Raw genomic sequence first — 57,671 nt, 5'->3', positions numbered from 1 at the left:
TCGATAAGCTGCGCGTAGTGGCCGAACGCCGCGGCTGGCAGCTGCTGAACCTGGCCGCCCCGCTGGTGCTGCTAGGCCTCTTCGGAGCCGTGCGCGCCTGGCGCCGCAAGCGCCGGTACGCGCGGTTTTAAACGTCTTGTGTCACTACCGGATTCTAACCGATTCGGTAGTAGAGGTATACACTTCGCCGTTTTGTAGCTCAACACTTATTCTAGCAGCAAAATCAGCAACCGGCTTCTTCTTTAGCAGCAGGCTATAGTCGGTTTGTTTTATAGAAGTAGTATCAGTTTTTATACCAGTTGATAAGTCGAAGGCTCCGGATGCAGTTGAAATCGTGAGTAAATCGTTGATAGTGTCATTAGCTTGATGTTGGGCGTCGAAGTTGTTTAGCGTAACCACTGTGAAACTCTTGAGCTTTTCCTTTGAACCCAGTCCGCCATTAGTCCTGCAAGTGCAGGCGTAAGCTTGGCTGATTAGGGAGAAAGGTGCCTGATGATTCTGATGGGTTTGCCTCGAAAAATACGAGACAGAATACCTGACAATGAGGGAGTAATCTTCAAGTTTGACTTCTTGTCCGGAACTGACTCTGTCGCTGCAGCAAGTACCCCGCTTCTTAAAATTATCGGCAGATATTCCCTTAATATCAAAATAGTTTCCTTCTATTCTGCCGCATCCGCATTCGTCCCGGTCGCATCCCTGAATTGAGATACCCGTCGACAAAAGCAAAGTCAGTACCCAATGCCTACGCGTTGTTGGTAATTTCATAAAATATCGACGAATTAAAAGCTGTTGCTTAGGACATAAGCCGGACTTGCATGACTCATTCAGGAGTATCCAGTCAGCTAAACAGGTTGCAATATATGCTCGGTGAATTTATCGGCGAAGTTGTTTTTGAAACACTGCTAGGCTCCATTTGGCACGCTGTTAAGGCCTGCACTGGCTTCGTATACCTAAACCTGCGCTACTGGCGGCCGCGCCGGGTGCTGGAGCAACTGGCGCAACGCTATGGTGGCCGTTACGCCACGGCTGGCTCGGCGCTGATAACGAGCCTGATGCAAGGGTTGGGTGTAGTGCTGCTACTGGTATTGGCAGCGACAGGATTATTCGCACTCGGGTCTGCCATCTGGTCCGCTATTGGGTAGCAGTGAGGAGCCATACCATCGGTCGGTGAATTGTGGATGGCGGCGGTGAGGGCGGAGGCCCTGCAGAAGTCGTTTCCCCAAGCTGAAATCAAGGCTGTAATATTCCCCGGCCGCTCCGGCCGGGCCCGTTAGAAAACCCCGACCCCGTTGCCTATCTTTGTCCACTCCCCAAACTGCCTCCAACCCAACTCCTCCTATGAAGTTCATCGTCTCGTCTTCCGCCCTGCTCAAGCAGCTCCAGAGCATCAACGGCGTGGTTACGAACAACCCCGTGGTGCCCATTCTGGAGAACTTCCTCTTTGAAATCGAGGATGGCAAGCTGACGATTACGGCCTCCGACCTGGAGACGAGCATGATAACCGAGCTGCCCGTGGAAGCCCGCGAAAGCGGCCGCATTGCCGCCCCGGCCCGCATTCTGCTCGACACGCTCAAAAACCTGCCCGACCAGCCTGTGACCTTCACACTGGACGAGGAAACTTACAGCATCGAAATTGCCAGCAGCAACGGCCGCTACAAGCTGGCCGGCGAAAATGCCACCGATTTCCCCCGCGTGCCGGTAGTAAAGGGCACGGCCCCGGTCGAAATGCCTTCCTCCACGCTGGCACGGGCCATCAATAAAACCATCTTCGCTGTCAGCACCGATGAGTTGCGCCCGGCCATGACCGGCATTCTGGTGCAGCTGGCCGACAACCAGGTAACCTTCGTGGCCACCGACGGCCACCGCCTGCTGCGCTACCGCCGCTCCGACGTGGGCGCGGGCCAGACCTCGAACATCATCGTTCCGCGTAAGGCCTTCAACCTACTGAAAGGCGCGCTGCCCTCCGAAGCCACGCCCGTACGTATGGAGTTCAATGGCTCCAACGCCTTCTTCAGCTTCAACCAGATGCGCCTCGTGTGCCGCCTGATTGATGAGCGCTACCCCGATTACGAGAACGTTATTCCGGTCAGCAACCCCAACAAGCTCATCATCAGCCGCCAGGAACTGCTGAACTCGGTGAAGCGCATCAGCATTTACTCGAATAAAACCACCCATCAGGTGCGCCTGCGCCTCGCGGGTTCCGAACTCACGGTTTCGGCCGAAGACCTCGACTTCAGCAACGAAGCCAACGAGAAGCTGGCCTGCCAGTACGACGGCGAAGACATGGAAATCGGCTTCAACGCCAAATTCCTGCAGGAAATGCTCTCCAACATCGACTCGGAGGAAATTACCTTGGAGTTGAGCACGCCCAACCGCGCCGGCCTGCTCATGCCCACCACCCCCGACGACCACGAGAGCATCCTGATGCTGGTGATGCCAGTGATGCTCAACAACTACGTCTAATCACAGATGTTGCAGATGGTGCAGATTACGCAGATGCAGACGACAACTGCACCGCTGTTCAACTTTCAGTTAGAGTACAGTTTCGAATTAGAATGATGAGCAAAGCGTAGAGGCGTATGAAATCGTCTGCATCTGCGTAATCTGCACCATCTGCAACATCTGTGATGAAGAAGTCTGAAATCCGCTTTAGTATTGCCCTCGACGACCAGAAAGTGCCCGAGGCCATCAGCTGGTCGGCCACCGATGCGGGGCCTGATATCCACTTTGCCAAGGCCATCAATATCTCCCTCTGGGACCGGGACGAGGCCGGAACGATGAAAATCGACCTCTGGACCAAGGATATGCCCGTCGATGAGATGAAGCACTTCTACGTGGACACCATCGGGGCCATGGCCGAGAGCGTGCTGACGGCCACCAACGACTCGTTTATGGCCACCAAAATGCGCGAGCTATGCCGCCAATTGATGGATCACATCGAGGAGGAGCAGCGCCAGCAGAAGTAAGCGCGGAACCTGCGAGCCACCAAAATTGACAGGCAGCTAAATACCAGAAAGCCCCGCCGGCACCATGCCGACGGGGCTTTTTATGTTGGCTCAAGGACGCTATTTGGCTTTGATAGAGGTGGCGGGGCCGATGGTGGCGCCCTTGCTGCTGGCCGGAGCCGGGTCCTTCACCGACTTCACAAAGGCGTCGTTGGTGGTCTGGGTCTTGTAGTTCATGCTGAAAGCATTGTACTCGCGGCGCGAGCCGTAGTAGTTGCTGTACTGGTCGGTGCTGAGCACCGACTGCAACTCCTTATCCCGCTCCTTGCACACGACGTCGCACTGGTCCTTAACAAGCTTATCGTTGCCGGCGTTCTGCTGAATGATGGCAAGAATGCGGGCCTGCTTGTTTTCGTTGATGGCCTGGACACGGGATTTCTGGTAGCCGTTAAGGCGCAAATCACGCGTCATCTGATACGACAGCTCTTGAGCCCGCTGCTGGCCGGGGTTTAGGCGGGAAGACGGTTTGGTTGCGTCCTGCTTGGTAACCAGCGGAGCCCGCTGCTGAGCGTAGGCGCCGAGTGAAGTCAGGAGTAGGGCGGAGGCGAGGGCAAGTATCTTTTTCATCGGGGATGAATAGCGTGAAGAGATTGAACAAGGCCGGAGCCTTGATTGCCAGCCGGCTTGTAGGCAGGGGCTTGCCCCATGCTAACGAAAAATTATGCCAGGTAGTTTACTTAAAGCGCTTCAGCCGCTCCAGGCCCCTTAAAAAAAGTGCAGCCCGTGGGGCGGCCGAGGCCACCCCGCGGGCTGCATAAGTAGCTACGGGTTCAGCTAATCGGCGTTTAAAAATCGTTCTTCCACATCATCGACTCCACGGGCTTTACCGTGCGCTGGTTGTACTTGGCGTTGGGCTTGCTGTTGTAGAGGTTTTCCACCTCGCCCTCTACCGTGAAGTAGATAAGCTGGCCTACCGGCATGCCGTAATAGATGCGCACGGGCATCGACACGCTGATTTCCAGCGTCCAGGTGTTGCAAAAGCCGATGTCGCCTTTGCCGGCGGTGGCATGAATGTCGATGCCGAGGCGGCCGACGCTGCTCTTCCCCTCTAAAAACGGCACGTGGGCGTGGGTTTCGGTGTACTCCTCGGTTACGCCCAGATACAGGGTGCCAGGCTCCAGCACAAAGCCTTCAGCCGGGATTTCGAACACGTCAATTTTGTTGTGCTTGCGGGCGTCGAGTACCGCGTCGCGGTAGGTGGCCAGGTAGCGGCCCAGGTGCACGTCGTAGGAGTTGGTGCCCAGGCAGCTCCGCTCGTAAGGCGCTATTACAATGGTGCCCCGCTCTATTTCGGCGAGAATCTGCTGGTCGGAAAGAATCATCTTTACAAGTGAAAATTAAGGGTTAAAGACTAAGATGACGGCAGGTCCGGATGGTACGCTCCACTTTGCGCGAAGAGCCTGATGGCCCGCCTCTCACTCTCGGCCTTTACTTAGTTGTCCTCCTCCTCTTCGTAGCGGTCTTCGGGTAGGGCACGCGACGCAGCACGGCGCGGCCGCTGAGGTGCGGGCTCGGGTTCGTCGTCGGAATCGGCGTAGGAAGCAGGCAAAACTGCATCAAGGCGCTGCTGCAGCGCCGGCACTACGCTGAGCACCAGGTAAAGCAGCAGAAGAAACGAGCCGATGAGTAGCATAAGGCTCAGATAGTCGAGCCAGTCGTGGCGGGCGGGCACGTCGAGGGGGCGGGGGCCAGCGTAGGCGGGCGCAGAGGCCAGGTCGGCTTCGGGCTGGGGCTGTGGGTCTTCGGCTACGGCGGCGGGCCCGCGCAGCGTGGCGGGGGCCGCACCGTCGGCGGCCGGGGGCACAGTAGCGCCATCAGCGGCTAGTTCATCGGGGGCAGGATCCTGCGAGGCATTGAACTGAGCCGCGCTCTGCTTGATAACGCGCTGCAGGGTGCGTACCAATGCCACCCGCTCGTCGCGGGGCAATACCCGGATGAAGAACTCGAAGTTGCGGTCGACCAGCAGGCTGTTGAGCTGCTTTTCGAACTCCAGCAAATCGGTGCGCCCTTTCCCAAACCGGCCCTTAAACCGCTCCGACACGCCGTTATAGTTGCGGAACAGCTTCTTGAGGTCGTCGCGGCCAAAGTAGGTATCGAACTCGGCCCGGGCTTCGTGGCGCGCAGGCTCACCGGATACTTGGCGCGGGCGAACGACTTATCGTACACCGTCTCCATTGTCCGGAAGTTGAGCTCGTCTACGGTGCGGTCGAAAAGGCGCTTGTTGGCCGCGGCCGGACCAGTAGTGGATTGAGCTGCCAGCAGCAGTGGCAGCACAAGGCCCAGCAACAGAAAAAGCAGTGGCAGCGGGCGAAATCGAAACATGTATGCGCGGTTGATTCGCGCAAAGGTCGGGTTTTTAGTGATTAGTTGTTAGCTAAAAGAACGTCATTCAGAGCGCAGCGAAGAATCTCGCGTGCCAAAGCAATTTCCTGCGACAGGATTACTTTAGCACGCGAGATTCTTCGCTGCGCTCTGAATGACGTTCTTCCCTAATCCCTAATTTCTATAGGCCGTGCGCTTCTATCATCGACTCGCGGCAGGCAGTGAGGTACACGTCTACCAGCTCGTCGGTCATGGAGATGCTGACGAACAGGGCTTCATACAGGGCCGGAGCCAGGTAGATGCCGCGGTTGAGCATGGCCCGGAAGTAGCGGCCGAACGCCTCGGTGTCGGACGTTTTGGCGTCGTCGAGGTTGGAAACGGGCTGGTCGGTGAAGAAGACGCTAAACATCGAGCCTACGCGGTTGACGGTGTAGTTGAGGCCCAAATCGGCGCAAATCTGGCGGGTACCGTCGGCGAGGCGGGCCGTAATGCGGTCCAGCTCGGTGTACAGCTCGGGGTGCTCGTGCAGGTAGGTGAGCTGGGCGATGCCGGCGGCGGTGGCAATGGGGTTGCCCGAAAGCGTGCCCGCCTGGTACACCTTGCCGGCAGGGGCCACCTGGTCCATAATGTCCTGGCGGCCACCGTAGGCGCCCACGGGCATGCCGCCGCCGATGATTTTGCCCAGCGTGGTCATATCGGGCACCACGCCGAACAACTCCTGGGCGCCGCCGCGGGCGAGGCGGAAACCGGTCATCACCTCATCGAAAATGAGCACGATGCCGTGGCGGGTGCACAGCTCGCGCAGGCCCTGCAGGTAGCCCTCGGCCGGTATCACCAGGCCCATATTGCCCACTACCGGCTCCAGAATCAGGGCAGCTACCTGGCCTTCGTTGGCCAGAATCAGCCGCTCGGTGGCTTCCAGGTCGTTGTAGGGGGCCGTGAGGGTATCCAGGGCCACGCCCTGGGTTACGCCGGGCGAATCGGGCGCGCCGAGCGTGAGGGCCCCCGAGCCGGCGGCAATCAGAAATGAGTCGCCGTGGCCGTGGTAGCAGCCCTCGAACTTGATGATTTTGTCGCGCCCGGTGTAGCCCCGCGCCACCCGGATGGCCGACATGGTGGCCTCGGTGCCTGAGTTTACCAGCCGCACCTTCTCGATGCTGGGCACCATTTTCTTGATCAGCTCGGCCATTTCCACCTCGCGGCGGGTGGGAGCCCCGAACGAAAGTGAGTCGCCGGCCGCGGCGCGTACGGCGTCCACTACCAGGTCGGGGGCGTGGCCCAGAATCATCGGGCCCCAAGAGTTGATAAAGTCGAGGTACTGGTTGCCGTCTACATCAGTCAGCCAGGCACCCTTGGCCGACTGCATGAACACCGGGTGCCCGCCCACGGCCCGGAAGGCCCGCACCGGCGAGTTTACGCCCCCCGGAATGTGGTGCTGGGCGCGGGTGAAAAGCGTATCGGAAGTAGCAAGGTTGAGCGTAGGAGCGGTGGAAGTGGGAGCGGACATAGAAAACGAATGTGCAGAATGACAAAAACTAGTTCTGTCATTCCGACGAAGGAGGAATCGGGATTAAATCGTTGTGCGAAATCGAAACTGTTCAAGCCAGTTTACCCAGATTCCGCCTTCGTCGGAATGACAGTTCTTACAACCTACCGGAAGCCCACTGGGTTTAGCACTTCCACTTCGAGGCGTTCGAGCTTGGTAATGGGCACGTACTGGTTGTCGTGGGCACCGTTGGGGTAACCGATGCCCTGGAACACGGCCCCGGATACTGGCCCGCCGTTGGCCAGCGGCTGCTGGAAGGCCGGGCCATACTGGTGCAGCTGGCTGCCGAAGTAGTATAGCAGCTCGAAGCCAGTGTAGGCAAATACGGAGGGCGGCAGATTAAGCTGCTGGATGTAGAGCTGGCGCACCCGCCGCACCCCGGCACTGTTGCGGTCGAGGTACTTCGGGTGAATAAAGTAGATGTCGCGCGAGTCGAGCTGGCCGAGCGAGATGCGGTTGTTGTCGAGCCAGGAGGCGTAGGCAATGAGTGGGGGCTTGGCGCTCTGCACCCGCATGGCCGAAAGCGTGAACACGCCGGCCTTGGGATTATCCGAAGCCACTACGAGGTGGCCAACGGTCTTTAAATCGATGCCCCCAAAGCCCGCGGCCAGCGTAGTTTCGTCGTCGGACTTAATGCGGCGCAGCTGGAGCACTTTGCCGCCCAGCGCCTCGTAGGCCTGCTTGTAGGCCAGGCCGAAAGCAGTTTCGTCGTTGGTGTCCTCGTAGAGTACCACGGCCGTGCGTGGCCCCCCCAGGCGGGTGTAGGCAAACTGGGCCGCCTGCTGCGCCTGGGTGGCCGTGCCGGGCTCAAACAGGTAGTGCCAGGCATTGTCAGTTACCAGAGTGCCATCCTGCGAAAGCGGATTGACAACGGCAATCTGGTGCTGCTGGGCGTATTGGGCCAGAATCTTGGAACCCGACTTATAGATAGGGCCGATAATGAGGTCCATGCCAGCTAGTTCGGGCAGCGTTAGCACCTGCTTGAGCTGCACGGTATCGGCACCGGTATCGTAGGCGAAGAGCTGCACCGGCCGGCCGGCCCGCTGCAGCGAATCCTGGGCCAGGCGCAGGCCAGCGTACAGGTCGGTTACGAACTGGTTGCGGCGGCGCTTCTCCCAGCTGGTGTCGTTGAACTCGAAGGGCAGCAGTACGCCAATGTTGTAGCTGCCTTTTTTGGCACCGCCCGGCCGGGGCGTGTAGGCGTTGCGGTCGAGCTTAAAGCGGCTGATGAGCTGGTCGAGCTGGGCCTGGTCGGCGGGCGTGTACCAGCCGCCGCTCACTAGCTTGTCGGCGTAGGCCCGGCCCAGGGCCACATCCTGCGGGAATGCTTTCACCAGCGCCTGAAAAACGGCTTTTTCGCTGATGCGAGGCAGGTAGGCGGCTTCCATGTTGGTCCGCTCGGTCGTCAGAGCGTTGGTGGGCAGCTCATTGAGCACCGCCAGGGCATTGGGGTAATCCTTCTGCTCAAATGATATCTGGCCCTGCAGAAACAGGGCCTCAGACAAGCCACTCCAGCTGGGGTAGCGGTTGCGCAGCAGATTGAGCATCTGCTCGGCCTCGGCCCATTTCTTGGCCCGGCTGGCAGCCACAGCGTACAGATAAGCTGCTTCGGGAGCGCGCACGAATTTGGCGGCCGGAAGCGTGAGGGGTTCCAGCTCCTGCATGGCCAGCGCGTAGCGGCCCTGCTCCACCAAAATCTTTCCGTTTTTGTAGCGCAAATCCTGGTCGGGCGAACCCAGGCCGGCCGGTGGTGGTGGCATGGTGGCCGGCGCGGCCGTTGGCTTGGCCCGCGGCGCGGTAGCAGCCGGCCCGGCCGGTTTGGCCGCCGGCCGCGACGACTGGGCCCGCAGCGGCGGAGCAGCAGCCAGGCCAGCACAGAGCAGTACCAGGGGCAGGAAGGCAGATAACCTCATAGACCGAAAAGCCAGGAAAAAGCGGAACAACCATGGGGCCACCACCAGCGCGGCCCGTGCGCCAAAGGTACGCAGTTGCGGCCGGGTTGAAATCGGGCAGACGCCGGCCCTACGGAAGCGCGGGGCGGTCTAGGCTTTGTGCAGCTGCCGCACCCGCTCGGCCTCGGCCGCATTGACCTGCGTAACGGGCGTAGCGTAAATGCGGAAATCATTGTCGGGGAAGTGCTCCTCCAATAACTCTTCGATGCGGCGGTAGAGCAGGGCCTTGGTGATGAAGATAACCCGGTGGAGGGGTTGCTCGGCCACCGTGCCCTGGAGCGTGAGGTAGTGGTTGGCTATGGCTTCGTCCACAAACACGTCGTTGGCCATGTGTTGCGTCAGCATCAGCTGGGTAACATGGCGGGCATGTTTGGCATTGAGGGTAAGCAGGTTGAAGATTATCATAGTGGGATAAACAGGTGAGGGAGGATGCGGTATCAGGGCGCCGCTGCCTAGCGCCGCCGCTGCTTCGGCTCCGAAAAAGGAGCCAAGCTGTGCAGAATTTCCTGAATCATGGGCTCGTGCGTGAGAAAGGCGTCGGGCGTGGCCAGCAGGTAGATGAGCACCACGTGGCCCCGATGATGGGCCGCCAGCGCGTCGTAGCGCAGCATACGGCCGTCTATCTGGCCTGTGCCGGTGGTTTCCAGGAAGCTCAGGCCATGGTAGGATGTTGCGTACTGCTTGTTGACGGGCACCCCGAACTGCTCGGTGAGCTGGTACAGGGCCTGACCGGGCGTGAGGTTATCGGCCCCGCCCCGCAGCTTGCTGATGAACAACAGCATGCTCTGGTCGGGGCTTACGTAGGTCATCAGCACAGTCGAATCGAGATTTTGCCGGGTGGTTTGCCAGGTGGTCGGCACTCGGTACTGCAACTCATATCCGGGCATAATAACCCGTTCGAACGACACCCCCGTTGCCGCTGTGGCCGGGCTGGTAGGCTGGGCTGCCAAGGGGCCGGCAGCAAAACCGGCCAGCAACAGGGCTAGCAGCAAGGCCTGATGCAGCTGACAGTAGTGCGTGAATACAGAAAGCATATCAGGCAGCACCCGGAATCGGAACTGCCTGATTAGGCCGGAAGTGGCGGCCAGAGCAGAGAGCGGGTGGATTGGCAGGCGACCCAGGCGGTTGTGGCCCGCACGAAAGGGGATGAGAGTTTTCATCGAAACGAGAAGTTTAACCATCTTTATTGATAGCTTTACTATTATACAGAAAAATCATCATATGGTTGGTCTGCTATGGTAAAGAGTAGAGCGCCAAAAATTATTTTCATCAGTTAAAAAAAACGTACTCATTTGATAAAAAGCGGTTTACAATATTCAAAATGATTTACACGCAATGATAGTAAAGCTATTATTTTGGGAAGTATGCATATATTTGCCCGGTGGATCGGCATGAGGCTGGCCAACATCGTCTATTAGCAACTCACCCATCATGGCAATCAAAGCACCCATTACAGTAGCCGTCGGCGACGGTATCGGCCCCGAAATCATGACCCAGACGCTGCGGATTCTGGAAGCGGCGGGCGCGGCCATCGAGCCCGAGTTTATTGAGGTTGGCGAACAGATGTACCTGGCGGGCCAGGCCTCGGGCATCGGGCCGGAGGCCTGGGACTCGCTGCGGCGCACGGGCGTACTGCTGAAGGCGCCCATCACCACGCCGCTGGGCGGGGGCTACAAGAGCCTGAACGTAACGCTGCGCAAAACCCTGGGCCTGTACGCCAACGTGCGACCCACCCGCTCGCTCTATCCGGCCGTATTCACCCGCCACCCCAACCTCGACATCGTCATCGTGCGCGAGAATGAAGAGGACCTCTACGCCGGCATCGAGCACCAGCAAACGCCCGAAGTGGTGCAGTGCCTGAAGCTGGTGAGCCGGCCGGGCTGCGAGAAAATCGTGCGCTACGCCTTCGAATACGCCCGCCGCCACGGCCGCCGGCACGTTACGTGCATGACCAAGGATAACATCATGAAGCTCACCGACGGGCTGTTTCATCGGGTGTTCATGGAGATAGGGCAGGAGTACCCCGACCTGGGGCAGGACCATCAGATTATCGACATCGGCACGGCCCGGCTGGCCGACACGCCCGAGCGCTACGACGTAATCGTGACGCTGAACCTGTACGGCGACATTATTTCTGACGTGGTGGCCCAGCTGGCAGGTTCGGTAGGGCTGGCCGGCTCCTCCAATATCGGCGACCACGGGGCCTTGTTCGAAGCCATCCACGGCTCGGCGCCCGACATTGCCGGCCGGGGCATTGCCAACCCCTCGGGCCTGTTGCAGGCCGCCGTGCTCATGCTCGTGCATCTGGGCCAGACCGAAGTGGCCGCCCGGGTACACAACGCTTGGCTCTGCGCCCTCGAAGACGGCCTGCACACGGCCGACATCTACCGCGCCGAAACAAGCATCGCCAAAGTGAGCACCGAGGGCTTTGCCGACGCCGTGATAGAACGCCTGGGCCACGAGCCGAAGCATCTGGCCCCATTTAAGGCGGGCGAAACCACTGCGGCCGCGGCGCCTGCCCGGCCCGTAGCAACCTACGAGCGGCCCGTGGTGGAGCAGCAGCTGGTGGGCTCCGATATATTCGTGTGCTGGAGTGGCTTCAAGCCTAATGAGCTGGGCGAGATGCTGTCCAAGCTGGCAGGTCCGGATCTGAAACTCAAAATCATTACGAACCGCGGCGTGAAAGTGTACCCCGATGGCCACGCCGAAACGTTCTGCACCGACCACTGGCGCTGCCGGTTTGTGGCCGCCAACGCCACGGTGGCTACCGCTACCCAGGTGGGCTACACGCCCGTGCAGTTCGGGCAGGTGCTCGATTTGCAGCACCGCCTGACCGAGGCCGGCATCATGGTCATCAAAACCGAAAACCTCTACCTCATGGACGGGCAGCGTGCCTTCTCGTTGGGGCAGGGAGAATAATATGCTGCCGGGCTGATTTTTCGCCGGGCTGCTGAATGCCGAATTCATCCCGCCGTCGTGCCTCACCTTGCGGCCCACTCTGCTTTAGCAGCAGAGAGGCCAAGGGGTGAGGCAGACGCAAAAGGGCCAGATGTGGGGCGTATCCATCGGCGCGTTTTAATCGAAATTTAAGCCCCATTTAATTCTGTTTTAAGTCGGCTGCCGGGCGGGCGCGGTACCTTTGCAGCAGGTTTCAAAAGGGATATGAATCGGCAGCACCTGGTCGGGGCAGAGCTGCTCGGGCTGCGGTCCGTTAGTAATGCTATCAGCGCGAATAGTGCTACCTTTCTATCTCCACCGATACCGACTATGAATCCACTCCTTCGCATCGAACTGAACGAACGATTATACCTGCGCGACCCGCAGGACACTGAACTGGGCCGCCGCCTGATTGCCGAGAGCGTACAACTGATTGATGAAATCGGGCTGGAGCAGTTCACTTTCAAGAAGCTGGCCCAACGGATGGGGTCTACCGAGGCTTCGCTTTACCGCTACTTTGAAAACAAGCACCGGCTGCTGGTGTACCTGGTGTCGTGGTATTGGGCCTGGGTGCGCTACCAGATTCGTTTCCATACCCACAACGTGCCCGACGCGGCCCAGCGCCTGCGCCTGATTCTGGGCGTATTTACCCGTGCCCATCACGACGACCTCACCACCACTTCGCTTGATGAGGCCGCTTTGTACCGTATTGTAGTGAACGAAGCCTCCAAGGCCTACCTCACCCACGATGTGGACGAGGACAACCAGGCCGGTTTGTTTCGCGAGTACAAGCGGCTGGTAGCCGAAGTGGCCGCTGTTGTGGTGGAGCTGGCACCCACTTACCCTTTCCCGCTGGCGCTGGTGAGCACCCTGGTGGAGGCCGCCCGCAAGCAGCACTTTTTTGCCCGGCATCTGCCCGGGCTTACCGATGCGCAAAACATCGATAGCCAGGAGCCGGTTCTGTACCGCTTCCTCGAAAGCCTGGCCTTCGGGGCGCTACGCTGATGCTCATTGGTCGTGATTTGTTGCTGGTATTCAGAAACCTGACCGAAGGCAAACGGGCAGCCAGCAACTAATAGCGTGCAACGATTAACGAATAACCCGATCCATGTCTGAACCTGCCGCTTCTTCGCTCACACCCGTCCAGCGCCTCTTTAATTTGCTGCACGCCGAGCGGCGCGACATCACCTACCTCTATATTTATGCGGCGCTGGCGGGCCTCATTAGCCTGACGCTGCCGCTGGGCGTGCAGTCGGTGATTGGCTTTGTGAGCAGCGGCGACGTGAGCACCTCGCTGGTGGTGCTCATCAGCTTCATTGTGCTGGGTACGTTTGGGGTAGGGGCCTTGCAGGTGATGCAGCTCTATCTGGTCGAGTTTGTGCAGCGCCGGCTGTTTGCGCGCATCAGCTTCGATTTTGCCGTGCGCCTGCCCCGGGTGCGCACCGAAGACCTCGATGGCCAGTACCTGCCCGAGCTGATGAACCGGCTGCTCGACGCGCCCACCCTGCAAAAAGGCCTTTCGACGCTGCTGATTGAGTTTTCGGCGGCGGCCCTACAAATTCTGTTCGGCCTGATCCTGCTCTCCTTCTACCACCCCATCTTCATCGTGTTCGGCCTGCTGCTGATTGGGATGCTGGCCGTGCTCATCCGCCTGACCGGCCCCGGCGGCCTCGACAGCAGCCTGGCCGAGTCGAAGTATAAGTACCGGGTAGTGGCCTGGCTCGAAGACGTGGCCCGCACCGTCAACACCTTCCGCCACGCGCCCCGGCAGCAGCTCTCGCTGGGCCGCACCGACGAGCTGGTGGAGGGCTACCTGAAGGCCCGCGAAAGCCACTTTCGGGTGCTCATCACCCAGTTCTGGGGCTTTGTAGCCTTCAAAGGCCTCATTACGGCTGCGCTGCTCATTGTTGGGTGCTGGCTGCTGATTAGCAAGCAGCTCAACATCGGTCAGTTCGTGGCCGCCGAAATCGTGATTATTCTCATCATCTCGGCCATGGAAAAGGTGCTGCTCAAGATTGACGTGGTGTACGACGCGCTGACCTCGCTCGATAAAATCGGCTACGTGCTCGATTTGCCATTGTTGCCGGCCGCCACCGGCACGCTGGTGCTACCCACCGTCAGCCCGCTTGTTGGCCTGCAGGTAGAGGTGCGCGACCTGAGTTACCGCTACCCCGCCAACGAGCGGGCCACCCTCGAAAACCTGTCGCTTAGTGTGGCGGCGGGCGAGAATCTGGGTCTGGCCGGCACCGATGGCTCGGGCAAAAGCACCCTGCTGAGCGTGCTGGCCGGCCTGCTGGCCGATTACACCGGGGTGGTGGCCTACGACGGGCTGCCGCTGCGCGATGTAACCCCGACCAGCCTCAGCAACGAACTGGCCGATAACATCTCGCACCGCGGTCTGTTCGAGGGCAGCCTGCTGCAGAACCTGACCCTCAACCAACCCGGCATCGGGCCCGACGACGTGGCCTGGGCCCTGGATTTGGTGGGCCTGCGCGACGAGTTGTACTCCCGCCCGCAAGGCCTGAATACGCTAGTAGGGGTGGGTACACCCTTCTCCGATAGTGTCCGCCAGAAGATGCTGCTGGCCCGCGCCCTGGCCAGCCGCCCCCGCTTGCTGTTGCTTGATAACCCGCTGCTGAACGTGGAGCGCGCCGAGCGCCACCGCATCCTGAGCCGCCTGCTGGCTCCCGGCCAGCCCTGGACCGTGCTGATAGCCAGCCACGAGCCCGACACGCTCCGCCTCTGCCACCGTCTGGCGCTGCTGGACGAGGGCCGTGTGGTGAAAGAAGGCGACTACGCGACGGTGATGGGATGAGTGGTGAGGAGGTGATGAAATGAGAGAAAAGCGGACGTCATGCTGAGCGAAGTCGAAGCACCTCTACCGCTTCGTTGTCAAACCAACTCCCGCGTCAGGATTAGCATTGCGGTAGAGATGCTTCGGCTTCGCTCAGCATCACACCGTTCTTTTGCCTCTAAGCCCCGCCACCCCCCCCATCACCCGCCCGCATTCAATCACATTCCGCACATCCAACCACATTCCTAAAAAATGCCCTTCGCCGAACATCCTCTGGAAGAAACCAACCCGCTAACGGCCGGTTTCCGCTCGTTTCGGCGGGTGCAGACGCCGCGCACGGGGCGGGTGCTGGCCCGCTGGCTGGCCTTGCTGGGCGTGCTCACGATTGCCGCCGGCTTTCTGCCCTGGACCCAGAACATCCGCTCGACGGGCCGCCTGACCACCTTGCGGCCCCAGGACCGGCCCCAGCAGGTGCCCAGCACCATTGCCGGCCGCATTGTGGGCTGGAACGTGCGCGAGGGCCAGCGGGTGCAGAAGGGCGATACGCTGGTCGAAATCAGCGAGATAAAGGAGAAGTACTTCGACCCCAAACTGCTGGAGCGTACCCGCCAGCAGCTGGCGGCTAAAATTTCGGCCCTGGAGCAGAACGAGGGTAAAACCGTGGCCCTCGGCGACCAGCAGGACGCCCTGCGGGCCGGCCTGGCCGTTAGCCTCGATAAGGCCCGCAACAAAGTGGCCCAGACCCGCCTGAAGGTGAGCTCGGAGGAAGCCGGGCTGCGCGCGGCCGAAAACGACTTTGCCATTGCCCAGCGCCAGCTCGACCGCCAGGAGGAGCTCTACCGCCAGGGCCTGAAAAGCCTGACCGAAGTGGAGCAGCGCCGCCTGAAGTTCCAGGAGTCGCGCGCCAAGCTGCAGGAGTCGCAGAACAAGCTCGGGGCCTCCCGCCAGGAGCTCACCAACTCCCAGCTGGAGCTCTCGTCGCTGCAGGCCGAGTACCAGGACAAAATTGCCAAGTCGGAGTCGGACCGCCGCTCGGCCGTGGCCTACCAGTTCGATTCGGAGGGCCAGATTGCCAAGCTGCGCAACGAGCTGGCCAACCTCAGCATTCGGGCGGGCTACTACGCCATCCGGGCCCCGCAGGACGGCTACGTGGTGCGGGCGCTCAAGCAGGGCATCGGCGAGATTGTGAAGGAGGGCGAACCCGTGCTTACGGTAATGCCCATCGCGCCCGAGCTGGCCGCCGAGCTGTACGTGCAGCCCATGGACATTCCGCTGCTGAGCGTGGGCCGCAAGGTGCGCCTGCAGTTCGATGGCTGGCCGGCGCTGGTGTTCAGCGGCTGGCCCGGCACGAGCTTCGGCACCTTCGGCGGCCGGGTGGCCGTTATCGACAACATCGACTCGCAGGGCCAGTACCGGGTGCTGGTAACGCCCGACCCCGACCTGGAGGCCTGGCCCCAGCTGCTGCGCGTGGGCTCCGGCGTGTTCGGCTGGGCCCTGCTCGATGATGTACCCATCTGGTACGAGCTCTGGCGGCAGCTCAACGGCTTCCCGCCCGATTTCATCGGCTTGCCCGCCAATCAGCCGGGCCAGGCCAAGTCTGATGCCAAAGCCGAGAAGTCGGCCGAGGAAGAGTACTGATAGCAGAGCCGGCCCACTGCGGGCAAATCTGACCAGTAGTTTGATATAGGGTTTACCCAATCAGGTCGTAACGCGAAGCTGGAGCTTCGTGCCACATGCCTACCTCACTGCGTAAGCCATCCAGTAGCATCACGTGCCAATGCCCTTCCGAATCGTTCTTTTTCTGCTGCTGACTTGGCTGAGCGCCTCCTCCGCCCGCGCCCAGGTGCCGCTGGCTGCCCCGGCGCCGGCGCCGATTCGGGGCGGGTGTTCGGGCTGGCCGACCTGCTGGCCTACGTGACGCTGCGCCATCCGGTGGCCCGGCAGGCGGGGCTGCTGCCCGAGCGTGCCCGCCAGGAGGTGCGCTACGCCCGTGGCCTGTTCGACCCTACCGCCACCAGCAAGTACTACGGCAAAACCTTCAAGGGCCAGGAGTATTTCCACGACTGGGACAGCCAGCTGCGGGTGCCGGTCTGGTACGGCTTCGAGGTGAAGGCCGGCTACGAGCGGGGCACCGGCCAGTACATCAACCCCGAAAACTCCACCGCCCCGGGCGGCCTGAGCTATCTGGGCCTGTCGGTGCCGCTGGCCCAGGGCCTGCTGATTGACGAGCGCCGCGCCGCCGTGCGCCAGGCCCAGGCCCTGCAGGGCTTGGCCGAAGCCGAGCGCCGCGGGGCCCTCAACAAGCTGCTGCTGCAGGCCGCCAAAGATTACTGGGACTGGACGCTGCGCTACCGCCAGCTGGAGCTGAACCGCCAGAACTTGGTGCTGGGCGACGTGCGCTTCCGGGCCGTGCGCCAGCGCGTAATTTTTGGCGATTTGGCGGCCATCGACTCGGTGGAGGCGCTGGGCGAGCTGCAGAAGCGGCAGGCCGACCTGAGCCAGGCCCAAATGGAGTTCCAGAACGCTACGTTGCTGCTGAGCAACTACCTCTGGAACGAGCAGCAGCAGCCCCTGAACCTGCCGCTCACCGCCCGCCCACAGCTGCTGCCCGGCCCCGCCGACTGGCGCACGCTGCCCCCCGATTCGGTGGCCGCCCTCACGGCCCTGGCTCAGCAGATTCATCCGGAGCTGCAGAAGAGCCGCGCCAAGCTGCTGCAGCTTTCCGTGGAAAACCGGCTACTGCGCAACAAGCTGCTGCCCAAGCTCAACCTCGACTATAATATATTACAGGCCGGCCAGCCTTTCGCCCCCGAGAAGGCCGCCAGCCTGAGTGGCAGCTACCTGCAGAACAACTACAAGCTGGGCGTGAGCTTCGCCTACCCCTTGCTGCTGCGCCAGGAGCGGGCCAAGCTCCAGCTCAACCGCCTCAAACAGCAGGACACCGAGCTGGCGCTGCAACAGGATACTCGCGAAATCGAAACCGGGGTGCTGACCGTGGCCAACAGCTGGGCCGCCCTGCGCGAGCAGCTGGCTCTGCAGCAGCAAGTAGTAGCCAACGCCCAGCGCCTGCGCGACGGGGAGCAAACCCGCTTCGAAAACGGCGAAAGCTCGGTGTTCCTGCTCAACTCGCGCGATACCAAGCTGCTGGAGGCCAGCCAGAAGCTGGCCGAGCTGCAGGCCAAGTACGCCCAGACCCAGGCCACCCTGCGCTGGGCCGCCGGCGGCATCGTGGAGGAGCAGCTGTAGCTTCGCGCTACAGGCATACGGCTTCCTTTTGCAGACGCCCAATCAGGTTCAATTAGCTGCGTTACGGACTCACTCAGCCACGTTGCGGGTTCATTCGGCCATGTGGCGGCTTCGATTAGACGCGCTATGCGTGCGCTCGTCCGCGTTACGGGTTCATTCGGCCAAGTTATGGGTTCACACGTCCGCGTTGTAGGTTCATTCGTCTGCGTTACGAGTTCGTTGGGCCGCGTTGTGGGTTTGAATTCTTGCGTTCCAGGCTCCTACGATTGAAATTCCCGTATTTGCGGGCATGTCGATGTCGGTTAGCACATTTTCTCAGACCCAGTTGCGGCAGCGCCTGAATCTGCTGTTGGTGCTGGGCCTCTCACTGGCCCTGAGCGTGGCCCTGATTACCGGCCGGGTGCTGCTGACGCGCCAGCTCACATTTGTGTTTTTGCTTTGGAACCTGTTTCTGGCCCTGGTGCCGTTTGGGCTGAGCACCATGCTGGGCCTGAGCGCCGGGCAGCTGCGGGCCCGCGTGCTGCTGCCGGTGGGGGCGGCCTGGCTGCTGTTCTTTCCCAACGCGCCCTACATCCTCACCGACCTGTTCCACCTGCACCCGCGCCCCGGCGTGCCCTACTGGTACGATCTGGCCTTGCTGCTGAGCTGCGCCTGGAACGGCCTGATGCTGGCCTACGCCTCGCTGCTGGATATGCAGCAGCTCGTAACGCGGCGGCTGGGCGTGCTGACCGGCTGGGGCTTTGCCACGCTGGCGCTGCTGCTGAGCAGCTTCGGCATCTACCTGGGCCGCTACCTGCGCTTCAATAGCTGGGACGTGCTCACCAACCCCGTCAGCTTGTTCTACGACATTCTCACCCGCTTGCTGCACCCGCGCGCCTACCTCGGCACCTGGGGCGTTACGCTGCTCTACGGCTTGTTTCTGCTGCTCGGCTACGCCACCGTGCGGTTGCTGGGTAGGGTGGGAGAGGAGCGGGAGGAGTGATTTGTGCCGTAGGGGCAGGGCTTAGCTGCGCTGTCCTTCGGTTGCCCCCGCCCGCCTTTGAACGGTTGCCGTTGAATAAAACCGGTACACTCGTACAATGATTCCGTTCAACGGCGGGCGGGGACAACCGAAGGACAGCGCAGCTAAGCCCCGCCCCTACATCGTTCAATCAGCCCAAAACCATCTACCATGCTTCACCTCACGCCTCCCGACGAAAATGCCCCCACCATGCGCTGGGGCCAGCTGCTGAGCCGCCGCCGCTACCCCGAGCAGCCCCAGCTGCACGTCGTGACGGAGGCGGCGCCGGTGCGCGGGGCCTTTGTGGCCGACTACGACCGGGTGGTGTTCAGCTCGGCCTTCCGGCGGCTGCAGCGCAAAACCCAGGTCATGCCCCTGCCCGAAACCGACTTCGTGCACACCCGCCTCACGCACTCGCTCGAAACTGCCTGCGTGGGCCGCTCGCTCGGCCGCCTCGGGGGACGACTGCTGCTTGAGGAAACCGAAGGGCTGGCCGACGAGCTGCCCCACCTCGATTCCGACTTCGGCGACATTGTGGCCGCCGCCTGCCTGGCCCACGACATCGGCAACCCGCCCTTCGGCCACTCGGGCGAGGACGCTATTTCGGCCTACTTCCGCTCATCAGCCGCCGAGCCGTTCGTGCGCATGCTCAGCGAGGCCCAGCGCGCCGATTTGCAGCATTTCGAGGGCAACGCGGCCGGCTTCCGAGTGCTCACCCACACCTACGCGGCTCACAGTAGCGGCTCGGCCGGGCTGGGCCTCACGTATGCCACGCTGGGCGCGTTCAGCAAGTACCCGCGCCCCTCGGTAGTGCCCGAACAGGCCCTCACCCAGAGCACCAGCGAGAAGAAATACGGCTACTTCCAGACCGAATCCGCCCGTTTCGAGGAGGTGGCCCGCGAGCTGGGCCTGCTGCCCAAACCGGCCGATTCGGAGGCCGCCGGCTTCTACCACCGGCACCCGCTGGCTTTCCTGGTAGAAGCGGCCGACGACATCTGCTACCGCATTATTGACTTCGAGGACGGCCTCAAATTGGGCCTGATTCCGTGCGATAAAGGCCTGGCGCTGCTGCGCGATATGCTCGGCGACGCGCCCACCCGGCGCGGCTCGGTGGAGTGGCGCGACTGGCGCGAGGAGCTGGGCTACCTGCGCGCCCGTCTCATCAACCAACTCGTGCAGCAAACTGCCCGCCGCTTCGCCGACCGCGCGCCCCAGCTGCTGCGCGGCTACCTCGACGAGCCGCTGGTGCGCCAGCTCGACTGCTGGGAGCAGCTTGAGGAAGTTCAACGCCTCACCGCCCACCACTTCTACCAGAGCCGGCCGGTGCTCGAAATTGAAGCCGCCGGCTTCGAGGTGCTCGGCGGGCTGCTCGACGCTTTTCTGGCCGCCACCTTCGACCCCCACGACAGTGCCCGCTCGCGTAAGCTGCGCCAGCTGCTGCCCGAGCAGTTCCGCGGCACCGGCCCCCAGCAGGACGCGGGTGCCTACGAGCAAATCATCCTGCTCACCGACTACATCGGCGGCCTTACCGACCAGAATGCGCTGGGTCTGTTCCGAACCATCCGCGGCATCGACCTGCCCAAAGGTTTCTAGCCGCCAAAAACTGCCCCGGCACGCACCTAAACGAATACCCGGCCCATGCCCGGCCGGATGCCGGAGCCTTTGGCCGGTGGTTTACCTTATAAGGCAATATCTTAGCAGCCTTATATGGGTAATGTACTCTTGATTCTGCGGAAAGTGAGGCTGTTGCGGCCACTGTTGGTACTGCTGCTCTTGTTGCTGGGGCTGCTGCTGCCGTTGGCTCCGCTACGCGCCTCCACCCCCAAAGCCCCGGCCGCCGCCGATACCATTCGCGTGCAGCAGCTCAACCAGCTGGCTTTCGAGCTGCGCTCCTCCAACCCGCGCCTGTCGCGCACCCGCTTCGAGGAGGCGGCCGCGCTGGCTACCCGGCTAGGCTACGCCCCGGGCCAGGCCAAGGCTTGGCTGGGGCTGGGCTTCTATTACCGTAAACGCAACGAGTACGCGCCGGCGCTGGCCTTTACCCAGCAGGCTTCCCGCATTTTTCGGCAGCGCCGCGACTCGCTCAACCTGATTGGGGTGGGCTACAACTTGGGCTACATCTACTTCGGGCAGGGTAACTATGCCAAGGCCCTGGCCAGCGCCCAAGAGGGCCTCACGCAGGCCGAAAAACTGCGCGACAACAAGTGGCTGGTGCTCACCAACGCCCAGCTGGGCGTTATCAGCACCCAGCTAGGCGAGTACGGGCAGGCCCTGGCCTACCTGGAGCAAAGCCGTACCCTGGCCCGGCAAACCAACGACCAAGGGGGCGTGGCCCAAAGCCTGCGCGGCCTCGGCGACCTGTACCAGGCTCAGGGCCAGTGGACGCAGGCCCGCCGCTACTACACCGAAGGGGCCGCGCTGGCCCGTAGCCTCGGCGACAACCCCGGCCGCATGGTGCTGGAAGTGTACATAGCCGATATGGCCGAGCGCCAGGGCCGCCCGGCCGAGGCCCTGCGCTACGCCCGCCAGGCCCGCGCCGAACTGCGCCGCCTCGATGTGGTGGGCTACCTGCCGCTGGTAGATTTGGTGATGGCCCGCGCCCAGCTGCGCCTGCGCCGGCCCGATAGCGCCATTTATTATGGCCGGCCGGGCCTGCAGGCCAGCCAGCAGCGGGGCGTGAAAGAAGATATCCGCGACGGCAGCCGGGTGCTGGCCGAAGCCAGTGCCCGGCTGGGCCGCTTCGCCGACGCCTACCGCTACCACCGCCTCTTTGCCGCCTACGACGACAGCCTCAGCAGCCGCGCCCTGATTCGGCGCACGGCGGCGCTCCAGTATGGCTTCGAGCTGCGGCAACAGCATAACCGCATCGGCGAGCTGACCCGCGCAACGGCTATGGTGCGCCAGCAAAACCAGCAGCAGCAGTGGCTACTGGGCGTGTCGGGGATCGGGCTGGTGCTGGTAACGGGGCTGAGCGTGGTGCTGGGGCGCAACTACCGCCAGAAAAAGCGCGCCTACGAGCAATTGAGCCGCCAGCAGGCCGAGCTGGTGGCCACCCAGCGCCAGCTGGTGGCGGCCGAAAAGTGGGCCTTCGTGGGCGAGCTGTCGGCCGGGATTGCGCACGAGCTGCAGAACCCGCTCAACTTCATGAACCGGCTGGCCTTGGTTAGCAACGAGCTGCTGGAGCAGGAAACGGCCGCGGCAGCAGGAGCGGGCGGCCCCGCTACCGGTGTTCCCGACGAACTGGGGGAAGAAATCATGAGCGGGCTGCGGCGCAACCTGCACGAAATCAGCCAGCACGGGCAGCGGGCTTCGTCCATCATCAACAGCATGCTGGCCCACGCCCGCACCGGTGCCGCTGCCCCAAAGCCTACCAACATCAACGCCTTGGTAGCCCGGCAGCTGCGCCTGGCCTACGAAGGTCGCCCCGATACGGCCCTGCTGCTGCCCGCCGGCGTGCTGCACCCCGTGCTGGGCGACGACCTGCCCCCGGTGCCCGTGCTGGTGCCCGAAGTAGAGCGCGTGCTGCTCAACCTGTTCACCAACTCCCTCTACGCGCTGGCCGGTCGGGCGGCGGTGGCGGGGCCCGGCTACGTGCCCGAGCTGCGGGTAAGCACCGCGCTGCTGGCCGGCCAGGTACAGGTGAAGGTGCGCGACAACGGTACCGGCATGAGCCCCGCAGTGCAACAGCGCATCTTTCAGCCGTTCTTCACTACCAAGCCTGTGGGCGAGGGCACCGGCCTAGGCCTCTCGCTGGCTCACGATATTATCACCAAAGGCCACGGTGGCACCCTACGCGTTGTTTCAGAGGAAGGCAACTTCACCGAATTCACCCTTACGCTGCCGCTGAAGCAGGAGTAGAGCAGGAAAGGGGGGAAGTGAAAAGGATAAAGAAAACGGTCATTCTGAGCGCAGCCGAAGAATCTCTACCGCCAAAGTAGCCCCGTGTTCGGGAGTTAGTTTGGCGGTAAAGATTCTTCGGCTGCGCTCAGAATGACCGGTCTTTTACCCCCTCACTCAATCCGCAAAAAGGCGGAGTAGGCGCTGGTACTTTTCCTGCACTTCGGCCTGCTGCTGGCGTTGCTGCTGCTTTTTGAAGAGCCGCACCCTGTAGCGGCTGCCGGGCTGGCGGTGCAGCTGCAGGTAGATAAGGCCCCGGCTGCGACGCTCCGTGGCCTCGCCGCTCCGGATTCGCTCGACGCGTTTGCGGTTGTTGCCGAACAGGGTTTGCAGCGGACTCAGGCCTACAAACAGGTCGGCGCGGCCGTCGAGGCCGTACTCGCCGGTTACCTGCATATCGGTCAGGTTGCTGCTCAGGTTGAGGTCGGGAATCAGCAGCTGGCCTTTGTCGAGCAGAAAATCGGCCTGCACCGGTTCGAAGAACAGGTGGCTGGTGCGGCGCGGGCTCAGCATCCGCAGTGCCTGCATTAGCGCATCTACTTCCAGCAGCTCCAGTTTAACTAAATCGGCCTGCACCAGCGCGCGGGTGGTGGCCAGGCGGGGCAGGAAGGTCTGGTCGAGGTCGGTGCGGATGGTGGCCTCGGCCTGCATGCGGCCCCGCACGTTGTCGGGCCCCAGCACATCGAGGCCCAGCGGGATGGCCAGCGCAAACAGCTGGGGTAGCTCCACGTTGCGCAGCTGCATATGGGCGCGTAATGGATGGTGGTTGGCACCGGAATCGGTGCGCATTACTCCGCGTAGGGTCAGCTCGCCCCCAAAAGCCTGCACCGTGCAGCTTTCCAGGCGGGCCTGGCCGGCTTCGAGGGTGGTAAGCAGGTCAAAATCGGTACCCCGCAGCACACCGTAGTGCATGCGGTTGGCCGTTACGTGCACCTGCCCTGTAATGGTACCGTCCAGAAACGGCGACGCCGGCCGGGCTGGTCGGCCGGGGCGTGGTCTGCGGAGCGGCCGTCCGGCGGCCCGGTTGGCGGCCCGGTCGGCCCGCGTCTCGCGGCCCGACTGCCGGACGTGGGTCTGGTCGGGTGGTGGTACGGTTCCCAGGTCGGCGAGTAGCTTCAGAAAGCGCTGCACGTTCAGCGTATCGTAGTGCAGCTCCACTATGGCACGCGCCCGGGTCAGCTGAATGCCCGCCAGCGTTGCCTGCGCCCGGATGCTGCCCTGCCCGCCGGTATTGGTGCGGAACGTAAGGTCAGGAATCTGAAAAGCGGGTCCGGTTTTATCTACATGAAAGCGCAACTGGTGGAGGCTGCTGGCGTCCGTTAGCTGCAGTTGGCCGATAGCCACATCGATGCGGCCGCTGGTAGATAGTAGAATCTCGCGCAGCGTAGGGTCGTTGTTGCCTTGCCCCGGTGGGCGGCGGGGCGGGCGCGAAATGCGGGCCAGCAGCCGCTCGTAGCTCAGGTTGGGAACCTGCACCTTCAGGCGCACCTGCACCGGCTCGGAGCCCGACTGGTTGTCGGTGGACCAGCTGGCCTGCCCGCCCAGCTGCCCGCCCCACACCCGCACCTGCAGGTCGCGCAGCGCCACCCGGCCGCCGTCGTGGTGTACGGTGGCGGCCAGCTCGTGCAGCGTATCGTCTGCCAGTACCAGCCGGGCGCAACGCAGGCGCACGCCATCCAGGCGCAGGCCGGCTGGCAAAATAGTCAGCATATCGGCTGCCTGGGCCGGGTCGGCGTCGGTGGTGGCGGCCGGCCTGCGGGTAGGGTGGCGCGGTGGAGCCAGCAGCCGCCGCAACTCGGGCAGGCGCAGCTCATCCACGCTCAGCGAGCCGCTGATGTGGGTGGTGGGGTGCTGCCCGCTCGCGTAGGCCAGCAGATTTGTAGTAGTAGCGTCGGCCTGCAGGTGCATGCCATTGAGCTGCCCGGTCAGGTTTTCAAGCTTCCAGAGGCTGTCGTTCAGCCGGACCCGCACGTTGAGCGCACGCATCCGGGCCTGCCGGTTCGGGATATCAAAGAAGGCGTTTTCCAGGCTAACGGTACCCTTCACCGATACCGGCAGGCGTAGCGGCCGCCGGCCCGGCCCGGCCCGCCGCGGCCTGAAGCTGGGCAGCCAGCCATCCAGCTCCAGGTCGAGGGCGGCCGCACCGCTCCGGGCCCGCCACAGGTCGGGCACCACTACGGCGGCCAGGGTTTGCAGCTCGGTGCGGCCCCGCACCCGGCCCTGCACCCGGGGCCGGGTAAAGTCGCGCACCGTCAGCTGGGCATCGAGCTGGCCGGCTGTTGAGTAGATACGGCACTGCTCGAAGGTGAGGTAAGTGGTGCGCAGGTTGTGGCCCGGGCCGTTGTCGAACACGCCGCGGGCATCCCAGCGGCGGATGCGGCGTTCGGGGTCGGGCCACTGCACCTGGGCGTCGCGCAGCTCGAAGCGCAGCACCGTGCGCGGCCGCACGGTGGGGCCAGTCAGCCCCCGAATGGTGTAGTCGATGCGGGCGCGGCTGGGGCTGGTGGTGCCTTCGAGGTAGCGCTCCAGGTTGTTGGGTAGCGCCACCCGCAGCACCTTCAGCAGCGGCTGGTAACCCCGGAAGTGCAGGTTGAGGCGGGCCCCGCGGGGTTCGCCCGGCCCGGCCCCGCGGTGCGTACCGCTAATGTGTACGGTGTCGCCACTGAGCGTGGCCCGGGTGCGCCGGAAGGTGCCTTCGCGCCGGCCGAAATCGTAGCCGTAGCGCACCCGGGCCACCACGTCTTCCTGCGAAAAAATAAGATTGCGGCTGCTGCGCAGGTAATTGAGCCGGCCCACCAGCCGGCCCTGCACCCGGGCCACGCCCCCACGGGTACGCACCGCCAGCCGCCCGTGGGCTACGCGCGCTCCAAAGCCGCTGTGGTGCAGCTCGTTGCGGTCGGAAACCCGCAGGTTCACGATAATCAGCGAATCGAGGTCGAAATCGGGTGGTAGCTGGGGGCGGGTGCGGCGCGGCCCGCGGCCCCGCAGGCCCCAGTCGTGGCCCGTCGAGTCGGTCAGCTGCCGGAACTCGGCGTTGTGCAGCGTCAGGCGCTGCACTTCGAAGCGGCCGTGCCAGAGCGGGCGCAGCGCCAGGCGCATATCGGCCCGGCCCACGCGCAGCACCTCTACCGCCCGGCGCGCCGATGTGTCGGTGAGCGACAAATGGTGCAGCGAGGCCGTCAGATAAGGAAAATCGCGCAGCAGCGAGTAATCCAGCTTCAGTGGCGCCAGCACCAGGTCGGAGTGGGCGGCCAGTCGCTGGCGCACCAGCTGCGTCAGGCGCTGGTGCCCCCATTCCGACTGCAGCGCCCACAACCCCGCCCCTGCCAACAGCAGCAGCCCCAGTACCAGGACGGCTAAAATGCGCAGCAGCAGGGGGAGAAACCTCATAACGTGAGCTAATTGCTGGCAGCTGTTAGCTGTTAGCTTTTTATCGAACGAAAGCTAATAGCTAATAGCTCTCAGCTAACAGCTTAATAATTCAAGCGGGCCTCGTGCTGCTCCCAGGCGCGGAAGCCAGCCAGGGCCTCGTCGCGCAGCATCGGCTGCATGGGCAGGTGGCGCTGGTCGAGGGGCTTTTCCAGCTCTTCGTAAATGAACTGGTCGTCGAAGCCAATAGCGGCGGCATCCTGCTTGGTGTTGCCATAGAACACGCGGCGCGGCCGGGCCCAGTAAATGGCGCCCAGGCACATGGGGCAGGGCTCGCAACTGGTATATAGGTCGCAGTCAGTGAGCTGAAAGGTGCCCAGCGCGGCGCAGGCCTTACGGATGGCATCTACTTCGGCGTGGCAGGTGGGGTCGTGGGTGCTGGTTACCTGGTTGAAGCCGCGGGCAATGATTTCGCCGTTGCGCACCACTACCGCGCCGAAGGGTCCGCCGTGGCCGGCCTGCATTTTCTCAATAGAAAGGCGAATGGCTTCGCGCATGAATTCGGGGTTGGGAGCTTCCATAGGGCCGCAGCAGCGTAAAAAAGTAGTAAAATTTTGGTCTTGCGGTACCCGCAAAAACCCCTGTCAGAGCGCAAAATACGACTTTAGCCATTGGGGCGAAGTGCTGGCCGCCCAGAAAAGACCTACCTTATAGCAAGCAGTTGCTATGCCGGCCAGAACCTTCGCTCCGCCAAGCAGTTTCCTGCTATCAATTCTTTTTTTACTTCAACCTATTCATCATGCTGCGAACCTTTACTTACGCTACGCTCAGCCTGTTGCTGAGCTTACTGCTCCGGCCCTTTGCCGCGCAGGCCGACCACCTCCGCGCCCACCTGCTATTCGGGGCCCAGCTTAGCGGAGCCCAGGAAGTTCCCGCCGTAGCCACCACGGCCCGCGGTACGGCCAGCTTCACGCTCAACGCCCGCAAAGACACGCTCTTTATTAGTGGCTCGTTTACCGGCCTGAGCGGCCCCATCACGATGGCCCACGTGCACAATGGCTTCGAGGGTGTGGCCGGGCCGGTAGTGTCAAACCTGTTCTCGATGATCAAGGGAAACCAGCTGACCGGGTTCCTGACCGGCCCCGACATTACCCCGGCCAGGCTCGACCGTTACCTGCGCGGGGCGTACTACATCAACATCCATACAGCTGCCAACCCCGGCGGCGAAATCAGAGGCCAGATAAAGCTGGAGAAGGATGAGGAATACGTGGGGGTGCTGAGCGGTGCCGAGCAGGTACCAGCTGTTACGACCAACGCCATTGGCCTGGGCAGCTTTAACCTGGCCCAGCAGCAGAACAAGCTGAAGTTTCGGGTGGTATTTTCGGGCCTGAGCGGTCCGGTTACCGTCGCACACTTCCACACCGGCGCCGCTGGTACTTCTGGCCCGGTTATCGTCGATTTGATGCCTTTTCTCACGGGCAATGTGATTGAGGGCGAAATCACGCCCACGGCCGCCTTCCTTACGGCCCTGAACGCCGGGCAGATTTATATCAACGTGCATACGGCCGCCAACCCCGGTGGAGAAATCCGTGCCCAACTCATCCGCGAGGCCCGTTTCCTGAGCCACGATGCCCGGCTCGATGCCGCGCAGGTGGTACCGGCTACCGCCTCAACAGCCAAGGGCGTGTCGTTTATCCGGCTCAACTCTACCCTCGATACCCTGACCATTTTTGCAACGCATACCGGCTTAAGCGGTGCTCCAACTTCGTTTGACCTGTACGCGGCCAATCCCGGCCAGCCCAATTCGGTTGATGTTCGTTTGGCTCGGGTAGCGTTGCCTGCCACTGCGCCGGCGGCCTTCGCTATCACGTTTACCGGCCTGGATGTCGAAACCGTTAATCTTTTTCTGCGCGGTGAGGTGAACATGGTGCTCAATACGGCTGCCAACCCCAACGGCGAAATCCGGGGGCAGGTGTACCGGCTGGCCCGTGAGGGCTACACGTTTGTGCTGAGCGGCAAGCAAGAGCGGCCTAATCCCGTAGCTACCGTTGGCTACGGCGCGGGCTACGTATCGATGGACCGCGACCAGTCGAACGTGCACCTGAACATGACCTGGGGCGGCCTTTCGGGGCCGGCCACGGCGGGCCACTTCCATACCGGCCTGAGCAGCCAGAGCGGCCCGGTTGTATTCAGCCTGCTACCGTTCTTCAACGCCACCACCCCACCCAGCGGGGCCGATGCTTACTGGAACGCCGTCAACGACGCGCCCAATGCCACTAACCCCTTCACGGCTCGCCGCGCCCTGCAGTTCCGCCGCGATAGTATTTATGTGAATCTGCACACGGCCGTCAATCCCGGTGGTGAAATCCGGGGCCAGGTACTGCGCGACTTCCGCCGGCTAAGCGTACTGCTGGCCGCTCAACCAGCCGCGCTAGTAGCCGAAGGCTTTGTCGCCGCACCCAACCCTTTCCGCGATGCACTCAGCTTCCGTTTCGAGGCGCGTAGCAGCGGCACCGGCACACTGCGGGTAACCGACCTGTTGGGCCGCACGGTACTCACGCAGGCCGTAAATGTCCGCCCGGGCACCAACGCACCGACGTGAAGGTACCCGGCGCCGCAGGTATTTACCTGCTGGTAATGGAGCTGAACGACTCGCGTATCGTCAGCCGCATCACGAAGCAGTAAGTAGTTGACATTCCGTATAAATAGGTCTGTCTGAGTCTGATTTGACTTGTTCTGAGCAAAAGAGGGCCGGTTACAAAAAAATAAGCGGTGGGTCTGCAACCTTTAGGCGCGCTTCTTGCCTCTTCTTGCCAGAAGACCCTAACAACTGTTTCGGCAAAATCAACCGTCGTTAGAAAGGCTTTGGCCTGATAGTTGACAGAACAGATTTGAAAGAATAGTTTATTAGGTGTTTTGGTTGTGGAAAAGAGCGTGGCTATTAGTCACGCTTTTTTTATGCCTTATAGTCAGTGAGTTACGGTGATATAATGATTTTAAGATATGTACTCACTAACACAGAATAGGTGTTTTTGTGTCAGTGAATTAGAAATCAGTGTTAGTTACTAGGCTAATGGTTAATTGTACTTTAGAGCGGATAGCCTTAATTGGTTGTTAGCTCTTTTTCGTGCTGTTATAACACCACATGCTACACTGATAGCACCATATAGCAGCCTAAGAGCTGTCAGCACCACCCGAAACAAGCCAAAATAACATAGTAGATAACAGATATTCAGGATAACGCTGTTTAAGGCACCTTCACGGCAAGCACCTATCAGATAAGGGAATCATAAGCCCGCCACACTACGAACGTGGTAGCGGGCTATCTATGGCATAGAGAATCAGCAATTGTGAGAATAGATTTCATACTGACTTCATACTACTTCCAAATATTACGGATATACTTCTCTTTTACTTCATAGTGAAATATAAAATCATGCCAAATAATACCGTGCCAACTTCTAAATAAAGTATTTATTTTTTAACTAATATTCAGCCATCCAAACCATAACTATTTGATAATTAAGATACACACTGAAATAAGTTACTGTTATTCAATTTTACTCTGAAATATCTTTAAAAATGTGTGAACTACCTGCATTACAGTTATAGCCTTTTCCATTATAAATAGTAAATACTTTAAACTCACATGAATGAATTTGATTTAAATAAGACGTTAGCTGAACTGACTAAAGCAATGAAGCCGACCTATAATAGTTCCGCAAGTGTATGTGTAAGAATTAAACCGGCTATGTTATCAGATATTGACGAAGTAGTTGAGCAAACCAACTGCACAAGAACAAAACTTATTATTACTGCAATTGAACAATACATTACTATTATAAAAAACAACAAAATTTAACATGGCATTTCTAGACAAATTAAACAAAGCAATAAGTAAAGCCAAAACGATATTAGCAAAGCAACCTAGTAAGGTAGTGGAATCGGATGGGTCGCATATTGGTAAGAATATAAAGTATAGCGAAGATGACATCTTGAACGCTGGAATAACCCGCGACTTTAAGAACAAGAAAGAGCAACGTGATATTACTGCTATCAGAGAAGAACGCAAGATGAAAGCACGAATTGAAAAGAGAGTATCAAACCATAAAAAATCTTTATAACAGTAATGATAACATCTATACGATATGAAGAACTAGTTAAACGATATAAGACCTACACTGATTCAATATCAAAGTTTCATGCATTACTCACTGAGAATAATTTGAAACTCAGTGTTGATATAAATGATTTACTATTTCAAGCAAAGACAACCATGTTTTTGAAGTTGGTAGCAGTGCATTCGGGATTGAAAATGCAGTACGATATGTTGAAAACTGATTTATCTAAACAAGAACTCATTAACTCCACTATCAATCTTGCCGGGTATAGTATCGTAACTGATTTAACCAATGCATTAAACGACCTGCATACTTCATTAAACGCTTGCAATATTAGTCTGCGAAGTGATAACGTGAAGATGCCGACCCTATCAGAGCTAGTATCTTATCAATTGTCTGTTACTGAGTATCTGAAAAGCTTTGTAATAGATTGGTCTGATACTAATAATAGTAAGGTTCTGGATATGGTGAAGCAATATGCTACGGTTGTTACTGATGCTGTTACCATGCTAAAAGGATTAGGATTTGATATTAAGAGCTTAGCAGAGTTTAACCGGAAAATTGAAATGACTATTGATTTGAATGATGGTAAGGCAGTAGCCAATGAATTACAAGTTCTAGGATTATTGAAGTCAGCAGAGTTTAACAAAGTGCAAACAGAGCGTAATTTAAAAGTTATTGCTATTCGTCAACAGAATGAAAAGAATAAAGCAGAGCATGAAGCTAGACTATTAGCAGAGCATCAAGCCAGGAAGGGATAATTAAATAGCTAGCTTTTTCCAGTCGGGGTTTCGCTTCACCTCGTTATTTTAAATCTTACTTATTGGAAAGAGTGAAAGAGAGGTTAACTGGTTTTTTTATTATTGTTTTTCCAGTTAACCTCTTTGCTATTTAATAATTGATAATATTCTGACATTTTATTATTGATTTGATTTTTTGGTATTGATTATTTTGATGGTAGACTTTAGTTAGGCTCATCCTTCGCCGTGTAGTTGGTATCCCCGCTTGGGCGGGTACCCCTTCATATTATGATAAGATTATTGAATTATTAAAAAGTGCACTACCTATAGTAACAGTGAGATTTTATTTTCTTTCTTTTCTTTTTTTTATTTCTTTTTATTGTCTTCTATTATCCCAATAGGTAGTGCACTTTTTAATATCTGCTTCTAATTAGTTAATAATCAAAAGTGAAGGGGTGCCAGCGTCAAGCAGGCAAACCACTAATACGGCGAAGGATGAGCCTAACAACATCTAACCTAGAAAGTATTTTGAAAAATAGTTGAAAGAAAATCAAACTTTATTAGTTCCTACTTATATAATAGTTAGAACAATAAAAACAAACAATTTAAACAACATGGAAAACCAAGTAAAGAAAACACAACAACATAGAAACAAGTACTTTGTGAATGTTGGTATACCAACTGCAAGCAGAGACCTTGTTAAAGAGCTTTGTAGTATGCTACACGTTAAGCAAACCGATTTGTTAGAGGAATTGATACAGATGAAATTTGAGGCTGTTACAGAGCTTAAAAAGAGCTAAAACAAAAAGGGTGCCGCCCACCACGGCAGCACCCCCAAAACAAAATTATATCCAATGTATATATTATACGCACCAAACGATATTTGTTTCAAAAGTAAATTAGTAGACAAAGGATGGTCAACCATTTCTATTAACAATCATCTTTGGAAATATTACTATGTCTTTACTCAGTTATTGGAAACACATATTCTTTATCCGAGAGCTAACCGTGTTAAGTGGAGTTATACCAAACACAAACCAATTTTAAAAGATACGCGTGTATTAGGTAAAGCAATGAAGATAGATTTTGCAACTGATATTATTTCTCATTTTGTGGAATGGGGTATAGCACAACGGGGACGTGAGAATAAATCAGAGTTTAATAAAGGAACATTATCTATTCAATATAAAACTGATGTAACAGTTAAGATTTTGGATGAAGTATTAGATTTAGGATTCAGTAAATGGATTGATACAGACCCGAAAGTTAAAGCCGGTCCGAAAGGGTGGCAACCAAATACAGATTACTTACCTGTTAACCCTAGTTTTAAGCCCCTTACAGGCACGTTCAAACTATTAGCCGACAATCTACCATTAGTAAAGATTGATGCTCCTGGTGCCTATGCTTTCGTAGAAAAAGCAGTAAAGGAAAAGCTACTATTAAAACCAAAGATTGAAAACTACATTTGGAATTATGATAGGAGAATGAATATCGGTTTAGCTTCTAAATGGAATAAAATGATTGATAGTATAGCAGCGGGGGATTACTCCCCAGCAGCAGACCCAAATAAAACGGGTCGGTTCTTTAGTCGTTTAACGTCTTATCCTAAATTGATACGACACTTTTTATCTATTGATGGTGAGCATCTAACTGAAATTGATGTAAGTAATAGCCAACCTTTGATGTATGCCTTAGAGCTAAAGAAACAGTACGCTACGGCTGCTATAATACCGGAAGATGTGAGCCGGTTTATTGAAGAATGTGAAGCCGGTAAATTCTATGTGAAAGCACAAGCATTAATTGACCCTACTTTCATTGTAAATCCATCTGAGTTTAAGATTCAGTTTTTTGCAAAGGTTTTCTTTAGTAGCGGTGTAAGGGTTTCACAATGGGAACATGGTTTTGCCAAACACTATCCAACCGTGTATGCTAGCATTAGAGCATTCAAAAAGAATCATAGCAATAAGATGCTAGCAGGTGAAATGCAAAAAGCAGAATCAGATATTATGATTCAGAAAGTTTGTGCTCAACTGTATAAGAACGGAATTAATAAATTCTATACTATTCACGATGCAATTTATTGTGTTCCTGGAATAGTTGAAGATGTGAAAGCAGTAATATTTCAAGTCTATGCTGAATACGGTATAGCTCCAAGCGTTAAAACAAAAACAAAAACAAAATAATAACCAATATCATGACACCACAAATTTATAATTTTAATAAATGGATAATTGAATGGAAAGAAATAATAGACTTTCATTACTTCACTCTATCTAAGTCAGAATATAAAGACAAAGTAGGTCGTAACAGAACGTCCTATACTTTTCAAGGTGAAGATGCTAACGGTTATATCTTTCTGTCAACTCCTACTTTACCAACTGAGTTTAAGCAGTGGATTTGTAAAAATATTAATGGTGTAATTGATGGATATAATGGTGAGTTATATTTTCAAATACTTAGCTTATACAAGACCTGGAAAACATTTCTCAAAGCAATAGAACGCAATGATAAAATTGATAATCTTTTAAAATAACCAAAACTAACATGACACCAATAAAGAACGCAGAGCAAGTTTATAAATTCAAGTTCAAATCAAAGAATGATTTCTGGATTGAACATAGTGAAGGCAATGAAACTAGAATAGTATTCACTGCTTTTTACGATACTTTTAAAATTAATAACAAACTTTCTAATTTCACGGTGACTGGCATGAATGTTGATAACTATTTTCAAGTCGTTATTAAAGATTGTTTTCACAACAAGTCATTGTACATTAAGTTTAAAACAATTGATGAGTACATTGCTTACGGAAATTCAATTAACCGAAGTAATAAAATTGATAATCTTTTAAACTAAATATATTTTGGATATATAATACTTAGGTTTTGGATAATCTATTGCGTGGATTATTGTTGTCGGGAAAGGTTGTTGCCGTAATGGTAGCAGCCTTTTTCCTTTTACTAGCTGTTCCATGCTCACCACACGTCTAGCAGTACCGAGAGGGTATAGGTTAGCCTTAGAGCCTTAGAGTAGCTTAGAGTAGCTTAGAGAGGCTATAACAGGGCAATACCGTACCTTTGCAACTCACCATATAAACCCTTACATAATGCCAATACCTACAACACCACCGAAAACAGAAATTGAACTGTTAAACCATATTATCAATCAAACCAGTCAACAACCAATAAATATTCAACAGCCAATAGAAAATATCAAGATAGAATTATTTAAAACTGATTTTCAAACTCATATTGATTATGCTTACGTATTTTACGTTAATTCATCCTCGCAATTCTTTTTCTTACATAAATCGGAGTATGATTTATTGACAAAACACGCTAACGCAAGAAACGAATTTCAGTTAGAAGATTTAATGGAAGCCAAGAAAATTATAAAAGTTGATAAGATGAATAAGATATTTGATAATTATGGATGGGGACCAGACCCGACAGACCCAACACCAAACGTATAAACACGAATAAGCCCCGCTAACGAATGCTAGCGGGGCTTTGTAGTATGGGTTAGGCTTGAGGGTATTGGTGCCCGTAGTGGTGCCTTTACAAGTTAAACACCCTCAATACTTGCCGGTAAGTCTAACAGGTTTAACACTTCTCGTTTACCCTCACGTTGCCGTAACTCCCTACGTGTGTCAGCATAAGTATTAAGCTGGGCAATATCAGTGTGTCCGGACATTCCCATTATGGTTATAGGTTTAACATTATAGTCAATACAAATATTAATGAATGTACGCCGACCACTATGTGATTTCATTAATTTATAAATAGGTTGGGCAACGGGATTTCCATCTTTGTCAAACTCTTTCGCAGTAATTGTTGAACCTGAAATATTAGTTACAACTTCTTTTCTATGTAAGGCAGGAACACGCTGGGCAATAATTGCTAGGTTTTCAGTGAAGTAATTATCTTGCATTTTAGGTATATTGTAATCATACTTTTTGAGTATTGCTTTTGATATAGGATTCAGAGGAATAAATACTTTGATATTCTTTTTTCTGGTTTTAATGGGGGTCAATACTATCTGATTGTTTTTAATTTTGTCAGGAGTTAACGCAATATCTACAAAACGCAAGCCCGTAGAACACATGAGAACAAACATATCCCTAGTTTTTTCATAAGATGGTTTATCTAGGTTTCTACCAACATTAAATTTTAATTCTAACAATGATTTAATATCTGATTCTTCTAACGCTATAATGTTATCTTCTTTACTTTCTAATTCAAAGGAATAATCTTTATAATAGTTAGTAAGTGTTAAACGGTCTTTCTGGTAGTTTAACACTTCTTTTATCTTTCCTATGTACTTCTCAATAGTGCCATTTACTTTTCCTTCGCTAATCATGAAATCCTGAAACTGATATAAAGTCTTATCCGTAACTTCCGTAATCTTTAATTCAGGATTGAACTTTATTAACAGATTTGAAATTGATTTGAAAATACGAATAGTTGAGACTGATAAGGTTTTGCCTTTACGCAAAGGATGTTCCTTAACATATTCAGATAGCAGGTCTGATACCCATTCGTTACGCTTTCGCTTTATTACTTCTATTTGTGATTCTAATATTGTTATTGCGGAACGGTGTTCTAATATATTATTCTCTAATTCCTCAATATCTGATAACTCAATAATATCGTATACTTTATCTATACCCTCTTTACCGCCTACTGATTCAATAGCAGCAATAGAATTTAATAATCTTTTATACTCTTCTTTTACTAATGGAGCTAATGGTTCAACTTTCTGTTTAGTAACATTATCTAGGGCGTACTCTATACGGTCATTTACTAAACTTAACTTTCTGTTCAGTCCAGTAGCATTATCATGGTTTACAATCTTTCCATTTTTGAACTGACTAGGCAGTACTGATACTTCCGTACTGAGTACAAAGCTGGTTTTGTTGTGAGAGTAGCGAACCATGACAGGCTGTTCAGCTTTCCGCTTGTTCACAGTGTCAATTCTGAATGCAATAGATGCCATTTTAGTATTATAAGAGGCTTGCCCCGTTGCAAGTACACAAAGATAACTACTAACACAACTCACTAACAACTCACTCACATTTAACTTTTAAAAAGTGCCTCTATTGCATTGAAAGGGCTATAATATTTCGTTATGGCTTTTGGTTGTGGAAAAGGGCTCCGGTGCTACCGGAGCCTTTTTTATTTCCATCAGCCCTGACATTCCCGGGATATGCTTGTTACGACTGCATAATGGCCAGTTCGGCCCGAACGCAGCAGCGCCGGCAACCGCCAGGGCTGAGGCCCCCGGGTTGCCGGCGCTGTTAACGTTTCGAGGAGGCAGAGCGCCTGCCTGCCCGGGCCCTTTTGCTAGATAACTACTCGCAACTCGTAGCCGGTGCCGGGAGCCGGCACGCCGAAAGCCCCAACGCGGCTAGGGCCGTAGCCCAGGTTTACTTTCACCCACTCGTCGCGCACAGGCAACAGGTCGATAATTTCCTGGCGCTGGGCAGTTAAATCGTCGCGCAGGTTCTGCAACTCGCTGGCCGCCTCGTCGGCTGGCTCCGGGAAGCTGCCGGGCGCCGGGCGCTGGCCCAACTCTGCATTTGGGGCCGGTAGGGGGCTTTGGGTGAGGCTGGTGGCGGCAATTTCGGCCTGCGTCAGCTCTTTCTCGGCTGCCAAATAAGCTTGTAGTTTTTCTTCGAGCGGCTTGAGTTCGGGAGCAAGGTAATCGAGGTTGCTGGCCATGCGGCAGAGGGGTTATAGTTGGGGAAGAGTACCTGTTTGAACGCAGAACGCGGCCGCAAGGATACGTTGACTACGCCTGAGCAGAGGCGGGTAATTCCGATTTGGGGCGGTTGCGCTGGCATTTTTCGCCGCAGTATTTTACCTCGTCCCAGCAGTTGCGCCACTTCTTGCGGTAGGCAAAGGGCCGGCCGCAGGTGAGGCAGAGCTTGGTGGGCAGGTTGGCTTTACTGTGAGAAGTCAAGGCGAAGCGTGTAAAGGATAAAGTGGCTGTACGGGCGGGGGCGAAGGGCGGCTCAGCTGGCATAACCGGGCCCGGGCCGTTTTGCTTTTTCGCTCCTACTTCCCGCCCCGCCTATCTTTGCACCATGTCAACTCCCGAAACTACGGCCCCCGACCCCCTGGGCCACGCGCTACAGGCCTACCAGCAGGGCCAGCTAAGCGCCACATTGGCCGTGCACAGCTCTGTAACCGATGAGGAAGTGCTGCCGGCCGCCTACTTTTTTCGCTCACTTTGGGAAATGCCCGATCTGGAGCGCACCGCTCTGGAGCAGTGCCAGGGCCGGGTGCTCGACCTCGGGGCCGGCGCTGGCTGCCACGCCTTGGAGCTCCAGACACGCGGGTTCGTCGTGAAGGCTATAGATATTTCGCCCGGCGCGGTGGCCGTAATGGAGCAGCGCGGCGTACGCGAGGTAGCCTGCCACGACCTGTTCGACCCGGCTCTGGCCCAGGGCGAAAAATTCGACACGGTGCTCATGCTTATGAACGGCGTGGGTTTGGTAGGCACGCTCGAAGGGCTGGAGAAGTTCCTGCAGCACGCCAAAAGCCTGCTCAACCCCGGCGGCCAGATTCTGGCCACTTCTTCCGATATCAGCTACCTCTACGAAGACGAGGACGGGGCGCTGGTGTTCAACCTCAACGGCCCCTATTACGGCGAGGTAACCTACTCGATGCAATACGGCACCGAGCAGGGGGCCGAGTTCAGCTGGATTTTCGCTGACCCCAGCCTGCTTCAGGATTGTGCTACCTCCGCCGGCTACGAAGTCGAGTTTCTGGAGGAAGACGAGCAGCAACAGTACTTGGTGCGCCTCTCCCTGATGTAAGCTGTATACCGCCTCGTTAGCTAATAGCCTACGTTTCCAATTCAATCAATAAAAAGCTGACCTCGGTCAGCTAAAAGCTCAAAATCAATGTTCGAACGCACCTACATCGTACGCTGGGCCGACATGGACCCCAATGGCCACATGCGCCACTCGGCTTACAATGACTACGCCGCCCAGCACCGCATCGAGTTTCTGGCGGCCAGCGGCTTCACGCTGCCCTACTTCGCTAAGGCGGGCCTCGGGCCTATCCTGTTCCGTGAGGATACCCGCTTTCTGAAAGAGCTGCACATCAACGAGCCGCTGCGCGTGGGCGGCGAGCTGTCGGGCCTGAACGCCGACGGCTCCCGTTGGAACATCGTGCATACGCTCTATAAGCCCGACGGCCGCCCCGCCGCCACCGTCAGCGTCGAAGGCGCGTGGCTCGACCTGCGCACGCGCAAGCTCACCACCCCGCCACCCGAAATTGCCGCCCTCATGACCGAACTGCCCCGTCACGAGTCGTACCGGGATTTGTAATGGAGGAGCTAGAAGTCAGGAGCTATAATACTGAACTGCCTGAAAGACGGCAATTAAGTGTTCTAGCTTCTGACTTCTAGCTTATTGACTGCTGCCGCAATGCGCTCCACCTGCTTCTGGTGGTGCAGCACGTGGTCGAGCATGAAATCGAGGGTTTGGTGAATGGTGAGCATGCCCGAGCGGGGATGCTTGAAGATGGCTCGGCTCAGCAGCTTGCCGGGGTACTCGTTGAGCAGGCGTTCGAGGTGGCGGCGGGTGGCGTCCCACTGGGTGCGCAGCTCGGGCAGCGTGGGTACCTCGGCGGGCGTGAGCTCGGCCAGGTAGCGCGGCACTTTAAAGCGCAGCCCCGGCAGCCGCAGCGCCAGGCGCAGCAGCCGCGACTTCAGGAAGCCCACCACGCCCGTCTGCTGAAGCTTATCGGCTTCGCGCAGCTTCTTTTCGATGTACTGCCCGACGCCGGTTTCGGCTACCAGCAGGTGTTGTACTACCTGCGCGGCCGACCACTGCTCTGGCCCCGGCGCAACGGTGGCCCGCTCGCCCATGGCCTCCACGGTAGCCAGCAGGTGGTTGGTGGCGCGCTCCAGGTGTTCGAGGCGAAGATGCAGACGGTGGTTCATGCGGAGAAAAGTAGGAGAGATTGGGCAAAGTTGGATGCCTGCGAGAAAAGGTACGCAAAAACCCGTCCGTCTGGTCGTGCGGCCTGCCCGAAAGGCACCACGTAAAAAGGCCCGCGCCAGGCGGGCCTTTTTGTTTTCAACGAAGCCGACTTACCGCATACCAGCGGATCAGTGGAAAATCAGCGCAAATCTGTGATTGGTTAACCCTTGACGTACAGCACATCCCGCACGGCCTTCACGGTGCGCTCCACGTTGGGCAGCGAGGCTTCGATGAGCGTGGGAGCGTAGGGCAAGGGCACATCCATGCAGGTGATGCGGCGGATAGGGGCGTCGAGGTAGTCGAAAGCGCGGTTCTGGACCATGTAGGCCAGCTCCGAGCTGATGCTGGCCAGCGGCCAGGCTTCCTCCACCACCACCATGCGGTTGGTTTTCTTCACCGATTCTATCAGCGTGTCGTAGTCGATGGGGCGCACCGAGCGCAGGTCGATTACTTCGGCCTTGATGCCGTCCTGGGCCAGCTGGTCGGCGGCTTCGAGGGCTATTTTCATCATCTTGCCGAAGCTGACGATGGTTACGTCGGTGCCTTCGCGCACCACGTTGGCTTTGCCAATCGGGATGAGGTACTCCTCCTCGGGCACCTCGCCCTTATCGCCGTACATCAACTCCGACTCCATGAAAATCACCGGATCGGGGTCGCGGATGGCGCTTTTGAGCAGGCCTTTGGCGTCGTAAGGCGTCGAGGGAACCACCACTTTCAGGCCGGGGCAGTTGGCGAACCAGTTCTCGAAGTTCTGCGAGTGCTGGCTCGAAAGCATGCCCGCGTTGCCAGTCGGCCCGCGAAACACGATGGGGCAGGAGTACTGCCCGCCCGACATCGAATAGATTTTAGCGGCCGAATTAATCACCTGATCAATGGCTACCAACGAGAAGTTGAAAGTCATGAACTCGATGATGGGCAGCAGGCCGTTGATGGCCGCGCCCACGCCGATACCGGCAAAGCCCAACTCGGCAATGGGCGTATCAACCACGCGCTCCGGCCCGAATTCGTCGAGCATTCCCTGGCTTACTTTGTAGGCGCCGTTGTACTCGGCCACTTCTTCGCCCATGAGAAACACGCGCTCGTCGCGGCGCATTTCCTCGTTCATGGCTTCACGCAGGGCTTCCCGGAATTGGATGGTCCGCATAGCAGGTAGAAAAATCGAAAAATCTGGAAAAGAAAAAAGCCGGCAGCAAACCGGTCCGTAAAGCTACAACGAGCGGCGCGGTTGGGCAAATGAGGTGGACGAAGTGAAAGAAGTGAATAGAGCGAAGAAACGGTGTCATGCTGAGCGCAGTCGAAGTATCTCTACCGCTGGCTAATCAATAGCATCACAACGGAGCGGTAGAGATGCTTCGGCTCCGCTCAGCATGACATCGTTTCTTCCTCATCTACTTCATCATCCCCTACCGCAACGCCTCCAGAAACTTCTTTCCCTTGGTGAACTCGCGGAACTCCAGGTCCTCGACGGCGCGGTTGGCGTAGCTGCGGTCGAGCTGCACGGCGCGGCGCAGGTGGGTGGCGGCGGCGGCTTCGTTATGCTGGCGAGCGGCCGTAATGGCCAGGCTATAGTACACCAGCGGCTCTTGGGGGCGCAGTGCCAGCGCCTCCTCGTAGATGGCCGCCGCGCCGGGGTAGTTGCCTTTTGTGATGTAGATGAGGGCTCGGTTCATCAGGTTTTGGTAGCTGCGCGGGGCGCTGTAGCTCAGGCTGCGCAGGGCCTCATCGGGTTGGCCCATCTCAATTTCGAGGGCGGCTTTATCGGCGAAGGCCTTGCTGAGCATGGCTGGCGTGCCGCCCAGCTTAATGGCATAGTCGTAGCTCTGGCGGGCTTCGGGCAGGTCGTTGGCGCGGTGGTAGGCGGTGGCCACGCGGTAGAACAACTCGGCCGTGGGGTTGCGGTGAGCGGCCAGCGTGAAGTTGACCGCCGCCCGGCGCTGGTAGGCCCGCACGACTTTGGGGTTGGTTTCCTTCTCGGAGCGCATCAGCAGCACTGCGCCCAGGTTGTAGTAGGCCTGCCAGGCCCCGGTGGTGGCCACGGCAGTTTCGAAAATGCGCTGCTTTTCGGCCAGCAGGGGCGTGAGCGAGGCCGAATAGCGCAACTCCTCGGCCGTGAGGGCGTCGGCCTCGGTCTGCTTTTCCACAATTTTTTTCGAGAGCAGATACACCTCCGAATCGTAGCGTTTGGGGGCCGAGTAGCGCACCGACACAGTGCCGAAGCGCAGCACCGGGTAGATGTACTGCTCCAGGTAGTCGTAGAAGCTGAGCGAGTGCAGGCGCTTTTCCTTCTCGGCGAAGGAGCCGGGCGAGTCGTTGATGAGCAGCACCACCGAATCAATCTGGGCCGGCTTGAGGGCCGACTGCTGCACCTTGCTCAGAAACAGGTCCCAGCGGCGGCGGTAGGCCTCGGTTTCAAAGTCGATGTTGCCTACCTTATTGAGGTAGGAATTTTCGTCGACGCGCTTCTTAAAGTAGTTCGTCAGGGCCTGCACGCGCCGGTCGGGCAGGCGCGGGTCGTGGCGGTCGAGCGAATCGGGCGAGTGGCCGGCCACAATCATCACCTTTTCGGTGCGCTGGTTGGCCTCGATGAAATCTTCGAGAGCGGCTACGTTGGTGCCCAGGAAATTGCGGATTTCAGCCTTGCCGGCATCAAAGTAAAACGGCAGCACGCGGGTGCCGCTCCGCTCGTTGCTCACGGTTTCGGGCAGCAGCGTTAGCGCCGAATCCTGGCGGACTACCAGCTGGCTGGTGGTGAGGATGCCGCGGGCCAGCACCATTTCCGGGCCTTTCAGGCGCTGACCGTTGGGCTTGGTCAGGCGGGCATCGGGGCGGGCCAGCAGCTCGCCGGGGCTTTTCTGGGGTGCGTAGGGGAAAACGAACTGCCGCCGAATAACGAGCATGTTCTTCTGCTGCTCGTCGTACACGTACTCGCCCGACAGGAACGTGAGCCGGCCCACGGTGTCTTCGCGCAGGCCGTTCTGGTAACGGTAGCTCAGGGCCACATTGTAGGCCGCGCCCTTGCGCAGGTGGGCGGCGGGTACTTTGGCCGTCACTTCGAAGCGCACCTGCTGGCCGTTGCTTTCCAGCACGGCGGGCTGCACGGTAATCGACTGGCCGGTCTGGGCGGCTTTCAGCACTTTGGGCAAAGGCGAGCAGGCGGGCAGCAGGCTAGCGGCCAGCAGCAGGCCAGTGGCAGCGGGCAGCAGGCGCGGAAGATGGGGCATAGGCAACGACTCCGTAGGGTCAGGAAATTTAAAACTCAAACGACGAAAGGTAGCCGATAGACGTATCTTGCCGGTCGGTTCTTGCGTAAGTGCTTGACACCGGGGCAAAATCATCGTATATTACTCCAGCCAATACTTACTACGCCGCTAAAATTACCCTTATGCGCCGAATAACCGACTTCATAGAAAAGCAGAGCTTCGGTGTGTGTGAGGCCATCGGTAAGCGCGTGGGCTTTTCCAGCAGCAGCGTACGGCTCTCGTTCGTGTACGCCTCATTCTTCACCTTCGGCTCGCCCATCGTGCTCTACTTCGCCCTGGCTTTCTGGCGCAATGTGCGCCAGGCCCTGCGTCGCCAGCGCAGCACGGTGTGGGATTTGTAAGAGACAAGTGAGATTGTCAGTGCGAGCAGCGCGAAGCAATCTGCGTGTTCAAAACGACAAGCTCAATAAAGCGTAAAGCCCTTGATGTCTGTGCTGACGTCAGGGGCTTCGCGCTTTTTAAGCTTGTCATTTTGTTCGACCAGATTGCTTCGCGCTGCTCGCACTGACATTCTCACTTGTCACCCCCAACTGGCCGAAAAACCGCTTGCCCTGCGCGAAATAGGCCCAGACGAGGCTGCCGGTGTAAGTGCCGGCCCGTTCGTGCAGACGTAGGCGAGGCGGAAACTGCCGCCGCCGGATGTTCCAGTAGCCCAGGCGGCCCACAAAGTGCCAGTGTGCCCGCAGCACGGCCCGGAAGTCGGCCGTCTGGCCCTGGACCAGTAGGCGCAGGGCCGCCACCCAGTCGAGGGCCACGCGGCCGATGAGCACGGCGGGCAGCTCGGCCGGGTGAGCGTTGAGATATATCAGCGCCAGACCGTTGCGGAAGTTGAGGTAGGTTTTGCGCGGGTTGGACTTATGCAGCGTACCACCGCCTACATGGAACACCGTGCTGCCACCCTGGTACCACACCTGCCAGCCCGCATTCTGCAGCCGCCAGCAGAAGTCGATTTCCTCCATGTGGGCAAAAAAGGCCGGTTCCAGCCCGCCCAGCGTGTGCCAGGCTTCGGCCCGCACCAGCAGGCAGGCCCCGGTGGCCCAGGCCACCGGCCGGGCGTCGTCGTACTGGCCGGTGTCGGTTTCAAGCGTGTCGAAGAGGCGGCCGCGGCAGAAGGGGTAGCCCATGGAATCGAGGTAGCCCCCACCGGCCCCAGCATACTCGAACAGTTGGCGCACGGCCGGGTCAGCACTGTACTGCCTGATTTTGGGCTGACAGGCGGCGATGCGCGGGTTGGCCTCCAGCAGCTCGCGCTGGGGCGCGAGCCAGCCGGGCGTTACCTCCACATCGGAATTCAGCAGCACGTAGTAGCGGAATTTGGGCCCGAGTTGGGCCAAGGCCCGGTTGTAACCCTCGCAGAAGCCCAGGTTGCCGCCGTTTTCCAGCACCTGCACCGTTGGGAACTCGGCCCTGAGCAGCGCCAGCGAATCGTCGGTCGAGGCGTTGTCGGCTACCAGCACGGCGGCTCCGGCCGAGTGGGCAAGCACGGCGGGCAGGAACTGGCGCAGGAAATCCCGGCCGTTCCAGTTGAGGATGACCACCGCTACATCGGCGCACGAAGTGTCTGGGGTAGCATCAGCGGCACTTGCAGCAAGTGCCGCTGAATCAGCAAACGGGTCGGGTAGGGGTTGCAGAACGCTGTCTTTAAAAAATCTAACCGCTATCAGCTAAAAGCTAATAGCTTAAAAACGAAGCTGTTTAGAAAGTATAGAAGCTGTTTACAAAGTCAACAGCACGTCATGCTGAGCTTGTCGAAGCATCTCTACCGCTTCGTAGCGGTCGTTCAACGAAGCGGTAGAGATGCTTCGGCTGCGCTCAGCATGACGTGCTGTTGACTTTGTAAACAGCTTCAACTACATGCCAAAACCGCCGAGGTCGAGGCCGGGGATGTTGGGAATGAGGCCGGAAGTGGTCTTTTTTAGCTCTTCCTGGGCCTTGGCGGCGGCCTCTTCCATCACCTTGTTCACGGCCGCTACCACCAGGTCGGCCAGCATGTCGCGGTCCTGGGGCTGGAGTAGGCTGTCGTCGATTTCGAGCTTGAGCAGGCGGCGCTGGCCATTGGCCGTGGCCTTCACCAGCCCGCCGCCCGATTCGGCCGTGGCCGTCAGGTACTGCAGCTGGTCCTGGGCCTGCTTCATCTTCTCTTGCAGGTCCTTCATCTTGCCCATCATTCCGGCCATATCAAACATAGTCGCGTCGTTTCAAGTGGTGAAAAATATCTTCCCAAAGATACGCCGGCAGGCCGGAAACGGACCAGAAGAATGCCTTACCGCAGAATCGTGACGGTGCCGTACTGCTTCACGCCCCGGCCCTGCTGGTCGAAGGCCTCAAACTGCCAGGCGTAGGCCCCGGGCACCGGCGTGGCGCCTTTAATGCGGCCGTCCCAGCTGCGGGTGCGGTCGGTGGTCTGGAACACGGTCTGGCCGTTGCGGTCGATGATGGTGAAGCGGAAGCTGTCGAGGAAGCGGCCCTTGAGCTCCAGCACATCGTTGAGCCCGTCGCCATTGGGCGTGAAGGCGGTGGGCAACACCAGCTTCACCGGGCGCGCCACTTCGGCCACGTTGGAGTACGAGGGTTCCGGCAGCCCTGCCCCGCGGGCCTCAATGCGGTAGCGTACGGTTTGCCGGTTGGGGTCGGGCTGTAGGTCGAGGTAGGTTAGAACCGCGCCTACGGCTACACTGGAAACCACCGCGTTATCGGCCGCCAGCCCCAGTACCCGGTAGCTCACCGGCGTGGCCGGGTCCGGCCCCGTGGCTGTCAGCGCCGACCAGGTAAGGCGGATTTCGGGGCCATTGGGGCTGGCGGCTTCGGCCACGAGCTGCACCACGCACACGCCAGCCCCGGCCGGGGCCCGGTTGCCGCACGCATCCTGAAACTCGACCGCGTAGCACAGCGGCACGGCCGGGTTGGGCGTAACCAGCGAATCGAGCAGGCGGCGGGCGGGCGTGGTGGTGAGTGGCGCGCCGTTGCGCAGGTAGCTGAGCCGGCCGCCGCTGGCCAGTCCTGGGACTTCGGCCCGCACCTCCACCTGGTTACGTAGGTTGAAGCCAGCCCACAGTCGCGGCCGGGCCGGTGGCGTGGTGGAAAGGGCGGTCAGGCTGATTTCGTTGGAAATCGAAGTGGCCGGCCCGCTGCTTAGGCTGACTTGGTAGCGGTAAGTAGTGCCGCAGCTCCCGGCCGCATCGTCGTAGCTGGTAGCACCAGGCTGTAGCGGCAGCACCACGCTGGTGCTGCCCTCGATGCGGGTGAGCGTGTACGTGCCATTGCCGGCGCTGGACCAGCTGAGCTGGTTGCGGCCGTTGGTAGCCGCGCCGATCAGCTGCACTGAGCAGATTTCATTGGAAGGCAGGCTGAGGACCGGTGGCTGGCACTGGTCCTGCAGCAGCAGCCGGTAGCAGCCCGGCAGCGGGGCCGCAGGCAGCGTGAAAGTAGGGCTGGCGGCCGTTACGGCTGCCAAGTTGCGGTAGCCGCCCGGCGCAGCGGCATCGGCCACCTGCAGCTGGTAGCGGTACTCGGGCTGCAGAGCATCGAACTCCAGCTGCACTGCACCCGCGGCGGGCAGCGTGAGGCGGCGCACTACCGGCGCCTTGGGGGCTGGCAGCGGTGTGAAGGGTTGGGTGCTGGTGCCCTCGCACAGCCCGGCCTGGGCACTACGGCCCGATACAGTAACCGTGTTGGGGCCGCCGCCTACCGGATAATTCACCGCCACGCCGCGCAAGGCCGGAACCCGCGGCCCCGTGCCCACCTGTACGAAATAATCGGGGTAGCTGGCATCAGTAACGGTTACCTGCACCAGCCCCGGCGAACATACGCTGAGGGTAAAAGCGGGTGGCGACGCTTGCAGAACCTCGTAGGTTTTGGAAAAGATAATGCCCTGGCTGACTCCTGGTGTGCCTTGGGTATTTTGGGTGATAACCAGTGGCCCCGCCAAAGTGGAGATGAAAGTGGTAGTTGTGTCGGTAAAGCCGGTGCAGATTGTCGTGGCGCCCTGCCGGTAGTAAATCTGGGCCGGGTCAAGTGTTCGGCCGCTCCGGTCGCGCAGCCGTACCGGCCGGCCTACGCACAGTAGCTTCGGGAGCAGCTGGCCGGTAGCGGCGTCATAGGCCTCGAAGCTGGCGCCAGTGCCGGTTTGCGATACGCACGGCGTCTGGGCGCGCGCCGCCAAGCCGCCAAACAGGCCGGCCAGCAGCAAAACCCAAAGCAGGAGTGCGGTTTTCATCATGACAAGCCTAACGCCAAACGGGCCGTAATCTGTGCACGAAGAACGCGAAATGTGGCGCAAATGCCGCCGTTGCCTATTCCCAGGCGTACGTGCGCACGAAGTCGGCGGCGGCGGCGAGGTCGGGGTACAGGATCCGGTCGTGGGCCACGAAGGGTACTTTTTCACGGAAGGCGGCTACCAGCGCCTCCAGCGGCGCCGAGCTGCGGCCGGGGCGGCGGAACTCCAGGGCCTGGGCCGCATTCAGCAGCTCGATTCCCAGCAGCTGCTCCACGTTGATGACCACGCGCAGGGCCTTGGTGGCGGCGTTGGCGCCCATGCTCACGTGGTCTTCCTGGCCGTTGCTACTTACCAGGCTGTCTACTGAGGCGGGCGTGCAAAGCTGCTTGTTCTGACTGACAAGGCCGGCGGCGGCGTACTGCGGAATCATCAGCCCCGAGTTGAGGCCCGGCGCGGCCACCAGAAACGGCGGCAGCCCCCGCTGCCCGCCGATGAGCTGGGCGGTGCGCTGCTGCGAGATGCTGCCCAGCTCGGCCACGGCAATGGCCAGCATATCCAGCCCCAGAGCCAGCGGCTGGCCGTGAAAATTGCCCCCGCTCAGAATAGCATCATCCTCGGGAAAAATGGTGGGGTTGTCGGTTACGGCGTTGCACTCGATTTCGGTGGTGCGGGTTACGTATTCCAGCGCATCGCGTGAGGCGCCGTGTACCTGGGGCATGCAGCGCAGCGAGTAGGGGTCCTGCACAGCGGTTTTGGGCTGCTGCTGCAGCTCGCTGCCGGCGAGCAGGCCCCGCAGCCGCTCGGCTACCAGCAACTGGCCGGGGTGGGGCCGCAGGCGGTGCAGGCGCTCATCAAACGGCTCGCGCAGCCCGTCGAATCCCTCCAGCGAAAGAGCCCCGATAACGTCGGCGGCGGCAGCGAGGCGCCGGGCCCGCAGCAGCGCGTGGACGGCATAGGCTAGCATGAACTGGGTGCCGTTGAGCAGGGCCAATCCTTCTTTGGCACCCAGCACAATGGGCTCCCAGCTGAACAGACTCAGCGCATCGGCGGCGGCCAGGCGGTAGCCCTCGTAGTTGACTTCGCCCAGCGCCAGCAGCGGCAGGCAGAGGTGGGCCAACGGGGCCAGGTCGCCGCTGGCACCCAGGCTGCCCTGCTCGTACACCACCGGCAGCATGCCGCGGTTGTAGAAATCGAGCAGGCGCTGCACGGTGGCCACCTGCACGCCGCTGTGGCCGTAGCACAGGCTCTGGGCCTTCAGCAGCAGCATCAGCCGCACCAGCTCGGCCGGCACCTCGGCCCCCGTCCCGCAGGCGTGCGACATCAGCAGGTTCTGCTGCAGCTGCTGGCGCTGTTCGGCCGGAATGGCCTGCCCGCACAGGGCCCCAAACCCGGTATTGATGCCGTACACGGCCGTATCGGGGTCGCGCTCCAGGCGCTGGCGCAGGTAGTGGTGGCCGGCTTCGAGGCGCTGACGGGCTTCGGCGCTGAGCACCACCCGGGCCCGGCTGCGCAGTAGCTCGTCGAGGGTCGTTAAATCGAGGGAAGCGGCGGGGGTAAGCTCGTAGTCGGCGGCCATGGGGTGGGGAGGAAGAGGCGGGAACTTCAAAAGTACAGAATATGCCTGCGCACCCCATAACGGCCCGGCGGCTACGCCCGCAGCCGCCTTGGAAGTCCCGATAAGCATGCCGCCAGCCAACCCTGGTGGTAACGGGCGTGGCGGGTACAAATACGGAGCCGCGCCCGGGTGAAATCCGTATTTTTTGCGTTTGCTTCTGAAAGGCAGACTTCCGATATTTGAAGTATCGCCCTGACTTTTATTTCATTACGATATGGAATACAACCCGAAGTTCGGGCCCGGCGCTCAGACGCCCTCCCAGCGACGCACCGTGCTGATGCGCCTGCAGGATGCTATTCCAAGTCTGCGTACCAAGGCCACGCCCTACGCCAGGCAGCTTTACGGTCGCTATGTGGCCGGCGAGATGAGCTGGCCCGAAGTCCGGCAGGCCCTCAATGTACAGATGTAGTTTTCGGTGGTTGAACGTCATTCAGAGCGAAGCGAAGAATCTCGCGTGCTGATGTTGTGCCAGTAGCCCAATGTCAGCACGCGAGATTCTTCGCTTCGCTCTGAATGACGTTCAGCCACTAACTCCTAACAGTTGCCAACTCCGCCAGCACCTGCTCCAGCGTCAGCGTCTGCTCGGTGCCGGTAGCCAGCGTTTTTAGCTTGAACAGGCTGGCGGCGCGCTCCTCGGGGCCCTGCAGCAGCACGTACGGAATGCCTTTGCCATCGGCGTACTTGAACTGCCGGCCCAGCTTGCCCGATTCGGGGTATAGCTCGGCGGCCAGGCCCTCGGCTCGCAAGCGGGCCAGCACGGGCAGCACCGCCACTTCGCTTTCGGCATCGAAATTGGCCAGCAGGCAGCGCGAAGTACTGTTTACGGCCTCGGGGAACAGGTTTAGCTCCTCTAGGCAGTCGTAGAGGCGGTCGACGCCAAACGAGAAGCCCACGCCTGATACGCCCGGCAGCCCGAACGCGCCGGTAAGGTTATCGTAGCGGCCACCGCCGCTCACGCTGCCCATGTTCACGTTGTTGATCTTGATTTCGAAGATGCAGCCCGTGTAGTAGCTCAGGCCGCGGGCCAGCGTCACGTCGAACTCCAGGTTGTCCCACTTCTCGAAGCCAAAGCCGCGCAGGTAGTCGAGCACCTGGCGCAGGTCCTGCAGGCCTTTGTAGCCGTCGGCCCCAGGGGTGTCGGGCTCCACGCCGGCCGTTACGAAGGCGGCCAGCAGCCGCTCTAGCTTCTCTTCGAAGCCGCCCGCCACGCCCAGCAGGTCGAACAGCTTTTCAACGGCCTCGGCCGAGAAGCCGCGTTCCGTCAGCTCCTTTTCCACGCCCTCGCGGCCAATTTTGTCGAGCTTGTCGATGGCCGTAAACAGGTCCACTTCGGTGCCTTCGCCGCCCAGGGCCTGGTAAAACGCGCCCAGCACCCGGCGGTGGTTTATTTTGATGGTGTGCTCGGTGAGGCCCAGCGTGGTGAGGGCCTCGCTCATCATAAGCACGATTTCGGCTTCGCAGAGCAGCGAATCGGTGCCCACCACATCGGCATCGCACTGGTAAAACTCGCGGTAACGGCCGCGCTGGGGACGGTCGGCGCGCCACACCGGCTGAATCTGATAGCGCTTAAACGGGAACACCAGCGTGCCCCGGTTCATCACCACGTAGCGGGCGAAGGGCACCGTCAGGTCGTAGCGCAGGCCCTTTTCGGCCACTTTGGGCAGCACGGCCCGCGGGCCGGCCAGCAGGTCTTCGGCCGTTACTTCCTCCTTGATAACTTCGCCCTTCTGCTTTTTAAGGAAGTTGCCCGAGTTGAGCACTTTGAACAGCAGCTGGTCGCCCTCGTCGCCGTACTTGCCGGTGAGCACGCTCAGATTTTCCAGGGTCGGGGTTTCGAGCGGAGCGTAGCCGAACTTCTCGAACACGCGGCGGATTACACCGAAAATATAGTTGCGACGGGCCACTACGGCCGGGCCAAAGTCGCGGGTGCCTTGCGGAATGCTGGGTTTCTGAACGCTGCTCATCGGGGGCGAAGGAATCGGAATGCGGTGGTATGGCCGCAAAATTCGCGCTTTCCGCCGGATTTCCCCCGATTCTTCCGCGCCGGCCCCAAATCAGCTCGTTCGGGAGGCTTCGAGTTCGATTTCCTGCATGGCATCGAGCACCGAGGCGACCAGCAGCGGCTGCGAGTTGGAGTCGATACACTGGAAGCGGTGGCGGCTGGCCTGGGGGGTGTGGCACAGAATGAGTTGGCGCGACTGGGCCCGCAGCACGAAGGTGTAGGCCAGCAAGAGCTCGATTGCATCGTTGCTCAACGTGTCTATCAGGCTCAGGTCTACTACCACGGCGGGTTTGCCGGCGCGGCTGGCGCGGTGCAGGGCGCGGGCCAGCACCTCGCTATCGGTGGTGTTAGCGGCTAAATAGGACGGGATAAGCAGATATGCCTGGGGTAATTCTTCGCGCTGTACATCCAACATCTTCCGGCCCTCACTATAAACTTTACGACTCCGCTTTTAAGCGAGCGTTTGAAGGCGCAAGTTACGGCCTCATTAAGGATAAAATATAATTTTAGGAGGGTAATTTGCTTTAGTCGGCATAAAGGTAATTTTCAACGGGTATTTTGGCCTGTTCGGCGAGTATGATATAAGACTGGAGAGGCCAATGGTGACTTCAGCGGGGCCCGCAGCCCGGCCCGGCGCAGGCCCCGGGTAGTCCAGTCGTTGCAGGTGCGCAGGGCGTGGTAGCGGCCCCGGGCCTGGAAGAAGAAGTCGGCGCTACCATAGCCGCCGGGTTGGCGCAGAGGCCGGCGGCCCGCCGAATCGGGAGCAGCCAGCGCCGCTTGCACATGGGCCACCAGTCGCCCATACTGCGCGGCCGAAATTCGAAGCGGTACTACCCGCGTACCCGAATCGGGCGCGGTGCGGTAGAAGCTGGCGTGCACCAAGGTTTTAGACGGCAGCAAGGCCCGCAGCACGGCCCCCGGTCCGGGCGTGCGCCCGCCCATCGAGCCCAGAAAAAAGCCCTCATTGCCCCAGCCAAACCCCACGTACTGGTAGCGCCCGAACCGGGCCGTGAGGGCCGGTTGATTCAGCTCGGCCAGCCAGTCGTGGCCGGTTTGCGGGTCGCGCACGGGCAGCACAAGGTCGGTGTGGGTGCCGTTAGATACCACAAACACCGGCACGCCGCCCTGCGTTTGCCGGAACTGCCGGTTCACCGGCACTGCGGCCCCGGTCAGCAGCAGAAAAATAAACGCCACGAAAGCCGCCATTTTTTAGTAATGAGTGATTAACGGCTGACGATGGCACGCCGTTTGGCGCATCCCGCGTACCGGCTGGCGACGATGAATCCTGCGGACAACCATTGCGCTGCTAACGTACTACGGCAACATGCAAAATTCTTTGCTGCCGCCCGATGCGCGGGGCTGAGATGGGTAAGCTGGTACATGGTGCGTTTGACGTTCAGCGGTCCTGATTGCGCTACTTGCGCCGTCAGGACCGCTGAACGTCAAACGCACCATGTACCAGCTTACCTGTTTTAACCTTTATCCCCCAAAACCACCCCCGCCACTTGGGGCCGCCTCGATGCGGCCGGCTTTGGCCTTGGTGGCGCCCACGTACCACGTGAAGCCCAACCAGGCAACCCGGGTTTCGGGCTTGGTGTAGAGCGTGGATTGCAGCTCGGGCGAGTTGACTTCGGCCCGGCGTACCTGGGTATTCAGCAGGTCGGAGACGCGTAGTGTGAGGGCGGCGCGGTTTTGCCACAGGCGCTGGCGCAGGGCAATTTCGAGGCCGCCGATGGCCAACTGCCGGCCCTGGGCCGTGAGGGTGGCCGAGCGGTAAGAACCGGTCAGCTGTACATCGAGGGCGGGCGTGGGGCTGAAGTTCTGGTTGAGGCGGGCCGTGCCGGTGAGGGCCTGGCGCGAGCCGGCGTCGGGGGCGTTGGTGTTCAGCTGGGCCCGGTAGAGCGAGCCGTTGGCCTGCACCCGCCACCAGGCCGTAATCGGCTGGCTCCAGGTGAGCTCCAGGCCCACGTTGGTGGTGCTGCCCAGGTTGCGGTATGTTTCCACCAGCACCAGCCCGGCGGCGGGGTTGCGGTTGGTGGCCATCGTATCCACGTCGCGCAGGCGCTGAATGGCGTTGTTGGTAAAGCGCCCGAACAGCGTAGTCGTAATCTCGGCCCCGCCGGGCAGGCTCAGCTGGTGGCCCAGCTCCAGGTTGTGGCTGAATTCAGCCCGCAGCTCGGGGTTGCCGAGGCGGTAGAAGCGCGGGTCTTGGTAGATGGGAACGGCCAGCTGCTGCATGAAATTGGGCCGGTTGAGGCGGCGGGCGTAGCTAAACGAAAGCTGCTGGGGCTGCTCGGCGGCCTTAGCCGTGTCGCGCTGCCCGAAGCGGTGGCTGACACTGGCCGTTGGGAACAGGCCCAGGTAACGGATGTCGAACTGGCCCTGGCCGCCTTCCACAGCCCCATTTACGCGGGTATACTCGGTGCGCAGGCCGGCCTGGGCGTTCCAGTGGTTGGCCCAGCCGCGCTGGTAGGTGGCATAGGCGGCCGGCACCAGCTCCCGCGTTTTGTAGGCCAGCGACCGGGCCTCGTCGCGAACGTAGCCGCCGGGCACGTCGGGCTGTTGGGCAAACAGGTCGGATGTGCCCTGGTTGCGCTGGTACTGCGTTTTGAGGCCGGTTTCGAGCTTGCCCTTATCACCGGCCAGCGGGTGGGTGTAATCGAGCTGGGCGAAGTAAATGTTGCCCGCTACGTCCGTCTGCTGCCGCCAGCTGGTCAGGGCGCCGCTTTCCAGGGTCTGGGTTACGGGCACATCGGCCCGGATGAGCACGGCCCCGCCCACGGCCGTCAGCTCGCGGCCGGGGTGCTTTTCCCAGGTGCGGCGGTAGCTGGCCACGTTTTCGAGCACCTTCACGTCCACGTCGAGCTGCTGCACGCCCTGCTGGGTGGTGGTGGGCTCGCCGGGGCGGGCGGTGCTCAGGCGCTGCTCGGCCCGGTTGGCTTCCTGCTGCCAGGTGGGGTTCACGCTCAGGCTCAGGCTCTGTTCCTTGCTCAGGTCGTAGTTGAGGCCCAGGTTGAGGCTGTGCGAGAAGTTGCGCTCGACGCCGGTGCCGTCCTGACGGGTCGTTATCGGGCCGCTGCTTTGGGCGTTGCGGGTGCGCTCGTGGTAGGTTTCGTCCTGGCGGTCGTAGCTCAGGCTCAGGTTGGCGGGGCCCTGCTTGCGGTTCAGGCTCAGGCTGGCGTTGTACTTGTCGCCGGTGCCACCGAGCAAGCTGGCCGTGCCGTTTACGCCGTTTTTGGTTTGCTTTTTCAGGATGATGTTGATGACGCCCGTGCCCTGGGCATCGTACTTGGCCGAGGGGTTGGTCATCACCTCGATGCGGGCAATGCGGGAAGCCGGAATCTGGTCGAGGCGCAGGCCGGGGCCGCCATTGCTGCCGCCGCTGGGCTTGCCATCGATGAGGATGGTGAGGTTGGAGGAACCGCGCAGGCTCACGCTGCCGCCGGCATCCACGGCCACCGAGGGCACGTTGCGCAGCACGTCGGTGGCCATGCCACCCACGCTGGCCAAGTCTTTCTCCACATTGATAACGCGCTTGCCCGGCTCGTTTTCCACCGTGGCCCGCTCGCCCGTCACCGTCACGCCTTTCAGCTGGGTCGTAATTGAAGCCAGCCGTATAGTGCCCAGCGCCAGCTCCGGCGCGGCAGCCGTTAGCACCACCCGCCGCCGCAGCCCCTGGTAGCCCACCGCCGACGATTTGAGCAGGTAGCTGCCCAACCCCAGCTGGTCGAGCCGGAAGCTGCCGTTTTCCAGCGTTTCGGCCCCGGCCACGAAGCTCGAATCCTGAGCCCGCAGCAGCACCACACTGGCGAAGGGCAGGGGCTGGCCGGTGCCCTGCTCCAGCAGGGTGCCGCTTACCCGGCCGGTGGCGGCAGTTGGGGCCGGACCCTGGGCGGCGGCGGTGAGCGAAAACAGGCCGAAAGTGAGGCCCAAAAAGGGCGCGGCAAGGAACCCCAGGCCCCGCGGGCCCGGCTGGAAGTAGTGATGGAAGTCATGGTGAAGGAAGTTTGGGTCGGAAATAAAAGGCAAGCAGGGGCCGTTTCCGGCGGCCGCGGTTCCGCCGGATGGGCCTGATGGCCAGTGATTCAGACGTAGGGGATAGGGGCGCAAACCGCCAAAAAGACGGGCGCCAGCAAACCGAAACACGCGGGGCGGCGGCAGGAAACCAAAGCTTCCGACCGGGGCCCACCCGTCCGGCCCGGTTGGCGCGAAGACGTTGTTCGGTGGGGGCCGTGCCGGGCTCCGCTTGAGGAGCAGCCGCACGGCCAAAGAGATTATTTAATCAACGAACCAAAGGTAGCTAAAGGTACTATGTAACGCAAGGTACTGTTGAAAATAATTTCAGATTTCAATGAAAAGCTGGGATTCTGACCATTCTGCACAATTAATATATAGCAGGAGTAGCGTGCTGGCGGGGCAGATGGAGCCAGAGTTGCCACCGTTGCCTGGGGCGGTAGGTTTTTTCGGTGCCGGCCGGTGCGGTAATAGGGGAGGCGCGGTACCACAACCAAACAAGCTGTCCGCTTCCGGACAGCTTTGTCCAGTCTCAATTGATAGATAATGCCATCAAATAGATGATAGAGAGGTAATTACAGAAGTGGCACGGCCGTTGGCTATTCCTGGTAGAACCCTTCTTCTACCTGTACGAAAATGGACAGAGCTATTTCAACGGCCACCCAAAACCGCCGCCAACGCCACCGCTGGTTGCTGGGCGCGGGGCTGCTGGCTGCCCTGGGGCTGGCCCTGTTGGCCTTTCGCACGGTGCTGCAACCCAGTGTCGAGCGTAACGCCCTGCTGCTGGCCCGTGTGGAGCGCGGCGACGTGGAGGCCTCGCTCACGGCGGCCGGCGTCATTATCCCGGCCCACGAAGCCGTGCTCACCAGCCCCATTGCCAGTACCATCCGGCAGGTGCTGGTGGCCGTGGGCAGCCGGGTGCAGCCGGGCCAGCCCATCATCGAGCTCGACCGGGAGCTAACTGCTTCGGCCCTGGCCAAACTGGAGGACGGCCAGCAGCAGAACCGCAACCGCGGCAGCCAGCTGCAGCTGGCCCTCGAAAAAGCCCTCCACGATTTGCAGTCGCAGCAGCGGGTGCAGTCCGTGAAAATCAACAGCCTGCAATCGGCGCTGCGCGACGAGCAGTACCTGCTGAAAGTGGGAGGCGGTACGGCCGAAAGCGTGCGCCAGGCCGAACTGAACCTGCGCGTAGCCCAGCTGGAGCAGCGGCGCCTGCTGGAGCAGATTGCCAACCAGCGGGCCGCCAACGCCGCCGACCGCCGCGAACTGGGTTTCACGGTGCAGATGCAGGAGCGGAGCATTGCCGAGCTGGCCGGTAAGCTGGCCCAAGCCAACATCAGCAGCCAGCAACCGGGCGTACTGACGTGGGTGAACGACGCGCTGGGCACCACCGTGCAGGCCGGCGACGCGCTGGCCCGGGTAGCCGACCTGACCCGCTTCCGGGTGCGGGCCACCATTTCTGATGCCTACGCGGATGCCCTGCGCCCCGGCGACCCGGTGGTAGTGCGCATCAACGACCAGGATTTGCGCGGCACCATCAGCACCATTAGCCCCGCCGTGGACAAGGGCACGGTCACCTTCTACGCCACCATAGCCGAGGACCACCACCCGGCCCTGCGCCCCAACCTGCGCACCGATGTATTCGTGGTGACCAAGGCCCACCATAATGTGCTGCGGGTCAAAAACGGGCCCTTCTACCAAGGCGGCAAAGAGCAGCCGGTGTTCGTGGTGCAGAACGGCCGCGCCGTGCGCCGTACCGTGCAGTTCGGCGACAGCAACTTCGACTACGTGCAGATAACCGGCGGCCTGCGCCCCGGCCAGGAAATCATCGTGTCCGACATGAAAGACCACCTCGACACCCCCGAAATCACCATAAAATGAAAACCTTCTTAGCTATTAGCTTTCAGCTGTTAGCTGTTAGCTTTTTCAGTCGGGCTGCCAATGCCCAGCAGACAACCGTCATCCAGCAGGATACAAGCACGAAAGCTAATAGCTATCAGCCAACCGCTATCAGCTTAAGCCAAGTTATCGACCAGGCCCTTGCCCAGTCGGCGGTGGCGCGGGGGGCGGGCACCAGCCGCGACCAGAGCTACTGGCAGTGGCGGGGCTACCGGGCCAACTACCGGCCTCAGCTGGGCCTGCAGGGCGTATTGCCGGGCTACAGTCGGGCCGTAACGCCGGTGGTGCAGCCCGATGGCACCACCGATTTCCGGGCCGTGCGGCTCAATAACTCCAACCTCGCCCTCACGCTCAGCCAGAACATCGGCCTGACCGGCGGGCAGGTGTTCGTGGCTTCGGAAGTGCAGCGGTTCGATGATTTCAACGGGAGCATCCGGCGCTACAACAACCAGCCGGTGGCCGTGGGGCTGTTGCAGCCAATTGGGCGCTTTAATGAGTTGCGCTGGGCGCGGCGGCTGGAGCCGTTGCGCTATCAGGAGAGTGGCCGGCAGTTTGTGGAGGAGCGGGAAACCATTGCCCAGCGCGTAACGGAGCTGTATTTTGATGTGCTCGGCCAGCAGGTAAGTGCCCAGGTGGCGGGCCAGAATGTGCAGGCCAACGCCGAGCTGCTGCGCCTGGGCCGGGAGCGGTACAGCCTCGGCCGCCTCTCGCAAAGCGACCTGCTGCGGCTCGAACTCAACCTGCTCACGGCCCAGCAGGTCGAAGCCCAGGCCCGTCTCGATGCCCAGAACGCGGCCGTGGAGCTACAGCGCTACACCGGCCTGGCCGCCGACAGCCTGCGCCTGCAGGTGCCCGCCACCCCACGGCTGGCGGTGGTGCTGCCGGAGCTGGCGCTGAGCCAGGCCCAACAAAACCGGGCGCTGGTACTCGGCTTCCGCCGCCGGCTACTCGAAGCCGAGCGCGAAGTAGCCCGGGCCCGCGGTACCACCGGTTTCCAGGCCACGCTGGCGGCCAACCTGGGCTACATCAATCAGGCCCCCAACCTCTGGGATACCTACGCGGCGCTGCAGCAGCAGCAGCAGGTAAGCCTCAGCTTCGCGGTGCCGCTCGTGGACTGGGGCCGGCGGCAAGCCATCGTGAAAACGGCCGAGCTGGCCCGCCGGCAGGCCCAGACCGACGTGCAGCAGGAGCAGACCACTTTCGAGCAGGAAGTGCGGGTGCAGGCCGCCCAGCTCGGTACGCTGGCTACCCAGCTGGCGCTGGCCGTCCGCGTCGATACGCTGGCCCGCCGCCGCTACGCCATTGCCCAGGCCACCTACCAGGTCGGCCGCATCAGCCTCACCGACCTCACCATTGCCACCGCCGAAAAAGACCAGGCCCGCCGCGCCTACATCGAGGCCCTGCGCGCCGCCTGGGTGGCCCACTACCGGCTACGCGCCCTCACGCTCTACGATTTCGAGCGGGGCGAGGCGCTGACAGCGGGGCCTTAATTCGGCCTTGTTTTAACCCCACCCCCTAACCCCACACTCGCTCAAGTCACGACATCCGGTGGGGAGGGGGGACTAGCTTCTAATTTACGGTCTATTTACGACTGCTCTAGCTCTAAAAAATGAAAACTAGGTGTATAGTCCCAGCGTGAGGTGGGTCGGGTCCTGGGTAAAGTTAACGGGGTTTTTCTGCCACTCGGCACAGACAAATTCATGTGGCGTGAGGCCGCGCAAGGTCTTAAGCCGTTTGGCGTGG

General features: G+C 59.1%; 50 protein-coding genes and 1 pseudogene (1 of these 51 running past the window's edge). 26 read left to right on the top strand and 25 right to left on the bottom strand.

Annotation, left to right across the window (positions count from 1 at the left end):
• Positions 1–131 carry the end of a gliding motility-associated ABC transporter substrate-binding protein GldG gene (gldG, locus tag D0N36_RS08005; protein ID WP_242478837.1) on the top strand. The gene continues 1,600 nt to the left of window position 1, outside the view, so only the last 131 of its 1,731 coding nucleotides appear in the window; its start codon lies off the left edge, out of view; its stop codon occupies positions 129–131.
• 13 nt (positions 132–144) lie between these two features.
• On the opposite strand, the gene D0N36_RS08000 is transcribed toward gldG, so the two are convergent.
• Positions 145–765 (bottom strand): hypothetical protein, encoded by a 621-nt coding sequence (locus D0N36_RS08000; protein WP_147320795.1) that lies wholly within the window; start codon positions 763–765, stop codon positions 145–147.
• A gap of 95 nt (positions 766–860) precedes the next feature.
• On the opposite strand from D0N36_RS08000, the gene D0N36_RS07995 reads away from it, so the two are divergent.
• The 3 genes from D0N36_RS07995 (at position 861) to gldC (ending at position 2,966) form a co-directional block, all read left to right on the top strand.
• Positions 861–1,142, top strand: a complete 282-nt coding sequence (locus D0N36_RS07995; protein WP_116940879.1) for a hypothetical protein — start codon at positions 861–863, stop codon at positions 1,140–1,142.
• A 196-nt stretch (positions 1,143–1,338) separates the two neighbouring features.
• Entirely contained in the window at positions 1,339–2,463 is a 1,125-nt protein-coding gene (dnaN, locus tag D0N36_RS07990; RefSeq protein WP_116940878.1) for a DNA polymerase III subunit beta, read from the top strand.
• A gap of 164 nt (positions 2,464–2,627) precedes the next feature.
• Positions 2,628–2,966: a gliding motility protein GldC gene (gldC, locus tag D0N36_RS07985; RefSeq protein WP_092737228.1), complete on the top strand. Its 339-nt coding sequence runs from the start codon at positions 2,628–2,630 to the stop codon at positions 2,964–2,966.
• Positions 2,967–3,065: 99 nt separating this feature from the next.
• Here the strand turns inward: gldC and D0N36_RS07980 are convergent, their stop codons facing one another.
• The 7 genes from D0N36_RS07980 to D0N36_RS07950 all read right to left on the bottom strand — a co-directional run bounded on the left by D0N36_RS07980 (position 3,066) and on the right by D0N36_RS07950 (position 9,985).
• Positions 3,066–3,572, bottom strand: coding sequence for a hypothetical protein (locus D0N36_RS07980; RefSeq protein WP_116940877.1), 507 nt, complete (start codon positions 3,570–3,572; stop codon positions 3,066–3,068).
• Between the two features lie 218 nt (positions 3,573–3,790).
• Positions 3,791–4,327 carry a dCTP deaminase gene (dcd, locus tag D0N36_RS07975; RefSeq protein ID WP_116940876.1) on the bottom strand — a complete coding sequence of 179 codons (537 nt, stop codon included), beginning with the start codon at positions 4,325–4,327 and terminating at the stop codon, positions 3,791–3,793.
• A gap of 110 nt (positions 4,328–4,437) precedes the next feature.
• A complete protein-coding gene (locus D0N36_RS07970; RefSeq protein WP_116940875.1) occupies positions 4,438–5,046 on the bottom strand; it encodes a hypothetical protein in 609 nt (202 codons plus the stop codon).
• Between the two features lie 462 nt (positions 5,047–5,508).
• A complete protein-coding gene (gene hemL / locus D0N36_RS07965) occupies positions 5,509–6,834 on the bottom strand; it encodes a glutamate-1-semialdehyde 2,1-aminomutase (RefSeq protein ID WP_116940874.1) in 1,326 nt (441 codons plus the stop codon).
• Between the two features lie 143 nt (positions 6,835–6,977).
• Positions 6,978–8,786, bottom strand: coding sequence for an ABC transporter substrate-binding protein (locus tag D0N36_RS07960; protein ID WP_116940873.1), 1,809 nt, complete (start codon positions 8,784–8,786; stop codon positions 6,978–6,980).
• A gap of 129 nt (positions 8,787–8,915) precedes the next feature.
• Positions 8,916–9,230 carry a hypothetical protein gene (locus D0N36_RS07955; protein ID WP_116940872.1) on the bottom strand — a complete coding sequence of 105 codons (315 nt, stop codon included), beginning with the start codon at positions 9,228–9,230 and terminating at the stop codon, positions 8,916–8,918.
• 47 nt (positions 9,231–9,277) lie between these two features.
• Positions 9,278–9,985, bottom strand: coding sequence for a hypothetical protein (locus D0N36_RS07950; RefSeq protein ID WP_116940871.1), 708 nt, complete (start codon positions 9,983–9,985; stop codon positions 9,278–9,280).
• 271 nt (positions 9,986–10,256) lie between these two features.
• Here D0N36_RS07950 and D0N36_RS07945 point away from each other — a divergent pair, with 271 nt between their 5' ends.
• From D0N36_RS07945 to D0N36_RS07910, 8 genes are all read left to right on the top strand, one after another.
• Entirely contained in the window at positions 10,257–11,744 is a 1,488-nt protein-coding gene (locus D0N36_RS07945) for an NADP-dependent isocitrate dehydrogenase (RefSeq protein WP_116940870.1), read from the top strand.
• Positions 11,745–12,092: 348 nt separating this feature from the next.
• Positions 12,093–12,767 (top strand): TetR/AcrR family transcriptional regulator, encoded by a 675-nt coding sequence (locus D0N36_RS07940; protein ID WP_116940869.1) that lies wholly within the window; start codon positions 12,093–12,095, stop codon positions 12,765–12,767.
• Between the two features lie 103 nt (positions 12,768–12,870).
• A complete protein-coding gene (locus D0N36_RS07935; protein WP_116940868.1) occupies positions 12,871–14,577 on the top strand; it encodes a peptidase domain-containing ABC transporter in 1,707 nt (568 codons plus the stop codon).
• Between the two features lie 231 nt (positions 14,578–14,808).
• Positions 14,809–16,194 carry an HlyD family secretion protein gene (locus D0N36_RS07930; protein ID WP_116940867.1) on the top strand — a complete coding sequence of 462 codons (1,386 nt, stop codon included), beginning with the start codon at positions 14,809–14,811 and terminating at the stop codon, positions 16,192–16,194.
• A gap of 174 nt (positions 16,195–16,368) precedes the next feature.
• Positions 16,369–17,802 carry a TolC family protein gene (locus D0N36_RS07925; RefSeq protein WP_116940866.1) on the top strand — a complete coding sequence of 478 codons (1,434 nt, stop codon included), beginning with the start codon at positions 16,369–16,371 and terminating at the stop codon, positions 17,800–17,802.
• Positions 17,803–18,091: 289 nt separating this feature from the next.
• A complete protein-coding gene (locus D0N36_RS07920) occupies positions 18,092–18,784 on the top strand; it encodes a DUF1361 domain-containing protein (RefSeq protein WP_116940865.1) in 693 nt (230 codons plus the stop codon).
• 189 nt (positions 18,785–18,973) lie between these two features.
• Positions 18,974–20,395, top strand: coding sequence for a dGTP triphosphohydrolase (dgt, locus tag D0N36_RS07915; protein WP_116940864.1), 1,422 nt, complete (start codon positions 18,974–18,976; stop codon positions 20,393–20,395).
• A gap of 114 nt (positions 20,396–20,509) precedes the next feature.
• Entirely contained in the window at positions 20,510–22,660 is a 2,151-nt protein-coding gene (locus D0N36_RS07910; RefSeq protein WP_116940863.1) for a tetratricopeptide repeat-containing sensor histidine kinase, read from the top strand.
• A 156-nt stretch (positions 22,661–22,816) separates the two neighbouring features.
• Here D0N36_RS07910 and D0N36_RS07905 read toward each other — a convergent pair whose 3' ends face one another.
• Complete coding sequence (locus tag D0N36_RS07905) at positions 22,817–26,089, bottom strand: AsmA-like C-terminal region-containing protein (RefSeq protein WP_116940862.1); 3,273 nt, start codon at positions 26,087–26,089, stop codon at positions 22,817–22,819.
• Positions 26,090–26,172: 83 nt separating this feature from the next.
• Entirely contained in the window at positions 26,173–26,649 is a 477-nt protein-coding gene (locus D0N36_RS07900; protein ID WP_116940861.1) for a nucleoside deaminase, read from the bottom strand.
• Positions 26,650–26,867: 218 nt separating this feature from the next.
• On the opposite strand from D0N36_RS07900, the gene D0N36_RS07895 reads away from it, so the two are divergent.
• The 8 genes from D0N36_RS07895 (at position 26,868) to D0N36_RS07860 (ending at position 34,401) form a co-directional block, all read left to right on the top strand.
• Positions 26,868–28,670, top strand: a complete 1,803-nt coding sequence (locus D0N36_RS07895) for a CHRD domain-containing protein (RefSeq protein WP_116940860.1) — start codon at positions 26,868–26,870, stop codon at positions 28,668–28,670.
• Positions 28,671–29,717: 1,047 nt separating this feature from the next.
• Positions 29,718–29,930 (top strand): hypothetical protein, encoded by a 213-nt coding sequence (locus D0N36_RS07890; protein ID WP_147320794.1) that lies wholly within the window; start codon positions 29,718–29,720, stop codon positions 29,928–29,930.
• Position 29,931: 1 nt separating this feature from the next.
• Positions 29,932–30,192, top strand: coding sequence for a hypothetical protein (locus tag D0N36_RS07885; RefSeq protein WP_116940859.1), 261 nt, complete (start codon positions 29,932–29,934; stop codon positions 30,190–30,192).
• Between the two features lie 101 nt (positions 30,193–30,293).
• The gene (locus D0N36_RS07880; RefSeq protein WP_147320793.1) at positions 30,294–30,950 is read left to right on the top strand and encodes a hypothetical protein; all 657 of its coding nucleotides are present in this window, start codon (positions 30,294–30,296) and stop codon (positions 30,948–30,950) included.
• A gap of 518 nt (positions 30,951–31,468) precedes the next feature.
• Positions 31,469–31,729 carry a hypothetical protein gene (locus D0N36_RS07875; RefSeq protein WP_147320792.1) on the top strand — a complete coding sequence of 87 codons (261 nt, stop codon included), beginning with the start codon at positions 31,469–31,471 and terminating at the stop codon, positions 31,727–31,729.
• Positions 31,730–31,783: 54 nt separating this feature from the next.
• Positions 31,784–33,112 (top strand): hypothetical protein, encoded by a 1,329-nt coding sequence (locus D0N36_RS07870; RefSeq protein ID WP_147320791.1) that lies wholly within the window; start codon positions 31,784–31,786, stop codon positions 33,110–33,112.
• 11 nt (positions 33,113–33,123) lie between these two features.
• On the top strand, positions 33,124–33,462 hold the full coding sequence (locus D0N36_RS07865) for a hypothetical protein (RefSeq protein WP_147320790.1): 339 nt from the start codon (positions 33,124–33,126) through the stop codon (positions 33,460–33,462).
• A gap of 573 nt (positions 33,463–34,035) precedes the next feature.
• Positions 34,036–34,401, top strand: coding sequence for a hypothetical protein (locus D0N36_RS07860; protein ID WP_147320789.1), 366 nt, complete (start codon positions 34,036–34,038; stop codon positions 34,399–34,401).
• Between the two features lie 92 nt (positions 34,402–34,493).
• Here the strand turns inward: D0N36_RS07860 and D0N36_RS07855 are convergent, their stop codons facing one another.
• From D0N36_RS07855 to D0N36_RS07845, 3 genes are all read right to left on the bottom strand, one after another.
• On the bottom strand, positions 34,494–36,002 hold the full coding sequence (locus D0N36_RS07855; RefSeq protein WP_147320788.1) for a phage integrase SAM-like domain-containing protein: 1,509 nt from the start codon (positions 36,000–36,002) through the stop codon (positions 34,494–34,496).
• Between the two features lie 269 nt (positions 36,003–36,271).
• On the bottom strand, positions 36,272–36,649 hold the full coding sequence (locus D0N36_RS07850; RefSeq protein WP_116940854.1) for a hypothetical protein: 378 nt from the start codon (positions 36,647–36,649) through the stop codon (positions 36,272–36,274).
• A 70-nt stretch (positions 36,650–36,719) separates the two neighbouring features.
• On the bottom strand, positions 36,720–36,890 hold the full coding sequence (locus D0N36_RS07845; RefSeq protein ID WP_116940853.1) for a DUF2256 domain-containing protein: 171 nt from the start codon (positions 36,888–36,890) through the stop codon (positions 36,720–36,722).
• A gap of 124 nt (positions 36,891–37,014) precedes the next feature.
• Here D0N36_RS07845 and D0N36_RS07840 point away from each other — a divergent pair, with 124 nt between their 5' ends.
• Both D0N36_RS07840 and D0N36_RS07835 read left to right on the top strand, forming a co-directional pair.
• On the top strand, positions 37,015–37,749 hold the full coding sequence (locus D0N36_RS07840; protein ID WP_116940852.1) for a class I SAM-dependent methyltransferase: 735 nt from the start codon (positions 37,015–37,017) through the stop codon (positions 37,747–37,749).
• Positions 37,750–37,836: 87 nt separating this feature from the next.
• Positions 37,837–38,265, top strand: a complete 429-nt coding sequence (locus D0N36_RS07835; RefSeq protein WP_116940851.1) for an acyl-CoA thioesterase — start codon at positions 37,837–37,839, stop codon at positions 38,263–38,265.
• Between the two features lie 62 nt (positions 38,266–38,327).
• Here the strand turns inward: D0N36_RS07835 and D0N36_RS07830 are convergent, their stop codons facing one another.
• The 3 genes from D0N36_RS07830 to D0N36_RS07820 form a co-directional block, all read right to left on the bottom strand.
• Entirely contained in the window at positions 38,328–38,882 is a 555-nt protein-coding gene (locus D0N36_RS07830; RefSeq protein WP_116940850.1) for a DinB family protein, read from the bottom strand.
• Between the two features lie 200 nt (positions 38,883–39,082).
• Positions 39,083–40,066, bottom strand: a complete 984-nt coding sequence (locus D0N36_RS07825; protein ID WP_116940849.1) for a pyruvate dehydrogenase complex E1 component subunit beta — start codon at positions 40,064–40,066, stop codon at positions 39,083–39,085.
• 259 nt (positions 40,067–40,325) lie between these two features.
• On the bottom strand, positions 40,326–42,143 hold the full coding sequence (locus tag D0N36_RS07820; protein WP_190242576.1) for a tetratricopeptide repeat protein: 1,818 nt from the start codon (positions 42,141–42,143) through the stop codon (positions 40,326–40,328).
• A 161-nt stretch (positions 42,144–42,304) separates the two neighbouring features.
• Here D0N36_RS07820 and D0N36_RS07815 point away from each other — a divergent pair, with 161 nt between their 5' ends.
• Positions 42,305–42,523, top strand: coding sequence for a PspC domain-containing protein (locus D0N36_RS07815; RefSeq protein ID WP_116940847.1), 219 nt, complete (start codon positions 42,305–42,307; stop codon positions 42,521–42,523).
• A gap of 126 nt (positions 42,524–42,649) precedes the next feature.
• Here the strand turns inward: D0N36_RS07815 and D0N36_RS07810 are convergent, their stop codons facing one another.
• The 4 genes from D0N36_RS07810 to hutH all read right to left on the bottom strand — a co-directional run bounded on the left by D0N36_RS07810 (position 42,650) and on the right by hutH (position 47,974).
• Positions 42,650–43,720, bottom strand: a complete 1,071-nt coding sequence (locus tag D0N36_RS07810; protein ID WP_116940846.1) for a glycosyltransferase family 2 protein — start codon at positions 43,718–43,720, stop codon at positions 42,650–42,652.
• A gap of 312 nt (positions 43,721–44,032) precedes the next feature.
• Positions 44,033–44,368 (bottom strand): YbaB/EbfC family nucleoid-associated protein, encoded by a 336-nt coding sequence (locus tag D0N36_RS07805; protein ID WP_116940845.1) that lies wholly within the window; start codon positions 44,366–44,368, stop codon positions 44,033–44,035.
• Between the two features lie 77 nt (positions 44,369–44,445).
• The gene (locus tag D0N36_RS07800; RefSeq protein ID WP_190242575.1) at positions 44,446–46,398 is read right to left on the bottom strand and encodes a T9SS type B sorting domain-containing protein; all 1,953 of its coding nucleotides are present in this window, start codon (positions 46,396–46,398) and stop codon (positions 44,446–44,448) included.
• A 76-nt stretch (positions 46,399–46,474) separates the two neighbouring features.
• A complete protein-coding gene (gene hutH / locus D0N36_RS07795) occupies positions 46,475–47,974 on the bottom strand; it encodes a histidine ammonia-lyase (protein WP_116940843.1) in 1,500 nt (499 codons plus the stop codon).
• 253 nt (positions 47,975–48,227) lie between these two features.
• Between hutH and D0N36_RS07790 the strand changes: the two genes are divergently transcribed.
• On the top strand, positions 48,228–48,422 hold the full coding sequence (locus D0N36_RS07790) for a hypothetical protein (RefSeq protein WP_116940842.1): 195 nt from the start codon (positions 48,228–48,230) through the stop codon (positions 48,420–48,422).
• A 118-nt stretch (positions 48,423–48,540) separates the two neighbouring features.
• On the opposite strand, the gene hisS is transcribed toward D0N36_RS07790, so the two are convergent.
• The 4 genes from hisS to D0N36_RS07770 form a co-directional block, all read right to left on the bottom strand.
• The gene (gene hisS / locus D0N36_RS07785) at positions 48,541–49,977 is read right to left on the bottom strand and encodes a histidine--tRNA ligase (RefSeq protein ID WP_116940841.1); all 1,437 of its coding nucleotides are present in this window, start codon (positions 49,975–49,977) and stop codon (positions 48,541–48,543) included.
• A 90-nt stretch (positions 49,978–50,067) separates the two neighbouring features.
• Positions 50,068–50,430, bottom strand: coding sequence for a hypothetical protein (locus D0N36_RS07780; protein WP_116940840.1), 363 nt, complete (start codon positions 50,428–50,430; stop codon positions 50,068–50,070).
• A 131-nt stretch (positions 50,431–50,561) separates the two neighbouring features.
• Positions 50,562–51,209, bottom strand: coding sequence for a DUF2459 domain-containing protein (locus tag D0N36_RS07775; RefSeq protein ID WP_190242574.1), 648 nt, complete (start codon positions 51,207–51,209; stop codon positions 50,562–50,564).
• Positions 51,210–51,494: 285 nt separating this feature from the next.
• A complete protein-coding gene (locus tag D0N36_RS07770; RefSeq protein ID WP_147320787.1) occupies positions 51,495–54,044 on the bottom strand; it encodes an outer membrane beta-barrel protein in 2,550 nt (849 codons plus the stop codon).
• A gap of 621 nt (positions 54,045–54,665) precedes the next feature.
• Between D0N36_RS07770 and D0N36_RS07765 the strand changes: the two genes are divergently transcribed.
• Together D0N36_RS07765 and D0N36_RS07760 are read left to right on the top strand one after the other, a co-directional pair.
• Positions 54,666–55,910 (top strand): efflux RND transporter periplasmic adaptor subunit, encoded by a 1,245-nt coding sequence (locus D0N36_RS07765; protein WP_116940837.1) that lies wholly within the window; start codon positions 54,666–54,668, stop codon positions 55,908–55,910.
• Entirely contained in the window at positions 55,907–57,418 is a 1,512-nt protein-coding gene (locus D0N36_RS07760; RefSeq protein WP_116940836.1) for a TolC family protein, read from the top strand. Before D0N36_RS07765 ends, D0N36_RS07760 begins: the two co-directional genes overlap by 4 nt.
• Positions 57,419–57,544: 126 nt before the next feature.
• Here D0N36_RS07760 and D0N36_RS19560 read toward each other — a convergent pair.
• Positions 57,545–57,671, bottom strand: a pseudogene (locus D0N36_RS19560) (IS481 family transposase); the annotation flags it as partial.

Origin of the sequence: Hymenobacter lapidiphilus, assembly GCF_003417065.2 — a bacterium.
In the GTDB taxonomy this organism is placed as follows: domain Bacteria; phylum Bacteroidota; class Bacteroidia; order Cytophagales; family Hymenobacteraceae; genus Hymenobacter.
This window is presented reverse-complemented; position numbering and strand designations above follow the sequence as displayed.

Bases quoted from the DNA above. Each gene is read 5' to 3' on its own strand.
- D0N36_RS08000 (WP_147320795.1), bottom strand. From the start codon at position 765: ATGAAATTACCAACAACGCGTAGGCATTGGGTACTGACTTTGCTTTTG.
- D0N36_RS07995 (WP_116940879.1), top strand. From the start codon at position 861: ATGCTCGGTGAATTTATCGGCGAAGTTGTTTTTGAAACACTGCTAGGC.
- dnaN (WP_116940878.1), top strand. From the start codon at position 1,339: ATGAAGTTCATCGTCTCGTCTTCCGCCCTGCTCAAGCAGCTCCAGAGC.
- gldC (WP_092737228.1), top strand. From the start codon at position 2,628: ATGAAGAAGTCTGAAATCCGCTTTAGTATTGCCCTCGACGACCAGAAA.
- D0N36_RS07980 (WP_116940877.1), bottom strand. From the start codon at position 3,572: ATGAAAAAGATACTTGCCCTCGCCTCCGCCCTACTCCTGACTTCACTC.
- dcd (WP_116940876.1), bottom strand. From the start codon at position 4,327: ATGATTCTTTCCGACCAGCAGATTCTCGCCGAAATAGAGCGGGGCACC.
- hemL (WP_116940874.1), bottom strand. From the start codon at position 6,834: ATGTCCGCTCCCACTTCCACCGCTCCTACGCTCAACCTTGCTACTTCC.
- D0N36_RS07960 (WP_116940873.1), bottom strand. From the start codon at position 8,786: ATGAGGTTATCTGCCTTCCTGCCCCTGGTACTGCTCTGTGCTGGCCTG.
- D0N36_RS07955 (WP_116940872.1), bottom strand. From the start codon at position 9,230: ATGATAATCTTCAACCTGCTTACCCTCAATGCCAAACATGCCCGCCAT.
- D0N36_RS07950 (WP_116940871.1), bottom strand. From the start codon at position 9,985: ATGAAAACTCTCATCCCCTTTCGTGCGGGCCACAACCGCCTGGGTCGC.
- D0N36_RS07945 (WP_116940870.1), top strand. From the start codon at position 10,257: ATGGCAATCAAAGCACCCATTACAGTAGCCGTCGGCGACGGTATCGGC.
- D0N36_RS07940 (WP_116940869.1), top strand. From the start codon at position 12,093: ATGAATCCACTCCTTCGCATCGAACTGAACGAACGATTATACCTGCGC.
- D0N36_RS07935 (WP_116940868.1), top strand. From the start codon at position 12,871: ATGTCTGAACCTGCCGCTTCTTCGCTCACACCCGTCCAGCGCCTCTTT.
- D0N36_RS07930 (WP_116940867.1), top strand. From the start codon at position 14,809: ATGCCCTTCGCCGAACATCCTCTGGAAGAAACCAACCCGCTAACGGCC.
- D0N36_RS07920 (WP_116940865.1), top strand. From the start codon at position 18,092: ATGTCGATGTCGGTTAGCACATTTTCTCAGACCCAGTTGCGGCAGCGC.
- dgt (WP_116940864.1), top strand. From the start codon at position 18,974: ATGCTTCACCTCACGCCTCCCGACGAAAATGCCCCCACCATGCGCTGG.
- D0N36_RS07910 (WP_116940863.1), top strand. From the start codon at position 20,510: ATGGGTAATGTACTCTTGATTCTGCGGAAAGTGAGGCTGTTGCGGCCA.
- D0N36_RS07905 (WP_116940862.1), bottom strand. From the start codon at position 26,089: ATGAGGTTTCTCCCCCTGCTGCTGCGCATTTTAGCCGTCCTGGTACTG.
- D0N36_RS07900 (WP_116940861.1), bottom strand. From the start codon at position 26,649: ATGGAAGCTCCCAACCCCGAATTCATGCGCGAAGCCATTCGCCTTTCT.
- D0N36_RS07895 (WP_116940860.1), top strand. From the start codon at position 26,868: ATGCTGCGAACCTTTACTTACGCTACGCTCAGCCTGTTGCTGAGCTTA.
- D0N36_RS07890 (WP_147320794.1), top strand. From the start codon at position 29,718: ATGAATGAATTTGATTTAAATAAGACGTTAGCTGAACTGACTAAAGCA.
- D0N36_RS07885 (WP_116940859.1), top strand. From the start codon at position 29,932: ATGGCATTTCTAGACAAATTAAACAAAGCAATAAGTAAAGCCAAAACG.
- D0N36_RS07870 (WP_147320791.1), top strand. From the start codon at position 31,784: ATGTATATATTATACGCACCAAACGATATTTGTTTCAAAAGTAAATTA.
- D0N36_RS07865 (WP_147320790.1), top strand. From the start codon at position 33,124: ATGACACCACAAATTTATAATTTTAATAAATGGATAATTGAATGGAAA.
- D0N36_RS07860 (WP_147320789.1), top strand. From the start codon at position 34,036: ATGCCAATACCTACAACACCACCGAAAACAGAAATTGAACTGTTAAAC.
- D0N36_RS07850 (WP_116940854.1), bottom strand. From the start codon at position 36,649: ATGGCCAGCAACCTCGATTACCTTGCTCCCGAACTCAAGCCGCTCGAA.
- D0N36_RS07840 (WP_116940852.1), top strand. From the start codon at position 37,015: ATGTCAACTCCCGAAACTACGGCCCCCGACCCCCTGGGCCACGCGCTA.
- D0N36_RS07835 (WP_116940851.1), top strand. From the start codon at position 37,837: ATGTTCGAACGCACCTACATCGTACGCTGGGCCGACATGGACCCCAAT.
- D0N36_RS07830 (WP_116940850.1), bottom strand. From the start codon at position 38,882: ATGAACCACCGTCTGCATCTTCGCCTCGAACACCTGGAGCGCGCCACC.
- D0N36_RS07825 (WP_116940849.1), bottom strand. From the start codon at position 40,066: ATGCGGACCATCCAATTCCGGGAAGCCCTGCGTGAAGCCATGAACGAG.
- D0N36_RS07820 (WP_190242576.1), bottom strand. From the start codon at position 42,143: ATGCCCCATCTTCCGCGCCTGCTGCCCGCTGCCACTGGCCTGCTGCTG.
- D0N36_RS07815 (WP_116940847.1), top strand. From the start codon at position 42,305: ATGCGCCGAATAACCGACTTCATAGAAAAGCAGAGCTTCGGTGTGTGT.
- D0N36_RS07805 (WP_116940845.1), bottom strand. From the start codon at position 44,368: ATGTTTGATATGGCCGGAATGATGGGCAAGATGAAGGACCTGCAAGAG.
- D0N36_RS07800 (WP_190242575.1), bottom strand. From the start codon at position 46,398: ATGAAAACCGCACTCCTGCTTTGGGTTTTGCTGCTGGCCGGCCTGTTT.
- hutH (WP_116940843.1), bottom strand. From the start codon at position 47,974: ATGGCCGCCGACTACGAGCTTACCCCCGCCGCTTCCCTCGATTTAACG.
- D0N36_RS07790 (WP_116940842.1), top strand. From the start codon at position 48,228: ATGGAATACAACCCGAAGTTCGGGCCCGGCGCTCAGACGCCCTCCCAG.
- hisS (WP_116940841.1), bottom strand. From the start codon at position 49,977: ATGAGCAGCGTTCAGAAACCCAGCATTCCGCAAGGCACCCGCGACTTT.
- D0N36_RS07780 (WP_116940840.1), bottom strand. From the start codon at position 50,430: ATGTTGGATGTACAGCGCGAAGAATTACCCCAGGCATATCTGCTTATC.
- D0N36_RS07765 (WP_116940837.1), top strand. From the start codon at position 54,666: ATGGACAGAGCTATTTCAACGGCCACCCAAAACCGCCGCCAACGCCAC.
- D0N36_RS07760 (WP_116940836.1), top strand. From the start codon at position 55,907: ATGAAAACCTTCTTAGCTATTAGCTTTCAGCTGTTAGCTGTTAGCTTT.